Origin of the sequence: Blautia sp. OF09-25XD (assembly GCF_003482095.1) — a bacterium.
In the GTDB taxonomy this organism is placed as follows: Bacteria; Bacillota; Clostridia; order Lachnospirales; family Lachnospiraceae; genus Fusicatenibacter; species Fusicatenibacter saccharivorans.
In genome coordinates this window covers 115,344-173,014 of record NZ_QUMG01000004.1, presented here as the reverse complement: position 1 = coordinate 173,014, position 57,671 = coordinate 115,344, and the positions used below count along the sequence as shown (strand labels likewise).

Genomic DNA, 57,671 nt, shown 5'->3' with positions numbered 1-57,671 from the left:
CGGGTTCCTGATTTTACTCGGCGTGACACTGGGAAGATTCATCTGTGGTTTTTTGTGCCCGTTTGGATGGTTTCAGGATTTGCTTCACAAAATCCCCGGAAAGAAATTCTCTACGGCCAGACTGAAGCCGCTGCGGTATCTGAAATATATCATCCTTGTTGTTTTTGTGATTCTTCTGCCGATGTTTGCAACGAATTCGATCGGGATGGGAGATCCGTTCTTCTGCAAATATATTTGTCCGCAGGGCGTTCTGGAGGGGGCGATCCCGCTTTCCATCGGAAATGCCGCAATCCGGTCTGCACTGGGCAAGCTGTTTTCGTTTAAATTCGGTATTCTGATTACGGTTGTCGTGCTCAGCATCTTGTTTTACAGACCCTTCTGCAAATGGATCTGTCCTCTTGGGGCAATCTATTCCTTATTTAATAAGGTAAGCTTTTTACATATCACGATTGAAAACAGCAAATGTGTCGGATGCAATCAGTGTTCCAGGGCATGTAAAATGGATATCGACGTGTGCCGGACTCCCAATCATCCGGAATGCATCCGATGCGGAGCCTGCATCAAGGCCTGCCCGAAGGATGCGATCCACTATCAGTTTCTGGGAAAAACGTGTCAGAAAAAGGACACCGGAGATCAACAGTCAGAGATCAGAAACCATTGATCAGCAGCAGATCACGAAGCATCGAAGGATGATATTGAATTCTTGTTTTTTACATTATACTATCTTAAAAGGAGCCATAATTTATGAAAACCAAAAGAACTTTTATCCCTGTTTTTACACTCAGCGTAGCATTATTACTTACCGCATGCAACGGAAAAGAGGCTGCAGACACAAAGAAAACGCAGACAACCCAGACGGAATCCGGCACAGAAGCTGTTACGGGATCTGTTGCGGAATCCGGAACCGAAACGGCAGGGGCTTCCGGCACAAAGCTGGACGATTTATATCAGCAGGAGAACCAGATTTTTTCAGATCATGCGGACGTATGGAACAAGGTGTTTGGCATGATGAATAAAAGCACGGCTGATCCGAGCGGAAATTATGGGGATTATCTGGCAGACACGGTTGAAGCCAACAAGGACTCTTTTTCTGAGGACGAGCTGAATACACTGACGGATGATATTGCAACGATACGAAAAATTGAGGAACAGATAGCGGAAATGGAAAACGGCAGTACAGCATCGGAAGATACCGACGCGAAAAACGATTCCGAAGAGGCGTCTCCGTTCCGGGATTTCTCGGGTCAGGATTATGATGGCAACACAGTTGACGAAAGTCTGTTTTCCCAAAATGCGGTAACGGTCGTGAATTTCTGGTTTACCGGCTGCAAGCCTTGTGTTGCTGAGTTATCCAAGCTGAACGAATTAAACGATGCAATCAAATCCATGGGAGGCGAGGTTGTAGGCATCAACACAGAAACCTTTGACGGAAATCAGGATGCGATCAAAGAAGCAGCAGCGGTTCTCGAAAGCCAGGGTGCGAAATACCGCAATCTTTCCATTGATTCTGCTTCCGCGGCAGGAAAGTATGCTTCCGATATTATGGCATTTCCTACCACAATCTTGGTCGATCGAAATGGAAATATTGTGGGAGAACCGATGCTTGGCGGAATTGACAATCAGGAGAATTATGATACGCTGATGAAACAGATCCAGTCTGTGATAGATGCAGACAGCGCGAAGTAAGACGAGAACTGCGGCAGCCAAAGGAAGCAAGCGATACCGCAAAGTGGGGCTTGCGGATTGCGGAAGTGATTTAGGGCTTGACATTATAGGAAGGGAGTGCGAAAAAGCAAAGTTACGTTTTTTCGCACTCCCTTTTCATAACAGGATTTTTTTCAAATACATTTACAAGACGAGGTAGCAGGCAAAGGAAAAAGGAACGTTTCATTTTCCATTTTGTTATGAATGGATAGTCCGTTCTGAATCCGCAGGTTTCATGGAGAGCGTCAGTGATTTCCTGACGTTCATATACCGGCATGAAACCCTGTTCTTCTATATCCGCAAATTTTATGTCTTTTAAAGTGTGAAGTAATTGTTCTGTGGTATAAGTCCCTTTCAAGGAGCGGTTTAATAACCGGATGAAAAATATTGCGGTGGCTCCTGTTATTCTGGAAGATGGAAGGCTGTCCTTTTGTGTTCCGGGGGATGATGGTCCTCCGTGGTCCGTGGTGTGGAACCTGACTGGAAAGATTGTTTTGGACGGGGATGATTATATTTACGAAAGCATCGGTCACCTGGTTGGCTGGTGCTTTTTTCGTGGGGAAATGGAGGTGGCGGGATGACGTATGAGTCGGGTCGAAGGAGATTGTGAAGGGTTCCGGATATATTTCCAGGCAGTGCTGGAAGAAAAGGCGAACCATATTTATAAATAACCACATTGGGGTCAGACCCCATTACTGTTGTGGGAAACTTTTGGGCGGTTCCTGTTTTTGGGCTTGAAATTCGAAAAATCTTTATACAATCTTAATGCCATGGAAAAGGTATTTATACGTTTTTAAAACGGAAGTCTCTAAAATAAGGAGGAATCAAAAAGAAGGAGTAAAAAGAGAAATGTGGAGTATAAAACTGCGATACAGGAAACAATGGTCGTCGTTTGAAATTATCATTCTTGGATTTGCGGGGGTAATTCTGGCAGGAGCACTGCTTTTGATGCTTCCTGTGGCTTCGCGGGAAGGAAATGTAACGCCATTTACAGAAACACTGTTTACTGCAACATCAGCCGCCTGTGTGACAGGACTGGCAGTCAGAGATACAGGAAGCTACTGGTCCGTCTTTGGACAGAGCGTGATTTTGCTGCTCATTCAGATCGGCGGTCTTGGTGTGGTTACGATCGCTGTTTCGATTGCGATGCTTTCCGGGAGAAAAATTTCCCTGATGCAGCGAAGCACGATGCAGGATGCGATTTCTGCCCCGAAGGTGGGCGGAATTGTGCGCCTGACGCGTTTTATCCTCAAAGGAACCTTTGGAATTGAACTGTTGGGGGCGTTGTTTCTTCTGCCTGTTTTTTTACGGGATTACGGCGGAAAAGGAATCTGGATGGCGTTGTTTCATTCTGTATCCGCATTCTGCAATGCAGGATTTGATCTTCTTGGAAAAACGGATCATCTGTATCCGTCCCTGACTTCTTATGTGGGAAATCCACTGGTTAATCTTACGATTATGGGGCTGATTGTAACAGGTGGAATCGGATTTCTGACCTGGGATGATATCTATACAAAAAAATACCATTTTCGTCAGTACTGCATGCAAAGCAAGGTGATCCTGCTTACAAGTCTGTTTCTGATTTTTGTTCCGGCGGCCTTCTTTTTCTTCCGGGATTTCGCCGGAATGCCGGTCAAGGAGCGGACGCTCTGCGCATTGTTTCAGTCCGTGACAACAAGAACGGCCGGATTTAATACGGCAGATCTTTCCGGGATGACAGGTGCTTCCCAGGCGATTATGATTGTTCTGATGATGATTGGCGGAGCACCGGGATCAACGGCTGGCGGAATGAAAATTACCACATTTGCCGTGCTGACAGCTAATGCGTCTGCTACGTTCCGTCAGAGAGAGGACACACAGATGTTTGGACGCAGGGTGGGCCAGGAGGTATTAAAAAATGCATCTACGATTCTGATGATGTATCTTTTTCTGGTGCTGATGGGAGGAATGGTGATCAGTGTGGCAGAAAATCTGCCGATTTCTGAGTGTCTGTTTGAGACAGCATCTGCTGTTGGAACGGTTGGCCTGACGCTTGGAATTACGCCGCAGCTCGGTGTTCTTTCGAAAGGAATTCTGATCGCACTGATGTTTCTTGGAAGGGTTGGCGGTCTGACGCTTGTTTATGCTGCGATGCCGGGGAGAAAGAGCGCACATGCAAAAATGCCGCTGGAAAAAATAAATGTAGGATAAGAAGAGAGGAAGAGATGAGATGAAAAATATTTTACTGATTGGAGTAGGAAGATTTGGGAGACATATTGCCATGCATCTGAATCAGCTTGGACATCAGGTGATGGCGGTAGACCGAAATGAGGAACGGATCGACGCCGTGATGCCGTATGTGACAAATGCACAGATCGGTGACAGTGTCAATGCAGACTTTCTGCGATCCCTTGGTGTGGGAAATTATGATGTCTGTATTGTGACGATCGGAAGCAGCTTTCAGGATTCGCTGGAAACCGCGTGTCTTTTGAAGGAGTTGGGCGCAAAATGGGTCGTGTCCCGGGCAGAACGGGATGTACAGGAAAAATTCCTGTTGCGGAACGGAGCGGATCAGGTTGTTTATCCGGAAAAACAGATGGCAAAATGGACAGCAATTCGTTACAGCTCGGATCATGTGTTTGACTATATTGAAATTGACAGTCAGTATGCGATTTTTGAGGTTGAAATCCCGGAGAACTGGATTGGAAAAAATGTCGGCCAGCTGGATATCCGGAAAAAATACGGTATTAATATTCTGGCAACAAGAAAATATGGAAAAACAGATGTTGCGGTGTCTCCGGAGACAGTTCTGGATGGCGATGCTACCATATTGGTTCTTGGTGAATATAAAGCGATCCAGAAATGTTTTCGAATCTGAAAGAGAGGTGATTTCTGTGTTAAGTGTAGGACTGCTCTTCGTTACCCTGGTCGGTTTTTTGTCTGGAGGTGTGCTCGTGGATCAGATAGAGACATTTTTCACGGAAAACAGAAGAGAGGAACCGGAAACGGGACAAAATTTCACGGAAAACAGAAAACAAGAACAGGGAACGGGAGAAAAAAAGATTTCCTGACTATAGCTTTCTCTTCATTTATGATCTACAATAGGAGGTGGGGTGAGACAGTTGGAAAAAGAAAAACAAAAAAAAAGAGCATATCCTGGTGTGTCTGTCCTCTTCGCCATCCAATGAAAAAATTATTCGGACTGCGGCGCAGATGGCACAGGCGTTTCAGGCCGGCTTTACGGCATTGTATGTGCAGACAGCAGAAAAAACAGAAAAAACACCGGAGGATCTGGCAAGGCTGCAGAAGCATGTTCGTCTGGCAGAGCAGAGCGGGGCAGAAATTGTAACGACACACAGTGAGGATATTGCCCTGCAGATTGCAGAATACGCAAGAATTTCCGAGGTGACGCGGATTGTCATTGGAAAGAGCATGATGAAGCAGGGCTATTTCCATCAGCGAAGGGTGTGGACCGAGCGTCTGACGGATCTTGTGCCTGATCTGGAAATTCACATCATTCCAGACTCAGACGTGTACCGGAGATATCAGAAACGAAAAAAATTTCTGGAGTGGATGGAGTTGCCTTCCTGGAAAGAACTGATGCTTACGGTTCTGATTCTGGCTGCTGCGACCGGAATTGGAGAAATCTTTTTTCGGCTCGGTTTTACCGATGCCAATATCATTACCGTATATTTGTTTGGCGTCATGCTGACATCTATTCTGACCAGCGGTTATACCTGTAGTGTAATCAGTTCTGTGGCAAGTGTTATCCTGTTTAATTATTTTATGACAGAGCCAAGGCTTTCGTTGTATGCGTATGGTTCCGGCTATCCGGTGACCTTTGCGATCATGCTTGGCACTTCAATCCTGACCAGTACGCTTGCTTTAAAATTGAAAGAAAATGCAAAGCTTTCTGCACGAGATGCCTTTCGAACCAAGATTCTTTTTAATACCAGCCAGCTTCTGCAAAAGGCAGAGGATGCGTCAGAAATTTTTGATATTACGGCAACGCAGCTGATAAAGCTTCTGGGAAGAAATCTGGTTGTGGCGCCGGTAGAAAAAAAGAAAAACGGCATTGTGCAGGGAACTCTTTATAACGCCGAAACAGGAATAAAATCAGAAAAAGTTTTTAATGTGAAAGAACAGGAAATCCTGCAGTGGGTTCTGAAAAACCGGAAACGGGCGGGAGCTATGACAGAACGTTTTTCTGAAGAACCGTATCTGTACCTTTCCATCTATGCGGCACAGAACAGATATGGTGTGATCGGCATTTTCATCGGACAAAAGCCACTGGATGCGTTTGAGAACAGTATCCTGCTTTCTATTCTGGGAGAGTGCGCCATGGCACTGGATCGGGAACAAAGTGCGAGAGAAAAAGAAGAGGCGGCAGTCATGGCGAAAAATGAGCAGCTTCGGGTGAATCTGCTGCGGACGATTTCCCATGATCTGCGCACACCACTGACATCAATTCTCGGCAATGCAGACTCTTTGATCAGTAACTTTGACGCACTGGACGAAGGGATGCGGAAACAGATTTTTTCGGATATTTATGAGGATGCCGGATGGCTGATTGAACTGGTGGAAAATCTGCTTGCGCTTACGAAAATAGAAGATGGAAGTGTAAAACTGCAGTTATCCGATCAGGTGGTTGAGGATGTAGTCCGTGAGGCGCTGCGCCATGTAGAACGGCGGAAAAACGAACATAAAATTACGGTGGACTGCGGGGAAGATGTACTGCTCGCCCGCATGGATGCAAAGCTGATTGTACAGGTATTGGTAAACCTGATCAACAATGCAGTAAAATATACACAGGCAGGATCCAAGATCCGGATTACAGCCGGAAAAGAAGAAAAAAACGTATGGATTGCGGTGGAGGATAATGGACCCGGCATTCCGGCGGAGTGCAGGGAGCATGTATTTGAAATGTTCTATTCCGGAAAAAATAAGGTGAGTGACAGCCGCAGAAGCCTTGGCCTTGGGCTGGCGCTGTGCCGCTCCATTGTAAATGCGCATGGCGGGGAACTGGTGCTTCGTGACTGCGCTCCGCACGGCTGTCATTTTCGTTTTACGCTGCCGCTCAGTGAGGTGAATTTAAATGAATAAGACATTGATACTGGCCGTGGAAGACGATACGCCGGTCCACAACCTGATTACGACAACACTGAAAACACACGATTATAAATAACCACATTGGGGTCAGACCCCATTACTGTTTAGAAATTTTGTTCTTGTTTTGGCAATTCTGACACTGCAGACTGTGCTGAATGACAATATCAAAACGGCAGAAGATGTTGAAACTTATCTGGGTCTTAACACCCTGGTCGTTGTTCCGGATTTTGGAAGCAAAAAGAAATCCAGAAGACGAAGAAAAGACTGAACATAAACACAGAAAATTAAAAAGGAGCATCTCCGGTTTCGAACTTGAAACCTGGAGATGCTCCTTTTTCGTATGCTGCAGAATGAAAAATTATTCTCCCGCCACCGTCACATCCCGCAGCAGTACCGCACACGGTACCACGCGGTTGTTTATCTGCTGTGTCTCTTTCGAGAAAGTCAGATTTTTCAGCACATCGTCATAACGGGCGGAAAGTGATCCGCTGGTTGTCGGATGGGAGGTGGTTCCGTCGCTCTCATACGCGAGCCTGATCTCACCGCCGCAGGTGCCGCTTACGGCATCCATATCAAACGCACTGAAATCGGTGATTTCTATATGCGGCATGCTGCGCAGCTCGTCGAGTGTTTTCGAACCGCCTTCAACTACCATGTTATTCATGGAAGTAGTATCCTTCATGCCGATATAATGGGCATGCTGAAGGCTGCCCCAGTAGGAGCGGCAGATGCCGTTTTCAAACAGAACGCGCTCGGCTACCGGCATACCGGTTTCGTCGTACGGCGCGTTTTTGGCAGAGCCGTCGAGCGTCGGCACGAGGCGGATATTCAGCGGATCGGCATCCGCGCCGGTGATGGCTTCACCGATTTTTGCCTTTGCGACGCCCATGTACTGATAAGAAGCGTTGGTATGCATGGCAAAATACTGGAAGAAACTGCCGACGGCATTTCCGGTCAGGAGAACATCAGCATGCTCATTCTGGCGGGTCGGAACAGCATTCAGACGCTGGCGGCCGGTGTGGAACATTCCGCGCACTTCGGCGATGATCTTCTCGGCAGATTTGTCGGAGAAGCGGAGATCCTTGTAGATCTCAATCTCATGATCATCCTTGCGGGAGTTTGTGACAACCTCGATCTCGCAGTCAAAGCCGGAGAAGGTGACATCGACACCGCGGGAATTGCGGATGTGTGTCTGCTTCTGGTTGACGAAAATCTCATAGGAGTTTACGCGGGAATCCTCTTCCGCCTTGATTTCCTGCATAGCCTGCACCAGTTTTACGAGTTTAGCGGTAAGATCGCGGGAAGCATCAGCCATGTCGGCGCTTGCCTGGGCATCCGATGGCTCTGCAACAGGGTACCATGGGTTCTGCACAAACTGTGCGGCGAACAGCGCCTGGTCAATTTCCTGCTTCATTTCTTCGCGGGAAATGCCCTGGTGGATCTCTTTTTCTGCGCTTCCGCGGAATTTTCCATCCTCACTGTCGACAAAGACGGTCAGAAACGTATGAGTTACTTTTTTCGCGCGGCTCATGTCGAGCTTCTGACCGATGAAAAATGCCTCGCGGGATTCGGTCTGCTCTTCGCGGATCAGAAAGTCGCTGGCTTTGCTTGTTTTTAATACATTGTATAATTCGTTCATCAGCCTAACCTCACTTTACATTTCAGATACGGGCCGCCATCGCTGACTTTGACCCATTCTTTGTGACCTTTTCCGCACATGCCGGAGCCGAAGAGCTCTTCTTTGTCGGAAACCATGGAGATGCTCTTTAAGAGATCCGGAACGTAGCCGGTCAGGGTGACAGGAGATACGACTTTTCCGGTCAGCTTACCATCTTTGATCTCGCGGCCGAGTCCGACCATGCACTGGATGCCCCAGTGTTTCGGGTCTTCCATACCGGACTGAACGCTTTCGAGAAGATAGCCGTGATCAATCGAAGCGATCATATCATCGAGTTTGTCTGTGCCTGCGGTGAAGTAGGTGTTGGTCATACGGGAGTAGACTTTGCGCTCGAAGCTCTCGCGTTTTCCGTTTCCGGTCGGCGTGGTGCCAAGGCGGAGTGCGCTTACGAGATCGCTGATGCCGGTAACGAGTGTACCGTGGTCGATGACCGTGGTGTCGGTGCCGAGCGTTCCCTCATCATCAAAAAGATAACTGCTGACCTGCTGTGCGCCGACTGCTCCGTCGTGCATGGAGGAGAGCTGGGAGGCAACAGGCTTGCCGATATACTCTTTGGCGAGTGCGCGGTCTTTGACAAACATATCCATCTCGACACCGTGGCCGAATGCCTCGTGTGCAATCACGCCGGTGACATCCGGTGCGGTGATGACATCGTACATGCCAGGGATGACCGGATCGGAGTGGAGCTTGTCGTACAGAACGGCGATGATTTCCTCAACAATCGCATCCATCTCATTTAAGATTTCCACGCCTTTCAGGCCGGAGCAGGAACGGTACGACATATTCTGTTTTCCGTTTTCTGTGCCGATTGCGGAAAGGGAGCCCTCCGAGAAAGCGTAGGACTGCATCAGATCCTTTTTGGAGGAGAGGAACAGCTTGTTGACACGGGCAAAGCTGACGGTACTCTGGAATTCCAGAATTCCTTCATGGGCAGCGCCGGCGTCGCAGAGCTTCCGAAGGTGGGAGAGAATCTCCTCTGCGGAGACGGTCTCCGGGTCAATCTCGATCTCATTCTGCATTGTTTTTTCGATGGCTTCTTCCTGCACGAGAGGAGACTCCATCTGCGCGATGCCGAGTGCCTTTAATGCCTGAAATTCGGATTTCAGCGCGGAAGTAATTTCCTCCGCAAGATCTGCGGCATCGGTGAGGTTGTTGAAGGAATATTCGGTGTAGGAACCGTCCTGCCATGCACGGACAACGAAGCCGCGTTCACAGAAGTGATAATCGCTGACGGTGGTCTGATGCATGCTGACGCGGTAGGTCGTACCTTTGACATCGGTGCAGAGCACGCTGACGTAATCAAATTCGCGTTCGAGCAGACGGATCAGTTCCTGAATCTGTGGTTTGATTTCCACAAGATAGGATGACATTGGAACCTGCATAAGTTTGGTGTCCTTTCTGGAGCCTGCCGGAGTGTTCGATAGAGAACCTGCGCCGGGGCTCAAAATAATAGAATCCGGAAAAAATAGTTTCGAAAAAATCCCGAACATAGTTTCATTATAGAAGTTGGAAATGGAAAAAGCAATAAAAAAAGGTTGACAAAATGAATTTTGATGATATACTTTGAATATCAAAACATTTGAAAAGAAAAATGTTTGAGAATGAAATAAGCAAGAGGACAGTAAGGTGAAAAACGGCAGAATTGCGGGAACCGGTTCTTACGTACCGGAGACGATATGGAAAAATGAAGATCTGGAAAAGATGGTGGAGACGAGCGATGCCTGGATCCGGGAGCGGACGGGAATCGGTGCGCGCCACATAGCCGGGGAGGAGACGGTTGCCCAAATGGCAGTAAAGGCGGCGAGAAGAGCGCTGGAAAATGCCGGGATCTGTTCGACAGAACTGGATCTGATTCTCGTCGGAACCTCCTCGTCGGAGAGCATCTTTCCGAATACCGCCTGTCTTGTGCAGGATGAAATCGGTGCCTTCCGTGCCGCCTGTCTCGATGTCAGCGCCGCCTGCACCGGATTTCTTGCGGTGTATGAGCTGGGCCAGCTGTATATCCGGAGCGGCAAGGCAAAAAACGTGCTGCTGATCGGCGCGGATGCCCTGAGCCGCCTGGTGGACTGGAGTGACCGCGGAACCTGCATTCTGTTCGGGGACGGCGCGGGAGCCATTGTGCTGACGGCGGAGGAGCAGGAGACAAAAGCGTGCGAAAAGATCCATTCCGATGGAGAAAAAGGCGTGTCGCTGACCTGCGAAAAGGGAACGTATCTGCAGATGGACGGCCGTGCCGTGTTCCAGTTTGCTTTATCACGCGTGCCGGAAGTCATCCGCGAGGTGCTGAAAGAAGCCGAGGTGCCGGTCGAGGAGATTGATGTCTTCATCCTTCATCAGGCAAACAGCCGCATCATCGACGGCGTGGCAAAACGACTGAAGGCGCCGAAAGAAAAATTTCCGCGGAATATCGAAGCATACGGCAATACATGTGCGGCGAGCATTCCGATTCTGCTGGATGAGTGGAACCGGTCCGGCAGAGCCAAAAAAGGACAGAGAATCGTTCTCTCCGGTTTCGGAGCAGGACTGATCTGGGGCGCGGCGTACCTAGAATGGTAAGAAACGCCCATATAAAATAAGAAGAATAAGAAAAAAAGTGAGGACAAAAACATGTTAGAAAAAGTAAAAGAAACCGTAGCAGAAGCACTGGGAGCAGACATCGATACCATCACAGCGGAGACTTCCTTCAAAGAGGATCTCGGAGCAGATTCCCTGGATCTGTTTGAAATGGTCATGTCCCTCGAGGACACCTGCGGCGTGGAAATCCCGACCGAGGATCTGGAAACGATGGTAACTGTCGGTGATGTTGCAGAGTATCTGGAGCAGCACAAAAACTAAGAAAGATCGGGAAGCAGGAGGAAGCGATTCATGATCACAGAAGTGACAAAATTACTCGGGATTCAGTATCCAGTCATTCAGGGCGGCATGGCCTGGGTGGCGGAGCATCATCTGGCAGCGGCAGTTTCCGAGGCCGGCGGCCTTGGCCTCATCGGAGCATCGGCGGCACCGGCAGAGTGGGTTCGGAATGAAATCCGCGAAGCAAAAAAACTGACGGACAAACCGTTCGGCGTCAACATCATGCTGATGAGCCCGTATGCGGATGAGGTGGCAAAAGTGGTTGCCGAGGAAGGCGTAAAAGTCGTTACGACGGGCGCAGGAAATCCGGAGAAATATATGGAACTGTGGAAAAACGCTGGTATCCGCGTCATCCCGGTGGTCGCTTCCGTGGCTCTTGCAAGACGAATGGAGCGTGCAGGCGCAGATGCCGTTGTGGCAGAAGGATGTGAGTCCGGCGGCCATATCGGCGAGACGACAACGATGGCACTCGTTCCGCAGGTGCAGATGCCGTAAAAATTCCGGTCATTGCGGCCGGTGGAATTGCGGACGGACGCGGCATGGCAGCAGCCTTTATGCTGGGTGCCGAGGCGGTTCAGATGGGAACGCGTTTTGTCGCTTCGAAAGAGGCCGTTGTGCATGAAAATTACAAGCAGCTGGTGATCAAGGCGAAAGATATTGATACCCGCGTGACAGGCCGCACAACCGGTCATCCGGTGCGGGCGATCCGAAATGAGATGACACGCCATTATCTGGAACTGGAAAAAGAGGGAGCTCCGTTCGAAGAGCTGGAAAAACTGACGCTCGGCGGTCTTCGAAGAGCCGTTGTGGACGGCGATGTCAAAACCGGAAGCGTGATGTCCGGTCAGATTGCAGGTATGGTAAAAGACGAGAAAAGCTGCAAAGAAATCATAGAGCAGATGATGAAAGAGATGGAAGAACTTCTGAAAGGAGCACCGGCGCGGTTATGAGTAAAACAGCATTTATGTTTCCGGGACAGGGTTCCCAGTGTGTCGGCATGGGCGCGGATTTTTATGAAGCATGTCCGAAAGCGAGAGCCGTCTACGATATGGCATCCGAGCTGATCGGGATTGATATGAAAAGACTCTGTTTTGAGGAAAATGAACATCTGGATCAGACAGAGTTTACCCAGATAGCACTGCTGACAACCGGAATGGCGATGGAGCAGTCCATCCGGGCGTGCGGCCTTACGCCGGATGTGACAGCGGGCCTCAGCCTTGGCGAGTACAACGCGATTGTGTCCGCCGGCGGTATGGAAATGGCGGATGCGATGAAGGTCGTCCGCAGAAGAGGCATCCTGATGGAGGAGGCCGTTCCGGCAGGCGAGGGCGCGATGGCGGCGGTGCTCGGCATGGAAGCTGCAAAAATCGAAAAGATTTTGAGCGGGATTTCCGGCGCCTACATTGCCAATTACAACTGCCCGGGTCAGATTGTCATCACCGGATATGAGGCGGCAGTGGCAGAGGCTTCGGAAAAGTTAAAAGAAGCAGGCGCAAAGCGGGTACTTCCGCTGAACGTAAGCGGCCCGTTCCATTCCCCGATGATGGAAGCTGCGTCCAAGGGGCTGACCGAAGCGCTCGAGGGCGTCGGCTTTATGGAACTCGCGATTCCGTATGTAACGAATGTAACCGGCCAGTATGTGCGTGACATTGCACTGACACGCGGCCTTCTGATCCAGCAGGTGGCATCCGGTGTGCGGTGGCAGCAGAGCATCGAGGCAATGATTGCGGACGGCGTTGATACCTTCGTGGAGATCGGACCGGGAAGAACACTGACCGGCTTTTTAAGAAAAATCAACCGGGATGTAAAAGGTTACAATATCCGCACCTATGAGGAAATGCATCAGGTGTGCGAAACTTTATTATAGATAGTGGATTATGCAGCAGGAGAATGAGATGTTAAGTGGAAAAACAGCAGTAGTAACGGGCGCATCCCGCGGAATCGGGCGTGCGATTGCAGAAAAACTGGCGGCGGAGGGAGCCTTTGTTGTCATCAATTACAATGGTTCAAAAGAGGCGGCCGAAACCGTGCTTGCGGGAATCCGCGCGGCAGGAGGAGACGGCTGTGTGATGCAGTGCAATGTATCGGATTTTGCGGCGTGTGAAGCGTGGATGAAGGAAATTCTTGCTTTGTATGGGAAAATCGATATTCTGGTCAACAACGCGGGCATCACAAAGGACGGCCTTCTGATGGGCATGTCGGAGGAAGCCTTCGACCGTGTCATTGAGACAAACCTCAAGGGAACGTTCAACTGCATCCGCTTTGCGGCACGGCCGATGATCCGTCAGAAGAGCGGCTGCATCATCAACATGGCTTCTGTGGTCGGCGTGGCAGGAAACGCCGGACAGGCAAATTATGCGGCATCGAAAGCAGGTGTGATCGGCCTGACGAAAACAGCGGCACGGGAACTGGCATCCCGCGGCATCCGCGTCAATGCGATTGCGCCGGGCTTTATTGAGACCGATATGACGGAGGTTCTTTCGGATAAAGTGAAAGAAGCATCCGTATCCCAGATTCCGCTTGGCCATTTCGGAAAGCCGGAGGATGTGGCAAACCTGGCCGCATTTCTGGCATCCGAAGCGGCAGCTTACATCACCGGACAGGTGATTCACTGCGACGGCGGCATGGTGATCTAAGAAAAGGAGAGTTGGAATGAAGAGAAGAGTAGTCATCACAGGGCTGGGTGCGGTAACCCCGATTGGAAATACCGTGGAGGAATTCTGGAACGGCGTCCGCAAGGGAGCCTGCGGAATCGGAACGATTACGAAATTTGATACAGCAGAATATAAAGTACATCTGGCAGGCGAGGTCAAAGGCTTCGTGGCAAAAGAGCGCATGGATTTCAAAGCGGCAAGACGAATGGGAACCTTTTCCCAGTATGCCGTTGCAGCAGCAAAAGAAGCGTTTGCAGATGCCGGCATTTCCATGGAGAATGAAGATCCGTTCCGCGTCGGCGTTCTGGTGGGCTCCGGCGTCGGTGATCTGAATGCATGCGAACAGGCGAAAGCCAAAATTGATGCCGGAAATCCGTCCCGCGTCAACCCGTTTACCGTTCCGGTGATGATTGCGAACATGGCGGCGGGAAACGTTGCGATTGCACTCGGCGCGAAAGGAAAATGTACCAGCGTGGTGACGGCGTGTGCGACAGGAACGCACTGCATTGGCGATGCCTTCCGCGCAATTCAGTACAACGACGCGGACATCTGTGTGGCAGGTGGTGCGGAGAGCGCAATTACGCCGGTCGGCGTGGCAGGCTTTTCGGCACTGACCGCACTTTCCGAGTCGGAAGATCCGCTGCGGGCTTCGATTCCGTTTGATAAGGACCGGAACGGTTTCGTCATGGGCGAGGGCGCCGGCATTCTCGTACTTGAGGAGCTGGAGCACGCGAAACAGCGCGGCGCGAAGATCTATGCAGAGGTAGTCGGATACGGCGCAACCTGCGATGCGTACCACATTACTTCTCCATTGGAAGATGGAAGCGGTGCGGCACGTGCGATGGAGCTTGCGATGGAAGAAGCGGGAGTAAAACCGGAAGAAGTTACTTATATTAATGCACACGGAACGTCCACACATCACAACGATCTGTTTGAAACGCGTGCGATCCGGAAAGCCTTCGGTGATGCGGCAGACCATGTGCTGGTCAACTCGACGAAATCGATGGTCGGTCATCTGCTCGGCGCGGCAGGCGGTGTGGAAGCTGTTGTCTGTGCGAAATCCATTCAGGACGGCTTCGTGCATCAGACGATTGGAACAAAGGAAGCAGATGCGGAATGCGATCTGAATTACTGCATCGGCGCTCCGGTGGAAACTGATGTGAAACTGGCAATGAGCAATTCCCTTGGTTTTGGCGGCCACAATGCGGTGCTGCTGTTTCAGAAATATGAATAAAGCGGCATCGTGTTCCGGTGCAGAAAGGAAAATAAGATGGAATTAGATCAGATTTTACAGTTGATTGATAAAGTTTCGGATTCTTCGCTGACCGCGTTTGATTACGAGGCTGATGGGATCAAGATTGCCATGGAGCATGGAAAAGCAGCTCCGGTGCAGGTGCAGATGAGCGGGGTTCCATCCGGTGCCGGTCTGCAGATGGCCGAGATGATGGGCGGAGCAAATGGCGTGACAGTGAAAGAAGCAGCCATGCCGGAGAGAAAAGAAACGGCAGGAAAAAATAATACAACGGCTGAGGAGCACAGTGAAGCAGAAGAAGGCGTTTTTGTGACATCCCCGCTGGTCGGAACGTTTTATACAGCTCCGGCAGAGGATGCCGAGCCGTTTGTGAAGGTCGGCGACACCGTGAAAAAGGGACAAGTCGTAGCAATCGTGGAGGCCATGAAGCTGATGAATGAGATCGAGAGTGAAGTGGACGGCGTGATTGCGGAGGTTCTGGTGAAAAACGGCGAGATGGTTGATTACGGAAAACCGCTGTTCCGGGTAAAAGCGTAAAGCCGGGACGAGAAAGGAAGCAGCGAATGAACAGTTTGACAACGAAACAGATTCAGGAGATTATTCCACACAGACATCCGTTTCTGCTGGTGGATTACATAGAAGATTTTGAGCCGGGCGAATTCGGCATTGGGTATAAATGTGTGACGTACCGCGAGGATTTTTTTGCGGGTCATTTTCCGCAGGAGCCGGTGATGCCGGGCGTGCTGATTATCGAGGCGCTGGCGCAGGTCGGTGCGGTTGCGATTCTTTCTCTTGACGAGAATAAGGGAAAAATTGCATTTTTCGGCGGCATCAACAAGTGCCGCTTTAAGGGAAAAGTGAAACCGGGAGACAAGCTTCGTCTGGAGACGAAAATTATCCGCCACAAGGGACCGATGGGCGTCGGGGAAGCGGTTGCTTCGGTTGACGGCAAGGTGGTCGCGCAGGCGGAACTGACCTTTATGGTGGGGGCAGCACAATGATTCGAAAAGTTTTGATTGCAAACCGTGGGGAGATCGCGGTCCGGATTATCCGGGCATGCCGTGAGATGGGAATTCTCACGGTTGCTGTTTATTCGGAGGCGGACCGGGAGGCACTGCATGCGCAGCTCGCGGATGAGGCGGTGTGCATCGGGCCGGCACCGTCGAAGGACAGTTATTTAAATATGGAACGTATTTTGAGTGCGGCGCTTGTGACGGGGGCGGATGCGGTTCATCCGGGATTTGGATTCCTGTCGGAGAACAGCACGTTTGCGCGGAGATGCCAGGAATGCCACATTACGTGGATTGGGCCGTCGCCTGAGGTGATGGACCGTCTGGGTAATAAGTCTGAGGCGCGAAATACGATGCAGGCAGCCGGTGTGCCGGTGATTCCGGGGACGAAGGAACCTGTTTTTGACTGGGAGACGGGTCTTTCTGAGGCCGACCGGATTGGTTTTCCGGTGATGATTAAGGCGGCGCTTGGAGGCGGCGGCAAGGGTATGCGCATGGCGGAGACGCGCGGGGAGTTCCAGAGTGCGTTTCAGACGGCGCAGAAGGAGGCTAAAAGTTCGTTTGCGGACGAGACGATGTATGTGGAGCGGCTGATTCGTCATCCACGTCATGTGGAGTTTCAGATTATGGCGGACTCGTTCGGGAATGTGATTCATCTTGGGGAGCGGGACTGCTCGATTCAGAGGAATCATCAGAAGATGATTGAGGAGTCGCCTTGTGTGGCGATTGATGACACGCTGCGGGAGCGGATGGGCTCGGCGGCGGTCCGGGCGGCGAAGGCGGCGCATTATGTGAATGCGGGGACGATTGAGTTTCTGCTGGAGCCGGACGGGAATTTTTATTTTATGGAGATGAATACGCGGATTCAGGTGGAGCATCCGGTGACGGAGTGGGTCACGGGGATGGATCTGATTCAGGAGCAGCTTCGGGTGGCTTCGGGGATGCCGCTGTCGGTGACGCAGGGGGAGGTCCGGCTTTCGGGGCATGCGATTGAGTGCAGGATTAATGCGGAGAATCCGGCGAAGAATTTCAGGCCTTGTCCGGGGAAGATTACGGAGATGCATCTGCCTGGGGGATTTGGAGTACGGGTGGATACGGCGGCGTATGACGGGTATGTGATTCCGGCGTTTTATGATTCGATGCTGGCGAAACTGATTGTGCATGGGAGGACGCGTGAGGAGGCGATTGCGCGGATGAGGAGTGCGCTGGGGGAAGTCGTCATCGAGGGAGTCGACACTAACGTTGATTATTTGTATTCTATTTTAAATGAAGAGGAGTATCTGGCCGGGAGGGCGGATATTGAGTTTGTGGAGCGGTTGACGGAGAGATTGTGAGAGACGGACGCCGCCCGGCAGTACAGCAGAGGGGGACGGCGCGGTTTCAGAGGAAAGAAACACTAAGGCCCCCAGCATTTGCTAAAACCATTTTCAAAAATCAAAAACCCGCTGTCGCTCAGACAGTTAGATTTTTGAAAATAACGCAAATTCTGGAAGCCTAAGTGTTTCTATAGCAATCCCCGAAAATAATGCAAAAAATTCAGCACCGCAGAGCGTGAATTACTGCGTCACAGATTTTCGTCGTACCCCGGTACGCCTTCAAATCTGTTCCTTGCAATTCGCGCTCTGCAGCACTGCCTTTTTTGCATTATTTTCGGGTCTTGCTATAGTTCCTCCTGCAAATGCGCCGTCCCCCTCTGCTGTACTGCCGGGCGGCTGAGATCAGACACACGACTGGGAGAGTGTGGTCAGCGACACCGCGGGGCGGTGCGGCTGGGATGACAGGAGTGAGCGGTGAAGAGAGAATGAATGCCTCGATGGGTGAGGTGTGTGGTTGGAAGATTGTTATGGTGACAATAGAGTGAAAGTGTTATGACGTAAGGAGTGATGGTGGTATGATGCTGGGTAAGTATTTTAAGAAGACGGTGTTTCGGAAGGAGCACACGGCGGATGGGGTGGTGCCGGAGGCGCCGCAGGGGATTTTGAAGAAGTGTAATGCTTGTAAGGGGGCTATTTTTACGGAGGATGTGAAGAGGAATCTTTATATTTGTCCGAAGTGTGGGAATTATTTTCGGGTGCATGCGTATCGGAGGATTGAGTTTCTTCTGGATGATGGGAGTTTTGAGGAATGGGATCAGGGGATGACGGCGGGGAATCCGCTGGGGTTTCCGGGGTATGAAGAGAAGGTGAGGGCTCTGCAGGAGAGAACAGGACTTACGGAGGCTGTTGTGACTGGTAAGGGACGGATCAACGGGATGGAGACGGTGATCGGGGTCTGTGATGGCAGGTTTATGATGGCCAGTATGGGTGAGGCTGTTGGGGAGAAGATTACGCGGGCGGTGGAGAGGGCGACGAAGCTCTCGCTGCCGGTGATTTTGTTTGCGTGCTCGGGAGGGGCGCGGATGCAGGAGGGGATTGTTTCTCTGATGCAGATGGCGAAGACGTCGGCGGCGCTGAAAAGACACAGTGATGCGGGGCTTTTGTATGTGAGTGTGCTGACGGACCCGACGACGGGCGGCGTGACGGCGAGCTGGGCGATGCTGGGGGATATTATTCTGGCGGAGCCGCATGCGCTGATCGGGTTTGCGGGACCGAGGGTTATTGAGCAGACAATAGGACAGAAACTGCCGAAAGGATTCCAGCGGGCGGAGTTTCTGGTGGAGCATGGGTTTGTGGATCGGATTCTGCCAAGAGAAGAGGCGAAAGAGGTGCTGTCGGAGATTCTGCGGATGCATGGGAAAGATATCGAAGTTTCCTCGGAAGTGCTGACTTTGGGGGATGGAGACGTGAAGCGGTCTTTGGCAGCACCAGAAACGGGAGAGAAAACATCGGCTTGGGACTGTGTGCAGAAAGCGCGGAAAAAGGACCGACCGGTGGGAGAAGATTATATTCGGGAGCTGTTTCCTGATTTTATTGAGTTTCATGGTGATCGACTGTATGGCGATGATGCGGCGATCATCGGCGGTATTGCATCGTTTGACGGCACACCGGTCACGGTCATCGCCGAGGCGAAAGGCGCGGATACGAAAGAAAACATCCGCCGCAATTTCGGCATGCCGTCCCCGGAGGCTACCGCAAAGCCCTGCGTCTGATGAAACAGGCCGAAAAATTCCACAGGCCTGTTATCTGTCTCGTAGACACCCCAGGCGCCTTCTGCGGAATGGAAGCCGAAGAACGCGGCCAGGGCGAGGCGATTGCGCGGAACCTGTATGAAATGTCAGCGTTAAAAACGCCGGTTCTTTCTATTGTCATTTCAGAAGGCGGCAGCGGCGGTGCACTGGCACTCGCCGTGGCGGATGAAGTGTGGATGATGCAGAATGCCATCTACTCCATCCTGTCGCCGGAGGGATTTGCAAGCATCCTGTGGAAAGACGGCAAACGCGCGCCGGAGGCCGCCGAGGTGATGAAGCTGACGGCGGGGGATTTGAAGGAACTGGGAATTGTAGAAGAGATTGTGGAAGAGCCGGGGGAGTTTACGGTGGACACAATGCCAGTGGTGTGTGAAGAATTGAGAGGCAAAATTCTGAGATTCCTGGAAAAGTATGAGAAGATGGATGGGGAAGAACTGGTAGAGGAGAGGTATCGGAGATTTCGGGATATGTGAAAAGAAGATTTTGACATATTCTGAAATACATGATATTATGATATTGAAAAGAGTGCTACCGATAGACGGTTAGTCCATATTTATTGGTTTATGTAAAAATAGTCGCCAAAGTTTGCAGGACTGGGCGGCTATTTTTGTGATTTCGCAGTATCTTTGCCGAAGTTGTATCCAAGGCTAAAGCAGGTTAAGCCGAAACTTACAACTGCTATGAAGTCGATAATACTCATGGCTTAGCCCTCCTTTCCAAGGAATTCCCATATAAAGGGTTTCTATGTAATCGGAGAGTCACAGTCCCTCCGTAGAAGGACTAACCGCCTACCGTTATGGCAGCACCCGTATATTGAGTATAACATCAATGGATTGACGGATGAACTGAAGGCGCAGCGTCGCCCTCCGTGAGGGCGTGAGTTGAAATGATGCGTCCCCACACAACCGGCCCGATTCCTTTGTCGCCCTCCGTGAGTTGAATCTTCAAACATTGGCGGAATTATTTAGAGTATGATGTATCACACTTCGTGAGTTGAAATAACAGCAGTTATTCTGCAAGCAGAGGAGCGTTCTCTCAGGAGTGAAATGTGTTTGACATGAAAGTTAAATAATGTTAATCTATAACTAGCGTAAGCGACAACTAACCGCTCATGTATTCGCAAGAACCATGAGCGGCTATTTTTCTATTTTAATATTCGGTGAGAAAGGAGGAAAATTATGAAGAGTCCATTTAAAATATTTTGGATCGTACTCGGCTTTCTGTGCCTGGGATTTGGCACCATCGGCATTGTGCTTCCGATTCTGCCGACAGTTCCATTCTATATGGCGACCCTGTTCTGCTTTGCGAAAAGTTCGGAACGGCTGCACAGCTGGTTTATTGGAACTCAATTATATAAGAAGCATCTCGACAGCTTCGTACAGCATCGGGCGATGACGGTAGGAACGAAATGTAAAATTATCGGGATGGTAACGGTTGTGATGGCGATCGGCTTTTTTGCTATGAAGAATGTGCGATCGGAAGAATCTGTATTGCTGTGGTATGGATGTGCCATATTTTGTATTTCTTCCTGCGGGTCAAAACCGTAAAAACAGAAGATCATATCCTAGGAGAAACAAAATGAACAAAGTAGAAAAAAAGCGGCAGAAAGAACAGTACGTCGTGGAAGAGATGATCCGCCTGTACTGCCGGAAGAACCATGGAAAAGAGGGGCATGCATCCGGCGGGATGTGTCCGGAATGTCAGAAATTAGCGGACTATGCAAAACAGCGGAGCCAGAAATGTCCCTTCATGGAACAGAAAACATTCTGCGCAAACTGCAAAGTACACTGCTACAAGCCGGAAATGCGGGAAAAGATCCGCGCCGTTATGCGGTTTTCGGGGCCGAGGATGCTGCTGTATCATCCGATTTTAGCTATCTGGCATTTGATTTGCAGCATGAGAGAGAAGCGAAAAGCAAAAGCATAAAAGAGAGGTACTTATGATTAAAACAAGACTGGTGGGGCTGCTGTCCCACGCGAAAAAGTATATCGTGTACACGATTCTGTGGCAGTGGGCGGCGCTTCTGTCGCAGGTGATCGCGGTATTTACGGTCGCCGATCTGCTGGAACGGGTCGTGTATGGTGCGGTAACGGCAGCGGCTGTGAAACGGACGATTTTTACACTGGCAATTGTTGTTGTGATCCGCTTTTTCTGCGAGCGGATGGGCGCGCGGTCGTCGTATCTTGCGTGTGTGGATGTGAAACGGATTCTGCGTGAGAAAATTTATGAGAAAATGCTGAAACTGGGGGCATCCTACAGCGAACAGGTATCATCCTCGGAGGTCGTACAGGTATCCACGGAAGGCGTGGAGCAGCTCGAAACCTATTTTGGAAAGTATCTTCCGCAGCTGTTCTACAGCCTGATTGCGCCGCTCACCTTGTTTGTGATCCTCTGCCGGGTGAGCATGAAAGCGAGCGTGATTCTTCTGATCTGTGTGCCGCTGATCCCGATTTCGATTGTGGTTGTGCAGAAGATTGCGAAGAAGCTGCTGAACAAATACTGGAGCATTTACACCGGCCTTGGCGATTCCTTCCTTGAAAATCTGCAGGGTCTGACGACATTAAAAATTTATCAGGCCGACCAGCAGAAAGCCGACGAGATGGATGTGGAATCCCAGAACTTCCGCCGGATCACGATGAAAGTTCTGACGATGCAGCTCAACTCAACGAGCGTGATGGACATCGTAGCATACGGCGGCGCGGCGGTTGGCATGGCGGTGGCGGTATCGGAATTTCTGAAAGGAAACCTCACCGTGTCCGGCACACTCTGCATTGTACTGCTGGCGAGTGAGTTTTTCCTGCCGCTGCGTCTGCTCGGATCGTTCTTCCACATCGCGATGAACGGCATGGCGGCGAGTGACAAGATTTTCAAAATCCTTGATCTGCCGGAGCCGCAGGCGGGAGAACGGACGCTGCCGGACGGACCGCTGGATGTCGTGTTGGAGGATGTGCATTTTTCCTATGAAGAAGACCGGGAAATTCTGAAGGGCATCGACCTTACACTTCCGGCGGGCAGTTTTGTATCGCTGGTTGGCGAATCCGGCTGCGGAAAGAGTACGATTGCGGGTATCCTTGCGGCAAAGAACCGTGGATATACAGGGCGCATCACCCTGGGCGGTGTGCCGCTCTCGGAAGTCGCTGAGACGGATCTGATGAAGCACGTTGTTCTGGTCCGCCACAACAGTTACTTATTTAAAGGAACCGTAGAAGAGAACCTGCGCATGGCGAAACCGGATGCGACGAAGGAGGAGATGGAGGCGGTTCTGCAGAAAGTCAATCTGCTGGGATTCTTACAGATACAGAACGGACTGCAGACAGAGCTTCTCGAAAAAGCGGGAAACCTCTCCGGCGGCCAGTGCCAGCGTCTTGTGATTGCGCGGGCGCTGCTTCGGAGCGACAGTGCGGTGTATATCTTTGATGAAGCCGCATCGAATATTGATGTCGAGAGTGAAGAGCTGATCATGAATGTGATTCATGAACTCGCAAAGACGAAAACGGTATTGCTGATTTCCCACCGCCTTGCGAACGTCGTACAGTCAGATCAGATTTATTTCCTGAAAAACGGTACCATCTGCGAGCGTGGAACGCATGCGGAACTGATGGAACAGAACGGCGCATACCGTCATCTGTACGACAGCCAGATGGTACTGGAAAACTATGGAAAGGAGGGGAATGCATGATGAACGAGAAGAAAAATACAGCAAAACGCAGAAGCGCCCTCCGGATTATGGGAAGCCTGATCGGGCTGGTGAAGCCATTGCTTCATATTATGATGGCGGCAATTATTCTTGGAACAATGGGATATTTATGTGCGATCTTCCTGACGATTCTGGCAGGACAGGTCATCGTGCATGGCTTACTGACGGGCGCGGCAGGGACGAGCCTTTCGGTGCAAAACATGTGGCTTGTACATACCCCGGTAAAAACGATACTCACGGTGATGATCGTGATCGCGGTGCTGCGCGGCATTCTGCATTATGCGGAGCAGTACTGCAACCACTTTATTGCTTTTAAACTGCTGGCGATCATCCGCCATAAAGTGTTTGCAGCTTTGAGGAAGCTCTGCCCGGCGAAGCTGGAAGGACGGGACAAAGGAAATCTGATTTCGATTATCACAACCGATATCGAACTTCTGGAAGTATTCTATGCGCATACGATTTCCCCGATTGCGATTGCAGCATTAACTTCTCTGATTATGGTATGCTTCATTGGAAGATACCATGTTCTGGCAGGGCTGCTTGCACTTGCGGCGTATCTGACGGTCGGCGTTGTGATCCCGATGTGGAACGGAAAGCGCGGAAGCCAGAAAGGAATGGAGTTCCGGACAGGCTTTGGCGAGCTGAACAGCTTCGTGCTGGATTCCCTGCGTGGCCTCGACGAGACGATTCAGTACGGACAGGGCGAAAAACGGAAAGAGCAGATGTCAGGGCGGTCGAAAGAACTGGCTTCTGTGCAGGAAAACTTAAGGCGCATGGAAGGCTCCCAGCGGTCTGTCACCAACATGGTGATTCTTCTGGCATCGTTCGGCATGCTGGCACTGACGATCTATCTTTACACGAAAGGCGGGATCGGATTTGAGGGAGTCCTGACCTGCACAGTCGCGATGATGGGTTCCTTCGGCCCGGTCGTGGCGCTGTCCAGCCTGTCGAATAACCTGAATCAGACGCTGGCAAGCGGCGAGCGTGTGCTTTCCCTTCTCGAGGAAGCGCCGCTGGTGGAGGAAATTCCGGGAGATGCGGCATCCGGCGGTGACCACGCATTTGCAGGAGCCGAGGCGCAGAATGTAACGTTTGCCTACGAAGACGAGACGATTCTGGATCAGTATTCGCTGAAACTGGAACCGGGAAAAATCACCGGCATCCACGGCGCGAGCGGTTCCGGAAAATCGACGATCTTAAAACTTCTGATGCGCTTCTGGGATGTCCAGACGGGGCGCGTTTCCGTGGACGGAGCCGATGTCCGCAAAATCCCGACAAAGCATCTGCGCGATATGGAAAGCTATGTGACGCAGGAGACACACCTGTTCCACGATTCGATTGCGAACAATATCGCTATTGCAAAACCCGGCGCGACGCGGGAAGAAATTATGGAGGCGGCGAAGAAGGTGTCCATACATGATTTCATCATGACACTGCCAAACGGCTACGACACCGAAGTCGGAGAACTCGGCGATACGCTGTCCGGCGGAGAAAAACAGCGGATCGGTATCGCGCGGGCATTCCTGCATGACGCATCCATGATCCTGCTGGACGAGCCGACATCGAATCTTGATTCCTTAAATGAAGGAATTATTCTGAAATCCCTGAAAGAATCGGCAGAAGAGAAAACCATTGTGCTCGTATCGCACAGAGTGTCCACGATGAACGTCGCGGATGTGGTATATGAAATGGAAAATGGCCGGATTTCCTGATTTTACAGCACTTGACAGAGAAAAGACGATGTGCTACACTAACAGTCGTTAAAGAAAAGACAATTAAATATCGATGTGTAAGGTGTCGGACATACGTGTCCGGTGAAAAGGGAAGCAGGTGTGAATCCTGCACGAACTCGTCACCGTATTTTGCAAGCAGGGGAATGATCCACTGGGAAACCGGGAAGGAGACCGATGCGCTGGAGTCAAATCCTGAAGCAATGAGCCGGGAGACCTGCCTTTCGCAGTACAGGAACGTTACGTTCGTGCCACGAGGAACTGGCAGTACAAAACAGGAAAGCGGACATTTGCCCCACAGCGGGTGAGATGGTTTTCTTTGTGATGAAAATACTGGAAGCCCCTCGTTGAAAAACGAAAGGGCTTCTTTCTATTTACGCGGGCAACGAGCCAAAGTCCGTGCTTGCACGAGACCTTAGCGACTGCAGCGATAACTTGAGAAACTCGCGGAGCGTGTTTCTCATAGTTTGAAATGTAAAACGTCCCCGATATTGGTTGTTGCAAAGATACCAGCAAATGGGAGGAAAACAAAAATGAAAAAGAAACTTGTAGTCGCTTTAATTTCAGCAGCTATGGTAACATCTATGCTCGGCGCATGCGGAAGCAGCAACGCATCCAGCAGCAGCGCAAGCAGCACAGCAACAAGCAGCGTAAGTGCATCTTCCGCATCTGAGGAAGACACCACAGCAGCAAGCAGCAGCGTAAGCGCATCTTCTGCATCTGAAGAGGTATCCGCAGATGCAGACCAGGAGGCAGCAGATAAAGTGGCAGCTTTGATTGACGCAATTTATGTACAGGAAAGAAATGATAACACCGACGAGCAGTGCAAAGAAGCAAAAGAGGCATGGGATGCCCTGACAGACGCGCAGAAGGAACTTGTAGAAGGAGAGAACGCAGATCCGGATTACTTCGGAAGAGACACAGGGGATGCTTCCAAGGATGATCCGTTAAACGGAGACGAGATCGGCGAGGATGAGCTTCTGGTTGTAAGCTTTGGTACTTCCTTCAACGACAGCCGTGCTGAGGATATCGGAGGCGTTGAGAAAGCTCTGCAGGCTGCATATCCGGACTGGTCCGTAAGACGTGCCTTCACTGCACAGATCATCATCAACCATGTACAGGCCCGCGATGACGAGAAGATCGACAACGTAGATCAGGCACTGGAAAGAGCTGTAAGCAATGGCGTGAAAAAACTGATTATTCAGCCGACTCATCTGATGCACGGCGCAGAGTACGACGAGCTGAAAGAAGCAGTAGATAGCTATAAAGATAAATTTGAGTCCGTAACCATCGCAGAGCCGCTGCTTGGCGAGGTTGGAAGTGACGCTACCGTAATCAACGAGGACAAACAGGCCGTTGCAGAAGCAATCACGGCACAGGCAGTAAAATCTGCAAATTATGACAGTCTGGATGCAGCAGCAGAGGACGGCACTGCTTTCGTATTTATGGGACATGGTACTTCCCACACTGCAAATGTAACCTACAGCCAGATGCAGACACAGATGGATACTCTTGGATACAAAAACGTATTCATCGGAACCGTTGAGGGCAAGCCGGAAGAGACCGCTTGCGAGAACGTGATCGAGGCAGTAAAAGCAGCCGGATACAAGAAAGTAATTCTTCGGCCGCTGATGGTTGTTGCAGGTGACCACGCAAACAACGATATGGCAGGCGAGGATGAGGATTCCTGGAAGAGCCAGTTTGAGGCATCCGGTGCATTCGACGAGATCGACACTCAGATCGAAGGTCTTGGAAGAATTGATGCTGTTGAGCAGCTGTATGTACAGCATACCAAGGCAGCTATGGACGGCAACGGCGTTCAGGACGATGCTGAATAATTAGGGGTTGCATTCCGAACGTAAAATAGAGTAAAATAAGATCCGGCAGTACGGCTGAAGAGACTCAGTGTGCTGTCGGATTTTAAGTTGAGCGGATGAAAAAGATCCGCTTCAAGGTGATACAAGGAGGAAATTTATTATGAGAAAAAAATTGGCAGTTCTTTTTCTTGGAGCAGCACTGACTGTATCCATGCTCGGCGCATGTGGCGGAAAGGATGCAGCGTCATCTTCTGCATCTGCAGTATCTGCGTCTTCTGCGGCAGACGCATCTTCCGCTTCTGTACAGGATGCATCTAAGGCAGAGAGCAGTACATCCACATCAGATGTTTCAGCAGAAAGCGCATCGGCAGCGGAGACTGCAGGAGAAAGCAACGCATCAGAGCTGGAAGACGGTACGTATACGGCAGACTTCAATACAGACAGCAATATGTTCCATGTCAATGAAGCAAAAGAAGGGAAAGGTGTCCTGACGGTAAAAGACGGAAAAATGACCATCCACGTCAGCCTGGTATCCCAAAACATTGTCAATGTCTTTGTGGGAACAAAAGAAGAAGCGCAGGCAGACGGTGCAGAGCTGATCGAGCCGACCACAGATGAGGTAACGTATTCTGACGGAACCACAGATGAAGTGTACGGCTTTGATATCCCGGTAGAAAAACTGGACGAGGATTTCAATGTTGCGATCATTGGTAAAAAAGGAACCTGGTATGATCATGTAGTCAGCGTATCCAATCCGGTACCACAGGAGTAATCCGGGAAAAAACAAAAAAGATATCCACAGAAGGTGAACCATTTTGCACCGTCTGTCCACAGAAATTGTGGACAGAGAGGGGAAAAACGGTTCCCTTTGTGGATATCTTTTCTTATTTCTCCGGAAACAGTTTGCGGAACAGAAAACGGATGAAGGGTCCGCAGTACATGAGCTGCCAGAAGAAGGCAACCGGGAAATTTAAGAACGTGGTTTGGAGCCAGACAGCGACAAATTCTTTTCCGGCATTTTTAAACAGCAGTGTTGCAATAAAACTCATAATCGGACACATAATAGCAATAATCATAATGGAAATTGCCAGCGTGATTACGATCGGACGATCCTGCGGTGTTACCATGCAAAAAGCTAATTTGTGAGCCAGATGATCCACGAGGAAAAACTCGAGGATAAAAGCGGCCGGCCACATGATTATCATCTCGTGAAACGCCATCAGAAAGACCTGATTTGTCATTCCGCCGATGTTCATGGAAATGTTGTAGCAGATCATGGCATAGACCATCAGAAAGGACATCATGAGGGTAAATACAACGTTTTGAAATTTTGTTTTTGGCATCGATTGTTCTCCTTTTCTTTGCAATTTTGAAAAATGGGCGCAAAAAAGACACATGTGTTGTTCGTTAACCAAGCAATGCACTTGTGCCGTTTCCAATCTGATACCAATCTTTTCTGCAGTTTTTAATTTTGAACCGTCGATTATTATAACGTCTCTGGCGGCGTTTGGCAAGAGGAAATTGAGAAATTTTTAAAAAAGACAGATAAACAAGAAAATTCGATGCGTGCTGGAAGCACGGTTTGGCGAATGGTGCGGGGAACGGCACCGGCGCGAAAAAGAATGGATTGCGAAACGGGAGCGGGATTGCTACAATAGAACATAGTGAAAACAAAGAGAAAACGCAAAAGGAAATCAATATTATGTCAGAGATCAGAAAAATCGAAAACTTTGCGGCGCCGGAGCTCGACGTGTATGCGCGTCTTTCAGAACCGCAGTTATTGCACTATTATGAACCGCAGCCAGGCCTTTTTCTCGCAGAGAGTCCGCGTGTCATCGAGCGCGCACTGGATGCCGGTTATGAACCGGTTTCGTTCCTTGCCGGAAGCGCAGAGCTTGCCGCAAACGAAGCACTCTTTGCGCACTGCCCGGACGCGCCGGTCTATACAGCAGAGACGAAGGTGCTGGAACAGCTCACAGGCTTTGCCCTTACGCGCGGCATGCTCTGCGCGATGCACCGCCGCACGCTTCCGGCTATGGAGGAAATCTGCCGGAATGCCCGCCGCGTGGCGATTCTGGAAAATGTCGTGAACCCGACGAATGTCGGTGCGATTTTCCGTTCCGCCGCCGCGCTTGGCATCGATGCCGTGCTCCTCACATCAGGCTGCAGCAACCCGCTGTACCGCCGCGCCATCCGCGTGAGCATGGGAAATGTATTCCAGGTTCCGTGGACCGTGCTGCCAGGCGGCAGTTACTGGCCGGAGCAGGGAATTGCTTCACTGCAGGAACTTGGATTTTATACCGTTGCGATGGCATTAAAAGAAGACTCCGTTCCGATGGATGATCCGTCGTTAAAAACGCATGAAAAGCTCGCCATTCTGCTCGGAACCGAGGGTGACGGACTGGCAAGTGATACGATCGCTGAAACAGATGCAACCGTGCTGATTCCGATGACACACGGTGTGGATTCACTGAACGTCGCTGCGGCGAGCGCTGTCGCATTCTGGGAGCTGGCGGGAAGAAGATAAAGATGTTCCGTCGGTACCGGAGATTACGGAATAAAAATAGGATCAGAGATAGATTTTCGGGATGCATATTTTGATGCATCCCTTTTTGAATTTACGGATTTTGAAATTCCTTCCGATACATCTGCGGCGTACATCCCACTTTGCTTCGGAACTGCCGGTTGAAGTTGGAAAGGTTGCGGAAACCATTGTCGTACGCGATTTCGGACACACTCTGCGTCGTACTGCGCAGCGCCTCGCAGGCGGCTTTGATCCGAAACTGTGTCAGATATTCAACGGCCCCGAGTCCGAAGGTCTGCTTAAAACAGCTCATAAAATAGCTTTTGCTCAAATGCGACAGCCTGGCAAGTTCCTCTATGGTAATCGGGTCGGCGAAGTGCTCCTGGATATAGGCGAGCACAGGCCGCAGGTTTTCAGCAGACGCAGGCATGGCGGGACGATCGGTGCAGAGTTCTGGCGATGCGGCGAGCAGATAGAAGAAGCGGAGCAGCTCACTTTTCAGCAGAAGATCGGAGACAGCAGAGTTTTCACGGATGCAGCGGAAAATCTGCTGGACGGATGCAGAAAGTGCAGCATAACTGGAATGTTCGGGTGAAATCGGTGCCTGGATGCGGCGCCGGGCGGAGAAAAACGGCTGCAGAATTTCCGTGTAGCTGCGGTCGTCATACCCGCCGATCAGCATATTCTTGTGGAAAACAATCGTATCATAAAACATCGACTCCTGCTCGGCGGGCAGAATGGCATGTACGAGGTTCGGCTGAATCAGAAAAATATCACCGGCATGCGCCGTAAGCAGACGGTCCTCATACTGAAAATACCCCGTTCCGCGTTTGATATAATTCAGCTCCATCTCCCCGTGCCAGTGCAGCGGTACGCCGGGAAAATAGTCGGGCATCCGGCAGTCATAATAACTGTAGGGAACCTGCATGGAGCCGTGCTGGCGTTTTTCTTTCGCAGCAGAAAGCATCATAAAATCCTCCTCCAAAAAGCATGTCCGTAAAATGCCGGAAATGGCAGAGCGCGGCATGCATAAAATCATAGAATAGTATTAGAATGAAATAGGAAATTACTGGTATTTCAGCGGATACAGTAGTAATATATCATATAGAAACACTTGCTGCAACGACGAAAATACAGCAGAAATAAGAGCGAAAGAGGAAAAGAAAAAATGTCAAAATGGTTAGATAACGCAGTATTTTATGAGATTTACCCGCAGTCCTTCAACGACACCAACGCCGACGGAATCGGAGATTTCCAGGGTATCATTGAAAAATTAGACTACATCAAGGAGCTGGGCTGCAACGCCATCTGGATCAACCCGTGCTTCCTGTCCCCATTCGGTGATGCAGGATACGATGTCGCAGATTACTGCCGCGTTGCACCGCGCTACGGAACGAATGAGGATCTGAAGAGAGTTTTCGAAGAAGCACACAAACGTGACATGCACGTTCTGCTCGACCTGGTTCCGGGCCATACATCTGTTGAGCATCCATGGTTCAAAGAATCCATGAAAGCAGACCGCAATGAATTTACAGACCGCTACGTATGGACCAATAACGTATGGGAAGCACCGGAAGGAATGGGAAGCCTGCGCGGCATTTCCGAGCGTGACGGCGCCTGCGCCATCAACTTCTTCTCCAACCAGCCGGCCCTGAACTACGGCTTTTATCAGCCGGATCCGGAAAAACCGTGGCAGCAGTCCTTTGATGATGAGGGACCGCAGGCAACGCTGGCAGCGATGGAAGATGTCATGAGATTCTGGCTGAACATGGGCTGCGACGGCTTCCGTGTCGATATGGCGGGCTCCCTGGTAAAGAACGATCAGGAAGGCAAAGGAACCATCCGCCTGTGGCAGCAGGTACGGAAATTCCTGGACGCCGAGTTCCCGGATGCAGCCATGGTATCCGAGTGGGGCGAGCCGGACAAATCCTTACAGGGCGGCTTCCACATGGACTTCCTGCTTCACTTTGGACCGTCCCATTACAACGATCTGTTCCGCTGCGATGAGCCATTCTTCTCCAAACGCGGAAAAGGAGATATCTCTGAGTTTGTAGAGACCTACAAAACCAACTACAATAAGACCGCACAGAAAGGCCTGATCTGCATCCCGTCCGGAAACCATGATATGGACCGTCTGGCACGCCGTCTGCAGGGGGATGAGCTGAAAATTGCTTTCGCTTTCCTTCTTTCCATGCCAGGTGCGCCGTTCATCTACTACGGTGATGAAATCGGTATGCGCTACGTCGAAGGCCTGAAATCCGTTGAGGGTGGATACAACCGCACCGGTTCCCGTTCTCCGATGCAGTGGGATGACAGCACCAACGCAGGATTCTCCAGCGCACCGGCCAGTGACCTCTACATCACCATGGACCCGGGCAAAGACCGTCCGACCGCCAAAGCACAGATGGCCGATCCGGATTCCCTGTACCACGAAGTTAAAAAACTCATCGAGATCCGCCAGAGCAGCAAAGCACTCTTAAGCCGCGGAACCATCGAGTTCGTTTATGCAGAGAAAAACCAGTATCCGCTGGCATACGTCCGTGAGGCTGAGGGTGAAAAAGTCCTCGTTATCATCAACCCATCCGACCAAGAGCAGTCCTTCCCATACAGTGCAGAGCTGAAGGATGCCCTCTACACGATCGGAGGAAAAGCAGAATCCAAAGACGGAACCATCACCATCCCGGCACAGTCCGCAGGATTCTATCATATCTGATCGAAAATAAAAATGACAGGGAGATCCAATCGAATTTTTTCGGAGGATCTCCCTGTTTTTAAATATGATACACTCTCAGCTCATGCAATGCCCTGGTCGCTGCAATATACTGCGCCTGCATCATTATCTCCCGTTTCTCGTCCTTCGGGAAAATAGAGAACACCTGATCAAACTCCAGCCCTTTCGCCAGATAAAATGTGGTAACCGTCAGTCCTTTCTTAAAACTGGAGCTGTCACGGTTCAGCCAAGAAAGCCGCTTTTCACAGTCAAAATCTTTTTCTGCCAGAATCTCCCGCAAAATCAAATAAGCCCGTTCCGCCGTCTTCTCATCCGGTACAATCACCGCCGCCGTCTCATACGTTTTCTCATCTGGAAACAGCGTATCCACTGCCTCCCGCAGAGCCGCCTCAAGATCCGTGACATCCCGTTCCAACACCGGCATTCCGTGCCGTTCAAACAGCTCCAGATCCGTCACGCCAATGAGATTTGCCGCATACGACGCAATTTCCACCGTATTCCGGTAACTCTTCCGCATCTCAATCCGCCGCAGATCCTTCCCGAAAATCCCCGGTAAAAACTGCAGTACATCCTGCTGCTGATCCGCCATCGTCTGCGCCCGGTCGCCGAGAATCGTCATCTTACAGGAAAACATCCGCCGGATAATCAGATACTGGAGCCGCGAATAATCCTGCATTTCATCAATCACCAGATGCTTAATATTCGACCGCTCCGCCTGCCGCGACAGGCGGTACTTCAGATACAGAACCGGATACACATCCTCATACCGCAGTTTCCGCTTCTCCAACGGCCGCCGCGGCAGCGTCTGATATCCCTCTTTCTTCAGAAAACGATTGTAGAGAACATAAAAATCCATCGTCTCATACATCTTCTGGAATTTTTCGATGAGCGGAATCCGCTCCTCCTCCGGCAGATCCCGGTTCAGCAGCGTCTCGATCTCGTCAATAAACGTCTCCGCCACCGCATCCATCCGCGAGAGCAGCGGAATATCCGCAAACTTGTCATAAAACAGCGTAATAATCTCCGATTCTGACTTCACAAACGACTTATACGAAACGTCTGAGAAATTCATCAGCTCGTCCTCAAGCTCCAGCGCAAATCCCTCCATCTGGTCCACAAACGCCTGCGACTGTTTTAAAGCAAACCGTTCTGCGGCTTTTGGATCCCGCATCTCCCGCTCAATCTGATCACAGCGATCCTCACAGTCCGCCGCCGTGTCCTGTAATTTGCGGTAAGCAAAGAGATCAAAACTCATCTCCTGAATATTCTCCTCACCGAGCTCCGGCAGAATATGTGAAATATAATCCGAAAATACCCCGTTCGGCGATAAAATCAGAATATTCGAAGACTTCAGATTCTGTCTGTCATGATACAAAAGGTAGGCAATCCGATGCAGCGCCACCGATGTCTTGCCGCTTCCCGCCGCTCCCTGAATTACCAGAATCCGGTCCTTCGTATTGCGGATGATCGCATTCTGTTCCTTCTGAATTGTGCGGATAATATTTTTCAGCTGTACCTCGCCGTTGCTGCCAAGCTCCGCCTTTAAAATATCATCATCAATTTTCACATCACTCTCAAATCCGTAAATCATCTTTCCATCCCGGATCTTATACTGCCACTTGGAACAGATTTCCCCTGTCATCTCGCCGCCCGGCGCCAGATAGGAAGCCGGCCCGCGGTCAAAATCGTAGAAAAGACCGCTGACCGGGCTTCTCCAGTCGTAAATCAGCGGCAGCTCGCCCGGCCGCTCCGCAAAATTGCCGATGCCGATATAGAAAATTTCCGGCTCATCATCCCCGTCATAGCAGAAATCCACACGCCCGAAGAACGGAGAATCCAGCATTTTCCGGAAGCGGCTCCGCAGAAGAAGCTGCTCCTGATTCGCATTCACCTGATGCAGCAGCGCCTGCTGATTGTCGTAATCCTCATATCCGTACTGGTCCATCTCGGTATAGTTCTGCCAGTAATAATCGTGCATATTTTCAATCTCTTTCTGTCCGTCCAGCAGAGACTGGCTGATCTCGGCAAGACGCGCCTGCAGCTTTTCCAGCACAAAAGAAAGATATTCCTGTCCGTTTTTCTGGTCTGTCATAAAAGGAAACCTCCTCTTAAAAATATAATGTCGAGTGCCGGAAAACCCGGCTGATCTTATCAGTATAGCAGACAGGCACGTTTCCTGCAATTCAAACATAAAATAAAGAAAAATCCCCTTTGAGGTGCCGCTTTTCTTGGAACCCTTTTTAAAACCACTGTCTGCACAGGAAGAAAAAAGCTGTCTGGATGCGTATCAGAGGGGCGATACAAAAGCCAGAGACATTCTGGTCGAGCGGAATCTGCGCCTGGTCGCGCACGTTGTGAAAAAGTATCAGGGCCTGCCCGATGATCTCGACGATCTGATTTCCATTGGAACGATCGGCCTCATCAAGGCGGTGATGACATATGATTCGAAAAAAGGAAACCGGCTGGCCGCATACGCCGCCCGCTGTATTGATAATGAGCTGCTGATGTATCTTCGGAGCAAAAAGAAAACGGCACGGGAGATTTCCCTCTACGAGCGATCGGAACCGACAAGGAGGGAAATGAGATCCATCTGCTCGACATCGTGGAGGGCGGCGGGGAGGATATCGCGGAACAGTACAACCGGAAAGAGGACGCGGTGCGGCTGTACTGTTATCTGGATTCGGAATTAAAAGAGCAGGAAAAACAGGTGCTTCTTCTCCGGTACGGCCTTGGCGGAAAAGCAGAATACACACAGAAACAGGTCGCTGCCCGGCTTGGCATCAGCCGTTCGTACGTGTCGCGGATCGAGAAGAATGCAATTGAAAAGTTGCGGTTACGGTTTGCCGCTTCGTAAATGCTTGACATTTCAAACGGACTGCTTCTATAATAAAGGGTAAGGAAATCAGGTGCAGAAAAGGTTTCCTTATCCTTACTTTTTCGAACAAAAATCAAAGATAATATCTTCCCGGTGTTCTTGCCGGACATTTTCCCAAAATGAAAAATAAATAGGAACTATACGACCTGCTACTGAAAGAAAAGGAGGTTTTCTTTGTATTGCAGTGTATTATCAGCCACCGTCTCGGGCATGGAGATGATTCCGGTGCAGGTGGAGGCGGATGTCAGTGACGGCATGCCGCAGTTTACGATGGTCGGCTACGTGAGTGCCAGGTAAAGGAGGCGCAGGACCGCGTGCGGACAGCCCTCAAAAACATGGGAATTTCCCTGCCGCCGAAACGAATTACGATTAATTTATCCCCGGCGGACGTCCGAAAAGAAGGATCGCGTTTCGATCTTCCGATTGCAGCGGGCGTTCTGATGACGCTCGGCCGGATTCCGCCCGGGTCACTCCGGAAAACGATGGTGCTCGGCGAACTCGGCCTTGACGGCCATGTGCAGGAGATCAGCGGTGTATTTCCGGCAGCGGCGAAGGCGCGGGAGCTTGGATGCACAACGCTTCTTGTTCCAGCCGGAAATGCCGCGGAAGGGGGTCTGGTCGGCGGGCTTCACGTCGTTGGAATCCAGAATTTACAGGAGCTTTTGAACTACTGCTGTGAAGGGAAAATGCCGTCGCTTCCGTCTATAGAAAATCAAAAGAAGGAGGACGGAAAAGAGCCGGACTTTTCCGAAGTGCAGGGCCAGACGGCGGCGCGGCGGGCGGCGCTCATCGCTGCGGCCGGATTTCACAATCTGCTGATGCTGGGGCCGCCGGGCAGCGGAAAATCCATGATCGCAAGGCGGATTCCGACGATCATGCCTCCGATGTCTGAGGAGGAGCAGATGGAAGTAACGCGGATCTACAGCATCGCCGGAATGCTTGCCAAAGGAGAGGGTGTCCGCCGGGAGCGGCCCTTCCGTGCTCCGCATCACACGATGTCGCCGCAGGCTCTTGCAGGCGGCGGAAAACAGCCGTCTCCGGGCGAAATTACGCTGGCACACCGCGGCGTTCTCTTCCTTGATGAACTCCCGGAGATGACGCGCACAACCATTGAGATCCTGCGCCAGCCGCTCGAGGAGCACCGGATTGTGATTTCACGTGTCAGCGGAAACTATGTGTTCCCGGCGTCATTTCTGATGGTGGCGGCAATGAACCCCTGCCCCTGCGGCTTTTACCCCGACTTATCGCGCTGTACCTGCGCACCCGGCGACATCAGCCGGTATCTCTCGAGAGTCAGCCAGCCGTTCCTCGACCGCATGGATCTCTGCGTGCAGGTGGAAGCACTTTCCTACGAGGATCTGCACGGCGAGGAGCGGTGCGAATCCTCGGCCAGGATGCGGGAAAAAGCGACGGCAGCGGCGCAAATTCAGGCGGCGCGCTACCGGCAGGAGTCGATTCATTTCAATAGCGAACTGAAAGCAGGCCAGATCGAGAAATACTGTATCCTGGAAAAGGCAGCGGAAGAGCTTTTAGAGGATGCCTTCCGCCGCCTGCGCCTCAGCGCGCGTTCCTACCACGGGATTATCCGCACCGCGCGGACAATTGCGGATCTGGACGGGGCGGTCAAAATCGGCGTGCCGCATATCAGCGAGGCGATCTGCTTTCGGAGCGCCGACAAAAGTATATGGAGGATCTGACGTATGGCGATGGAAATCTTTACAGTCGGCCGCGGGCAGGAGGGCTATCCGGAGCGGCTTATGCCGTTCGCGGACATGCCGTCCCGCCTTTTCGTGCGGGGCGCGCTGCCGGCGGATGAGCAGAAAACAGCGGCGATTGTGGGCGCGCGGATATGTACGGCGTACGGAAAGAGCCAGGCGGCCTTTTTCGCGCAGGTGCTGGCGGCAAACGGCGTGGCGGTGATCAGCGGACTGGCGTGCGGAATCGACGCGGCGGCGCACGAGGGGGCACTGCGCGGAAAGGGAAAGACGTTTGCCGTGCTTGGCTGCGGTGTGGATATCTGCTATCCGAAACAGAATTACCCGCTGATGCGGCGGATGCTGGAAAACGGAGGCGGTGTCTTAAGCGAATTTCCTCCGGGCGCAGAGCCGCTTCCGTGGCATTTCCCGATCCGCAACCGCGTGATCAGTGCGCTGGCAGATGTCGTTCTGGTAATTGAGGCAAAAGAGAAGAGCGGCTCGCTCATTACGGCGGACTACGCGCTGGAGCAGGGAAAAACGGTATTTGCCCTGCCCGGACGGACAACGGATGCGACAAGCCGCGGCTGCAACCGCCTGATCGCGCAGGGAGCGGAAATTGCGATTTCACCCGAAACGATTCTCGAGGAGCTGGGCGTGAAAAAGGCCGGGACAAAAAGAGCCGCACCGCGTCCGCGCTATGGAAAAGAGGCGGAAATGGTTCTGAAAACACTCGCGGCAGAACCGCAGAATCTTGCACAGCTTGCCGGCAGCACCGGAATCCCGCTGCAGGAGCTGACCGGCATTCTGCTGGCACTCGAAATTGACGGCGTTATTGCGGAAAATCCGCCGGGCGTGTACATGGCGTTATCGTAAAAGGGACGAGGAAAAGAAAGGTTTTGTGATATTCCGCCCGGTGCACAATTATAATAGAAGAAAAAGAAAAAAGGGGGCTCTTCTGCGCCGCGTGCATGTCTGAAAAAGGAAAAAGAAAAGAAAAAAATCAGGAAAAATCGTTAAAAAATTGAAAAAATCCTGTTATTTTGTCGGGAAACATCGAAAAATGGTACATTTTAAAAATGGAAAACACTTGCAAGAAAAAACTTTTTGGTGTATAGTCAGTGGAAGTTACGACTAATTTAGGAATTATTCTGGAATTTGTAATGATGCAGAACTATGCGATATGAAAAACGCAATATAGATCTGGACAGTTATAAAAATATGTATTCAGGAGGCATCAGAGGTGGCAAAATATCTTGTAATAGTGGAATCACCGGCAAAAGTCAAGACGGTGAAAAAGTATCTCGGGGCAAATTACGAAGTTGCAGCATCTATGGGCCATGTGCGCGATCTGCCGAAAAGCCGGCTTGGAATTGATGTAGAACATGACTTTGAACCAAAATATATCACCATCCGCGGAAAAGGAGAGCTTCTGGCATCTCTTCGAAAAGCCGCAAAAAAAGCAGATAAAGTTTATCTCGCAACTGACCCTGACCGCGAGGGAGAGGCAATTTCCTGGCATCTGTCGATTGCGCTGAATCTCGATGAGAACAAGATGCGCCGCATCACCTTCAACGAGATCACAAAATCAGCAGTCAAAGCGTCGATCAAACAGGCACGCGACATCGATATGAACCTGGTGGACGAGCAGCAGGCGCGCCGCTGCCTCGACCGTATGGTAGGTTATGAAATCAGCCCATTGTTATGGAAGAAAATCAAACGCGGACTTTCCGCCGGCCGTGTGCAGTCCGTTGCACTGCGCATCATCGGCGACCGCGAGGATGAGATCAATGCGTTCATTCCGAAAGAATACTGGACACTGGAAGCAGATCTGAAAATTCCAGGCGAGAAGAAACCGCTCGTCGCAAAATTCCACGGAAAAGGCAGTGAAAAGATGGCGATCGAGACGAAAGAGCAGCTCGATGAAATCTTAAAGGGACTGGAAAATGAGACCTTTACCGTATCCGAAGTGAAAAAAGGAGAGCGTTCCAAGAAAGCGCCGCTTCCGTTCACCACGAGTACCCTGCAGCAGGAAGCATCGAAGGTGCTGAACTTCTCCACGCAGAAGACGATGCGTCTGGCGCAGCAGCTCTACGAGGGCGTGGAAGTAAAAGGAAAGGGAACGATCGCTCTGATTTCCTATCTGCGTACCGATTCTACACGAATCAGCGAGGAGGCCGATGCGGCAGCACGTTCCTTTATCCAGGAGCAGTACGGCACAAAATATACCGCAAGCGGGGACACGACGGAGAATAAAAACAGCAAGGCACAGGATGCGCACGAGGCCATCCGTCCGACCGATGTGACGAATACACCGGTAATGGTAAAAGAATCCCTGCCAAGAGATCTGTTCCGCCTGTATCAGCTGATCTGGAAACGCTTTGTGGCAAGCCGCATGCAGCCGGCCGTCTATGAGACAATTTCCGCACGGATCAATGCAGGAGAGTATCTCTTTACAGCAGCTTCCTCCCGTCTGGCATTTGATGGTTTCATGTCCGTTTACACCGATCCGGATGAGGAAAAGAAAGAGAAAAACGCCGCTGTCCGGAGTCTGGAGGCAGGAACGGAGCTGGCACTGGAAAAGATGGATCCGCAGCAGCACTTCACACAGCCGCCGGCACACTACACCGAGGCATCCCTTGTCAAAATGCTTGAGGAACTCGGCATCGGCCGTCCAAGTACGTATGCGCCGACCATCACAACGATCATCAACCGCCGTTACGTGGCAAAGGAGAACAAGAACCTTTACATGACAGAGCTCGGCGAGGTGGTCAACAACATGATGAAAGAGGCATTCCCGAGCATCGTGGATGTCAACTTTACGGCAACGATGGAAGCTCTGCTCGACAGGGTTGGAGATGGAAGTGTTCCGTGGAAGACAGTAGTCGAGAACTTCTGGCCGGATCTCTATGAGGCGGTCACAGAGGCAGAAAAGAACCTCGAAGAAGTTAAGGTAGAGGATGAGGTGACGGATGTCATCTGCGAGAACTGCGGCCGCAACATGGTGGTCAAATACGGCCCGCACGGAAAATTCCTCGCCTGCCCGGGATTCCCGGACTGCAAGAACACGAAGCCGTATCTGGAAAAGATCGGTGTTCCGTGTCCGAAGTGCGGAAAAGAAGTGATCCTGCGCAAGACGAAAAAAGGACGGAAATATTATGGATGCGAAAACAATCCGGAATGCGATTTCATGTCCTGGCAGAAACCGTCTGCCAAGAAATGCCCGCAGTGCGGCGGCTATATGCTGGAAAAAGGCAATAAGCTGGTCTGCGCGGACGAGCAGTGCGGATATGTAGAAGCACGCGAAAAGAAAGACGAAGACTGAGAATGACAAAGCGGTCTGTACTGGTGAAAAACTGGTGCAGGCCGTTTTTTTGCTTATCGAGGCGGAAAAACAGGAAGATCCGAAAAAATTTAGCATGAATTTTTATAAAATTTATAGTTTTCTGAAAAATATATTGATTTCCGGAAAACTACATGATAGAATGAGCTTAGTTTTAAGGGTTGTCTGAAAAAGGCATCAGTGTGCATTTTTTCGGCGGATACGCAAAAAAAATGCAGAAAATAAAGAAAGGAGAAGAACATGAGCGTACAACTGCTGGATAAAACCAGAAAAATCAACAAACTGCTTCATAACAATCACTCCACGAAGGTCGTGTTCAACGATATCTGTGAAGTCCTGATGGAAACGTTAAGTTCCAATATCCTGGTGATCAGTAAAAAAGGAAAAGTGCTGGGCATCAGCCTTTGCCCGGGCGTGGAAGAAATTACGGAGCTGATCGAGGATAAGGTGGGCGGTTATGTCGATGCCGCATTAAACGAGCGTCTCCTCGGCGTACTCTCCACAAAAGAGAACGTCAATTTACAGACCCTCGGCTTTGAGCGGCCTGGTGTAGAGCGCTACACCGCAATTATCTGCCCGATCGAGATCGCCGGAGAACGCCTTGGTACCGTATTTATGTACCGCTGCACCCCGCAGTACGATATCGACGATATCATCGTCAGTGAGTACGGCACAACCGTTGTCGGACTGGAAATGATGCGTTCCGTCAACGAGGAAAATGTGGAGGAAAACCGCAAGGTTCAGGTGGTTAAATCCGCATTCAACACGTTGTCCTTCTCCGAACTGGAAGCCATCATCCATATCTTTGATGAACTGAACGGGGATGAGGGCATTCTGGTTGCAAGCAAAATTGCAGACCGCGTCGGCATCACAAGATCCGTCATTGTAAATGCCCTCCGCAAATTCGAGAGCGCAGGCGTCATCGAGTCCCGTTCCAGCGGTATGAAGGGAACGTATATCAAGGTATTAAATGATTATATCTTTGATGAACTCGACGAGATCAAAGCAAGAAAGAACCTGAAAGGAAAGGGCGATGCCCATCCGGACGAGGCGAAAAAATAAAAAAGTGGAATGTAGAAAAGAATCGGAGCCGTTTAAGAATGGCGCCGTTTCTTTTTGTGCAAAAAAGCATTCGTGGAGCGGAAAAAAATGGTATCATTCCCGTTTTTAGGAATAAACTATAATTAGATTCTAAAGAGAGTATAAAATATGAAAAAGTTGCCAAAATAAGAAAAAAACGAGAAAATAAGAGAAATTAAGAGCTATCACGAGAAAAAAAAAAGAGAATTACAAAATTCATACATTTGCGAAATGAGGTGGAAAACACTATAGTAAGAACCATCAAGTAGCACTCGAATGAACTGAGTGCTAATAAATAAAACTGAATGAAATCTTGAAGGAGGAAACATAAATGAAGTTAGTACCTTTAGGTGACAGAGTTGTATTAAAAGAGTTAAAAGCAGAGGAAACCACAAAATCCGGTATCGTACTTCCGGGACAGGCACAGGAGAAACCGCAGCAGGCTGAGGTTATCGCAGTAGGACCTGGAAAAGTAGAAGACGGCAAAGAAGTAAAAATGGAAGTTGCAGTCGGAGATCAGGTAATCTATTCCAAATATGCAGGAACCAACGTCAAACTGGAAGACGAAGAGTACATCATCGTAAAACAGGATGACATTCTGGCAGTTGTAAAATAAAGAATAATCAAGTAAAAATCAGGAGGCATGACAATCATGGCAAAAGAGATTAAATATGGAGCAGAGGCAAGAAACGCTCTTCAGAATGGTGTAAACCAGCTTGCAGATACCGTACGTGTAACCCTTGGACCGAAAGGAAGAAACGTTGTTCTGGACAAACAGTACGGCGCTCCGCTCATCACAAACGATGGTGTTACGATTGCAAAAGAGATCGAGCTGGCAGACGGCTTTGAAAACATGGGCGCACAGCTCATCAAAGAAGTTGCTGCAAAGACCAACGACGTAGCAGGTGATGGTACCACAACCGCAACCGTTCTGGCACAGGCTATGGTAAACGAAGGAATGAAAAACCTGGCAGCAGGTGCGAACCCGATCGTTCTTCGTAAGGGAATGAAGAAAGCAACCGATAAAGCTGTTCAGATCCTTGCAGAGATGAGCCAGCCGGTAGCAGGCAAAGAGCAGATTGCAAAAGTTGCAGCTGTTTCTTCCGGAAGCGAAGAAGTAGGCCAGATGGTAGCTGACGCTATGGAAAAAGTTTCCAAAGACGGCGTTATCACCATCGAGGAGTCCAAGACCATGCAGAACGAGCTGGAGCTGGTAGAAGGTATGCAGTTCGACCGTGGATATATCTCCGCTTACATGTGCACCGATATGGAGAAAATGGAAGCCGTTCTCGACAATCCATATATCCTGATTACCGATAAGAAACTGTCCAACATTCAGGAAGTTCTTCCGCTGCTGGAGCAGATCGTACAGAGCGGCGCAAGACTGCTGATCATCGCTGAGGACGTAGAGGGCGAGGCTCTCCAGACACTCGTGATCAACAAACTGCGCGGAACCTTCAACGTAGTAGCTGTCAAAGCACCGGGATACGGCGACAGAAGAAAAGCAATGCTCGAGGATATCGCAATCCTGACCGGCGGCCAGGTGATCTCCGAGGAAGTTGGTCTGGAATTAAAAGACGCTACTCTGGAAATGCTCGGACGTGCAAAATCTGTTAAAGTTCAGAAAGAGAACACCGTTATCGTTGACGGTGCCGGCGCAAAAGATGCCATCGCAGCAAGAATCGGCCAGATCAGATCCCAGATCGAGGAGACCACTTCTGAGTTCGATAAAGAGAAACTGCAGGAGAGACTGGCAAAAATGGCAGGCGGCGTAGCTGTTATCCGTGTAGGTGCAGCAACCGAGACCGAGATGAAAGAAGAAAAACTCCGTATGGAGGATGCTTTAAATGCAACGAGAGCAGCCGTAGAAGAGGGTATCATCGCAGGCGGCGGTTCTGCATACATTCATGTAACAACACAGCTTGCAGAGCTGATTGACAGCCTGGACGGCGACGAGAAGATCGGTGCAAGAATCGTACAGAAAGCACTCGAGGCTCCTCTGTTCCACATCGTAACAAACGCAGGTCTGGAAGGCGCTGTTGTGATCAACAAAGTAAAAGAGTCCAAAGTAGGTGTTGGATTTGATGCATACAACGAAGAGTATGTAGACATGATCCAGGCTGGTATCCTTGATCCGGTTAAGGTTACCAGAAGCGCACTGCAGAACGCTACCAGCGTTTCCGCAACCCTGCTGACCACCGAGTCCGTAGTTTCCACCATCAAAGAGCCGGCTCCGGCTATGCCGGCAGGCGCAGACGGCGGAATGGGAATGATGTAATTTCCGGGATAAAAATGTCTGGTAAAACAAAATAAGAAAACCGGCTGGCAAAGACCGTAGCGGAACATGGGTTCCGAAGTCCTGTCTTTGCCGGCCGGTTTTTTAGTGGAAAGTTTTTCTTCCATTTCGCATGGCTCTGAATCGTTACAAAAAATTTCAGAAAGTTTTCATGCTTTCGCCGGGCGGCGTATATGGACGCTTCCGGCGTTTTATGCTATACTAATTTGTAGGATGTTGGGGGAAATACAACAAAGGAGAAGAAACACACATGGCAAGTCGTTATGAATCCGACATGACAAGGAAGGAGAAGATGCAGCTCGAAAAAGAGAAGCTGTCGAAAATGAATTTTAAAGAGAAACTGGCCTATATCTGGGAATACTACAAGGCTGTCATTTTCGGCATCATCGCTGTTATCTTCATCATCGGCACGATTGTGAATATCCATGAAAATGCGAAGTATTATGACCTCGTGAGCATTGCCGTAGTGGATTACGCAGGACTGCAGGATGTAAGTCCGATCGAGGAGGACCTAAAAGAAGCGCTCGGAACCGGAGATAAGTACGAAAAGGTAAGCATCGATACGAGCTACAGCTTCGGTGAAAACCTGGAAAACGCGGATTACAACACGCTGATGAAATTCACAGCCGTGATTGCCGCACAGAGCATGGATGTTCTGATCTGTTCACAGGCCGTGTACGACAACTACAGCAAAGACGATTATTTTCTGGATCTGTCCACACTGTTTGACGAAGCGACGTGTGAGAAGTACGGGATAAAGGCGGGAGATACCTGCCTCGATATTTCCAAGCTGAAGAAATACCAGGATATGGGCCTTACGTACTATGAGCCGTGTTACCTGACCGTTGTGGTCAACTCCAAGAACACGGACAATGCAGCAAAACTGATCGAATATCTTGAGGAGGATGGAGTAAATGAGTGATCTGTACACAGAAGTGCTGGTGAAAAAACAGCAGACAGGAAAAGACAAGGCGATCAAAGGAGTTCTGATCTTCTTTACCGTTCTTTTTGCAGCCGCAGGAATTATGATGAATCCGCTGATTCTGCTTCTTGCGCTGGTACTTGGAATCGTAGACTATATTTTTATCCCGAAGCTTTCGGTAGAGTTTGAGTATCTGTACGTCAACGGCGAGCTCGACATCGACCGTATCTATTCGCAGTCAAGAAGAAAAAGAGCCGCAAGCTATGAGCTTTCCAACATGGAAATCCTGGCTCCGTACCAGTCCCATCAGCTCGATTCCTACAAAAACAATCAGAGCATCAAACGTTACAACTATTCCTCCGGAATCGAAGGACAGGGCCACAAACCGTATGCATTTGTGATCTCCAAGGACAACACAATGCAGATGGTGATCTTCGAACCGGATGAAGTGATGTTAAAAGATATCCGCAACCGCGCACCAAGAAAAGTATTTATGGATTGACAGCTTTTTTGTTTTGTGTTAAATTAGGTGATAAATCAAAAAGACTTAAGAAGAAAGGAAGATAAGAAAATGGGTACAATTATTGGTGATGGTATTACCTTCGATGATGTGCTTCTGGTTCCGCAGTATTCTGAAGTAACCCCAAACATGGTAGATCTGACTACGCATCTGACCAAGAAGATCAAGCTGAACATCCCGATGATGAGCGCCGGCATGGATACGGTTACAGAACACCGTATGGCAATTGCATGGCACGTCAGGGAGGAATCGGTATTATCCACAAGAATATGTCGATTGAGCAGCAGGCAGAAGAAGTAGACAAAGTAAAACGTTCTGAGAACGGTGTTATCACCGATCCGTTCTATCTGTCTCCGGAGCACACCCTGGAAGATGCCAATAATCTGATGGCAAAATTCCGTATTTCCGGTGTCCCGATTACCGAGAACGGAAAACTGGTTGGTATTATTACAAACCGTGATCTGAAGTTTGAAACTGATTTCACCAAGAAAATCAAAGAGTCCATGACCAGCGAAAACCTGATCACTGCAAAAGTAGGCGTTACGCTGGACGAGGCAAAAGCAATCCTTGCAAAATCCAGAAAAGAAAAACTTCCGATTGTCGATGACGATTTCAACCTCAAAGGTCTGATCACCATCAAAGATATCGAGAAAACCATCAAGTACCCATTGTCCGCCAAGGATGAGCAGGGACGTCTGCTCTGCGGTGCCGCAGTCGGCATCACGGCAAACGTGCTCGATCGTGTCGATGCGCTGGTAAAAGCACATGTAGACGTGATCGTCATCGACTCCGCTCACGGACATTCCGCAAATATCTTCAAAACACTTCGTCTCATCAAAGAGCATTATCCGGATCTGCAGGTAATCGCCGGAAACGTGGCAACCGCAGAGGCAACAAGAGACCTGATCGCAGCCGGAGCAGACGCTGTTAAAGTCGGTATCGGACCTGGTTCTATCTGTACGACCCGTGTCGTTGCAGGTATCGGTGTACCGCAGATCACAGCCGTTATGGACTGCTATGAGGAAGCAAAGAAGACCGGAACTCCGATCATCGCCGACGGCGGTATCAAGTACTCCGGAGACATGACAAAGGCTATCGCAGCCGGTGCCAATGTCTGCATGATGGGAAGCATCTTCGCAGGATGCGATGAGAGCCCGGGAGATTTCGAACTGTTCCAGGGAAGAAAATACAAAGTATACCGTGGAATGGGATCCATCGCAGCCATGGAGAACGGAAGCAAAGACCGTTACTTCCAGACCGGCGCCAAGAAACTGGTTCCGGAAGGTGTGGAAGGCCGTGTAGCATACAAAGGCCTCGTAGAGGACACTGTATTCCAGCTGATCGGCGGACTTCGTTCCGGTATGGGCTACTGCGGAGCGAAAGATGTTGAGACCTTAAAGGAGACCGGAAAATTTGTGAAGATTTCCGCAGCATCCTTAAAAGAGTCCCATCCGCATGATATCCACATCACCAAAGAGGCTCCGAACTACAGCGTGGACGATAAATAAGAATAAAAAGTCGCAAAAGGCAGAAGGGGGAAAGGGCAGAAACTTTTCAGCTTCTGCCTTTTCAAATGAGGGGGCGCTTATTTGCAGCGGGGAGAGAACATATGGCACAGAAGAGACGGGGAAAAATGACAAGAAAACAGAGGCAGCGCCAGCTTCACCGCAGAATGTTTCTGACGGGAGTTCTGGTGGTGCTGATCTGCGTCGGCATTTACAGCGGCATCCGCCGTGTGGCAAAAACGGCAAGTGATATCACGGCCGTTGACTATTCCGGTTCTGATTATGAGGACAACGATATCACCGACTGGACCGGCGCTCCGCCGATTGATGTGGAGCTTCTGACGCCGAACAGCTGGTCCAGACCGCAGACGAGGCTGAAAAAGGTGGACGGTATCGTTATTCACTACACCGCAAACCCGGGAAGCACGGCGATGCAGAACCGTGATTACTTTGAAAACCTGCCTGAGACGCAGGAGGCGCAGGCCAGCAGCCATTTCGTCGTCGGCATCGAGGGAGAAGTCGTTCAGTGTATCCCGACGAGTGAATGGTCGTATGCATCGAACCAGCGTAATTTCGATACAATCTCGATTGAATGCTGCCACCCGGATGACAGCGGTGAATTTACCGATGAGACATACAATTCTGTGGTCCAGCTCGCCGGTTTCTTATGCAAGCGGTTCAATCTGACTTCGGACGATGTGATCCGTCACTATGATGTAACCGAAAAGCTCTGCCCTCTGTACTACGTGGAGCATGAGGATGCCTGGATTCAGATGAAGGCAGATATTCAGGCGTATGCGGATTCACTTTCCTAAGAGCTGTTTTTAAGAAAAATGAAAAAATCCCCATTGGGAAAATCAGTTTCAGGAGAAATGATTTTTCCAACGGGGATTTTTCTGTTATCCAATATTTTTAGTAATAGTAGCGCCGTCTGCGCCGCTTTCTTTTTTTCGTATTTCCGCCGAGTGCAATCCAGCAGAACAGCCGTACAAACGTGATGCCGAAGAGAACGCCGATGCTGTCGATGCCGACGTCCTTTACCGACGGGCCGCGGTTGGCGACCGTCGTCTGGTGGAACTCATCGCTCGCGGCAAAGGCGACACAGAGGATGCCGGCAAGAAACGTGAGCGCGAAGCCGCGCAGGCCGTAGACGTAGAGCGGAAGCGAAACACAGATTGCAAGCAGACAGTACTCTGTCATATGAGCCAGCTTCCGCACCGGGTACTGATACTCGTCAGCCAGTTCCTGGATCTTTTCATCATCCCATCCGCGGTCCATGACGTGGTCGATCGTGATGAAAATGCCGCGCGCCACTTTTTCACTGAGCTGTGAGGATTCCGTTCCGTTCTGGGAAGAGAAGGAGAAAATCATCGACATCATCAGAATCGCCGGGATGAAGGAAAACGGTTTTAACAGTGCAATTACAATTCGATTCATAAAATACCTCCGGTAAAACAAAGCAGGTCAGATCGGAAACTTTTTATGCGGTATGCTCGCGGATTCTGGCAATCGCAGAAAAGATCAGGAATGCCAGCAGGTTCACGATTACGACCGTCGCTCCGGCAGGGGAGGACAGGAAAAACGAGAGGGACATGCCAAGAAGGAAGCACACCACCGAGAGAACCGCGGAGCAGATCACCACGCTCTGGAAGGTATGGCAGAGACGCATCGAGGTCAGTGCCGGGAAAATCAGCAGGCTGGAGATCAGAAGCGCGCCCATCATGCGCATGCCGAGGACGGTGGTGATGGCGGTTAAGAATGCCAGCAGCATGTTGTAAACCTCTGCGCGGACACCGGTTGCTTTGGCAAATGTCTCGTCGAAAGTGACGGCAAAAATACGGTTGTAATACAGGACGAACAGGATCAGCACGACGATGGAGAGCACCACGGAGAGAACAACGTCCTCATCACTCATCGCAAGGATGCTTCCGAACATGTAGTTGTTGACATCGGTGTTCATGCCGCTCGACCACGAAACCGTGATGACACCGATCGCAAGCGCAGAGCTTGAAATCAGGCCGATGGCGGCGTCGCCTTTGATCTTGCTGGATTCGTTCATGCGGAGCAGCAGAAAGGCGGCAAGCACGACGACAGGGATTGTGAAGGCAAGCGGAGCAAAACCGAGTGCCGCTGCAATTGCAAGAGAGCCGAATCCGACATGGGAGAGGCCGTCGCCGATCATGGAGTAGCGCTTTAACACGAGGCTGACGCCAAGCAGTGCGGCACACAAAGAGACGAGAATGCCGACCACAAGGGCACGCTGCATAAACGGATAAGAAAGCATTTTCAGCAGATTTGAAATCATAAGTCAGCACCTCCTAAAAACTGTTTTCCCGCCTCGGTTTTCAGATACTCGTCCATCGGACCGAAGAAGACCTGCTTCTGGTCGAGCTGGAGAATGTGCGTTGCGTCCGGCAGAATATTGCGGATATCGTGGGAAACCATGATGATCGTAACGTTCTGCTCGCGGTTGATGCGGCGGATGAGCTGGTACATTTCGTTTGTCATGACCGGGTCAAGGCCAGTGACCGGCTCATCGAGGAGCAGCAGTTTCTTTGTGGCGCAAAGCGCACGAGCGAGAAGCACACGCTGCTGCTGGCCGCCGGAGAGATCACGGTAGCATCGTTTCTTTAATGGAAGGAGGTCGAGAAGCTCCATATTGCGGAGCGCGTCCTCTTTGTCTGCCTTTGTGTAAAACGGCGGGAAATGCGGGTGGTTCTGCCGGCCGGACAGCACGACTTCCCAGACGCTCGCCGGGAAATCCTTTTGTGCGGCGGTCTGCTGCGGCAGATAGCCGATCTCACTTGGATGAAGCCCGTCGCCGGTTGTGATCGAGCCGGTGGACGGATTTTTTAAGTGAAGCAGTCCCTTGACCAGAGTACTTTTTCCGGAACCGTTCTCGCCCACAATACAGAGGTAGGAGCCGGCTTCCAGGGCAAAGTTGACATCGGTCAGGACCGGGATGCCCTCGTAGGAGAAGGTGACATCACTGCAGGTAAGTAGAGCCATTAGTTCAGAGCCTCCTTTAGTGCGGCGACATTCTGTTCCATCAGGGAAAGATACGTGGCGCCGTTTTCGAAATCATCTTTGGATACGTTGTGACAGGAGTGAAGCAGCAGCTTTTTCGCGCCGGTCGCCTCACAGATGCAGTCCGTCATTTTTTCGTTGGACAGCTCGGTGTGGAAGACGACAGGAATCTGCTCTTCGTTGATCTTGTCAATTAAAAAAGAAAGTGTTTTGGCACTCGCCTCGGATTCCGAGGAGCAGCCGGGGAATGCCGCGTAATAGTCGAGGCCGTAGGCGTCCGCGAAATAGCGGAACGGAAAACGGTCGCCGAAAACGATGGTGTGGCGGCTGGCATTCGCTGTGACATCGGAAAATTCCTCATCGAGGGAGGTAAGCGAAGCGAGGTATGAAGCAGTGTTTGCCTGATAATCGTCCGCGTTTTCCGGGTCGAGGCGGCAGAGCGCATCGCAGAGCTTCTGGACAATCCGCATTGCATTTTTCGGTGAAGTCCAGACGTGCTCGTCCTGTTCGCCGTGGGATTCGTCTTCGTGATCGTGGGAATCCTCGTCGTGATCGTGGGAATCCTCGTCGTGGTCCGTATCCTCGTCCTCATGATCGTGTGCGTGGCCGTGGGTCTCCATTCCCTCGACCGTTTCCTCGGCAACGGTGTCGACGCAGTCCATCAGCGTGACGACTTCTTTGTTCGAGGTATCGACGGAATCGAGAATCGTTTCCACCCAGGCATCGGAATCGCCGCCGACGTAGACGAAGAGATCGCATTCGGAAACTGTGATCATATCGCCCGGTGTCGGCTCAAATGAGTGGCTTTCTGCGCCCGGGGAAAGCAGCATGTGGAGATCGAGGTGATCGCCGCCGATGGCACGCAGAAAATCGTACTGCGGAAAAATGGTCGCCACGGCGGAGAGCTTTTCGTTCTCTGTGGAATCCGCCGTCTCCTTTGCGGAACCTGCGCAGCCCGTCAGAAGAAGGAGCGCAGGAAGGAGGAGAAGGCGTAAATGTTTTCTGGAAAAAAACGTCATGATACTCCTTTCTGAAAGAAAATACGGAAGCATTGTGAAAAAGCTCCGTATCAGACCGTTCAGTAACAAATGCCGCAGGAGTGGGAAGCGGCAGACGGAGAGTGTACCCCTCCGAAAAAAGATCAGTTACCATCATATAGCAGGGGTGATTCATTTGTCAAGGAAAGACACAAAAAGCTGCGTCCGCCAGAAGCGGGGAAGCAGCTTTTTGCAGATATTTGATACGTTTTGTGAAACCGGATTACGATACCCTGCGGAACTGTGCCTGGTAGAGCTGGTAGTACGCGCCCTGTTTTGCCATCAGTTCGTCGTGGGTTCCCTGTTCGAAAATCTTTCCGTGGTCGATCACGAAAATCCGGTCCGCATTTTTAATAGTAGAAAGACGGTGCGCAATGATGAACGAGGTACGGCCCTTCAACAGGCTTTCGATTCCCTGCTGCACCTGAATTTCTGTCTGTGTGTCGATGCTGGACGTCGCCTCGTCGAGAATCAGAATCCGCGGATCGGACACCATCGTTCTGGCAAAGGCGAGAAGCTGGCGCTGGCCGTTGGAAAGACGGGCACCGCGCTCGCTGATCTCGGTGTCATAGCCGTCCGGCAGCTCTATGATAAAGTCATGGGCATGCACGGCCTTTGCGGCGGCAATGATTTCTTCCTCCGTGGCATCGAGCTTTCCATACGCAATGTTGTCGCGGATCGTGCCGGAGAAGAGAAAGTTGTCCTGTGTCATCACGCCCATCTGGGCACGCAGGCTGTTGATGGAGACATCCGTCAGGCTGTGGCCGTCGACGCGGACCGTTCCCGAAGTAATATTGTAGAAACGGCTGATCAGATTGACAATGGTCGTCTTTCCAGCGCCGGTCGGGCCGACGAGTGCGATCGTCTCACCGGGAGCCGCTGTAAAGCTGACATCTTTTAAAACCAGCGTGTCCGGATCATCGGAGTAGGCAAAGCTGACATGGTCGAACGTTACTTCTCCTTTGATCGGCGGCAGTTCTGTGACGCCAGGCTTGTCGGCAACCTCCGCTGGTGTGTCGAGGATCTCAAAGATTCGCTCCGCAGCGGAAAGGTTCGTGATCAGCTTGTTGTAAAAACCGGCCAGGTTCTGGATCGGATCCCAGAACATCGTCAGATACATCGCAAATGCCGTGAACGTACCGATCGGAACGGCATCCACGCCGAGCACGGAAATACCGATAAAATACAGAAGAAACGTTCCGATGCCCCAGGTCACCTCGATCACAGCGGAAAAACCATCCGCTAGGCGGACCGCATGGATGAAGGAGTTCTGATGCTCAAGAAGAAGCCGGTCAAACTCGCCCTGCGATTCCTGCTCTGCGGTAAAGCTCTTGATGATGCGGATACCGGAGAAGTCCTCGTGGATATACGCCGTAACATTGGAAGATTTTTTCCGGAACGTCTGCCATCTCTTGTGTGCGACGATCTGAATAAAATACATGCCGATAGCGATCAGCGGCAGCACGAGAATCGCACTTAAGGAGAGCCAGATGTTTTTGATCATCATGATCACCAGAATGGCGATGATCGTGAGAATGTTCGGAATCAGCTTTGTGACACCGTCGTTCAGCACATCCTTTAACGAGTTGACATCGCCGATGATGCGCGCCAGAATCTTTCCGGCCGGGCGGGTATCGAAAAAGCTGAAGCTTAAGGTCTGGATATGCGTGTAGAGCTCGTCACGGATTTCCAGAAGAATGTTGTTGGTAATACGCGCCATCAGAAGCATCCGCAGGCGGACACCGGCCGCGTAAACCAGGTTGATCACAACCATGAATACGCAGAGGGCAACAAGCCCACGCCAGTCTTTCTGCGCAATATTGACGTCGATGGCGTACTCCAGGAGCAGCGGGTTCACAGTGGAAATCGCGATGGTAACGGCGAGAACCACGAGAACGACGGCAACCTGGCGTTTATAATTTTTTAAGTAGGAGAAGAGGCGGCGGATGGTCGCGCTCTTTAAGACCTCTTTCTGCTCTTCATCTACTTTACTGGAATTGATAGCCATAATCGTATTGTTCCTCTCTTAACGGGTAAGTAAATACAGAAGTTGTCGGGTAACAAATTAAATTGAATTAAGCATTGGCAGGAAGTGCCTGCTCGAGGGCTGCCTTTGCTTTATGGTAATCACCGTACTGAGCCTCCCAGGTGGAGTAGTACAGGCCTTTCTGTGCCATCAGACTCTCATGCGTGCCGCGCTCGGCGATGCGTCCGTGATCGAGATACAGGATCTCATCGGCATTCTGCACCGAAGAAATGCGGTGGGCAATGATGATCTTGGAAACATCTTTTTTCTCGGCGAGATGGCTCTGGATTTCGTATTCGGTCTCCATATCGAGCGCCGAGGTGGAATCATCCAGTACGAGGATCGGAGCCTGTTTTGCCAGGGCGCGTGCGATGGAAAGACGCTGCTTCTGACCGCCGGAAAGTCCCATGCCGCGCTCGCCGATGACCGTTTCGTACTGATCGGAAAGGTGATCGACGAACTCGGAAGCACACGCAGCGGAGACGGCGTTATGTACCTCTTCGGATTTCATTGTGCTGCGGCTGCCGAGGCGGACATTCTCAGAAATCGTGTCTGAGAACAGGAAGACGTCCTGCATGACGACGGAAGAAGTATCGCGCACGGTGCGCAGCGGCAGGGTGCGGATGTCGTGGCCGTCGAGACAGATGGAACCGTCGGTGACATCGTAAAAACGCTCGAGCAGATTGACGATGGTTGTTTTTCCGGAACCCGTCATACCCATGATGCCGAGTGTGTGGCCCTGCTTTAAGGTAAAGTCGATATCCTGCAGAATCGGTGTGTCATGCAGGGAGAAATCGACGTGATGGAATTCCAGGTCACCCGGAAGTTTTGAAAGCTCCACCGGATTTTCCGGTTCTGCGATCTGCGGCTCCTCTGCGAGAATTTTGTTCAGCTTCTTGTTGGAAGCAATCGCAGAAGCGAAGCAGTTGCCGAGCCAGCCGACGTTTTCGATCGGCCAGGTGATCTTGGAGGTGTACTCCATAAAGGCCGTTAAAACACCGAGCGTAATGCGTCCGTGGATGACACCGTAGCCGCCCGCGAGAAGGACGAGCACGCGCATCAGCTTCGTAAGAAACGAGATGGCGGGATCGTATTTCATCAGGACGCGCGCCTGATCCATGTTGAGATCGCAGTATTTCTGATTGTGTTTCCGGAATTTTTTGATCTCATACGGTTCCCGTGCAAAGGATTTGACGGTGCGGACACCGGCGAGATTTTCCTGTGCAACGGTATTCATGACGGCGTTTTCCTCGCTGATCGCATCGTAGACACGGTCGAGTTCTTTTTCGAGGCGGATTGCGATGCCTGCGACGAAAGGAAGGATCGCCACGGAGACGAGTGTCAGCGGCAAATCCAGTTTGACCATACTGACCATTGCCATCATGATACAGATCAGGCCTTCTAAGATCAGCATGCCGGCAAAGCCGAGGATATCCCAGATCCGGTCGACGTCATCGCGCACGCGGGCGAGGAGTTCGCCGGTATTGTTTTTGTCAAAGTATTCCACCGAAAGCCGCTGGACGTGGCGGAACAGGTTGTCCCTCATCTGGCTGGCGACGCGGACGCTGCTGACATCGAATAAAAATTCTTTGATGTACTGAAACAGGGCTTTTGCGGCACCGATCAGAAGAAAGGCGGCAAGGTATTTCCAGAGCAGTTCCATTTTGTGACTGACCAGCACGTCATCCACGATGTGCAGCGTGACAAGCGGCGCGAGCATATCGAGAAAGACACTTAAGGCCATGGAACCAAAAGCGAAAACGTAGTAGTACCAGTTCTGGAGCAGGTACTTACCGATTGGATTTTTCTTCATGAATGTTAAAACCTCCTCATTGATGTCGTTTGGGTGTCTGGCAGAACATAGGCTTTCAAAAGCTCCGTAAGTGTGGGAACGGAACAACGGGAAACGAAAGCGAAGGCTGCGTTTGTATATAAAAGAAGGGAATCGATGCGGTAAGAAGACCGCGGAATCTGCCTGCCGGAAACGGAGCGAAGCCGGAAAGAACGGTTTCGTACTGTTTATAGCAATAAAAAAAGCCGCAGTATCGACGTACCGCGCCTTCTGTGCGAAATAGCAGGCATAAAGAATGCATAGAGATTTGTTATGCAGAGTTAATGCTTACAAAGAATTTCGAAAGAAGGGCAGCCACCTGGTTTGATCGCCATACGAAGTTTATTCTGTTTTACGCTGGATGCATAAATAAGATTGATCATAAGTGGTGTTCTCCTTTCATGATTTTTTCTGCCGCATCTGATCGAACACGACAGCTTATGGTTCTAAGCTACTCCTGTTTTCCAGATTTGTCAATTGTTATTTTCAAAAATTAAAAAATAAAAGCTGCAAAAGGTATGAAAATTGCGAATTTGGGTAGCTGTTTCGGGGAATATGCGATATAATAAACGAGAATATAAGCGGAAAAATCACAAGCTAACATGTGAAACGAGGGGACAAAAAGATGGAAAAAATAATTGCAGGCCTGGTGCAGATGGATTCTGGGCCGGATATGAATGAAAATATGCGCATGGCCGAGCAGTATGTGCGGGAGGCGGCGGAACAGGGAGCGAAGCTGATTCTTTTCCCGGAGACCGCAGAATACACGGGAGCAGACATGCCGGGGCACGCAAGTGCAGTGCCGGGCTACGTCAGCCGCCGGTTTTCCAGCCTTGCCAAACGGTACGGTGTCTATCTGCACTGCGGCAGCATGACGGTACGGCGCTATCCGGGGCGTCCGTCCAACACGTCGTTTCTGTTCGGACCAGATGGAGAAACGATTGCAGAATACAGCAAAATACATATGTTTGACGTAAATATTCCGGGCAGTGTCTCCTACGAAGAATCACGCGAGATCTGCCCGGGAAATGAAATTGTTCTTGCGGACACGGCGCTTGGCCTGTTCGGCATGAGCATCTGCTACGATATTCGCTTTCCGGAACAGTACCGGCTGATGGCATCCTCTGGAGCAGATGCATTTCTGATAGCGGCGGATTTTACGAAAGCAACGGGAGAGCGCCACTGGGAAGTACTGCTGCGCACGCGCGCCATTGAAAACGGATGCTACGTGCTCGCCGCCAACCAGTGCGGCCAGAAAGCGCGGTTTGAGGCGTACGGCCATTCCATGATCATTGCGCCGGACGGCGAAATTCTTGCGGAGGCAGATGATACCCCGCAGGTACTCATCGCAGAGCTGGATCCGGAAGTGCTGGAGCGGACAAGAAATGAAATCCCGTCTCTGGAAAACAGGAGAGACGATCTTTACCGTGTAAGCTCGGGAAACGTACGGATTTATGAAGAATAAAAATGCAGGGAGGAAATAAGAAGATGGATCAGTTTATACAGTATACCCCGACGGAAGTCGTGTTCGGAAAAGAGACCGAAAACCAGGCAGGCGCTGAGGTAAAGAAATGGGGCGGCACAAAGGTGCTCGTCGTTTACGGAGGCGGAAGTGCAAAACGGAGCGGTCTTCTGGACCGAGTGGAAGCATCTCTTGCAAAAGAGGGCCTTGCCTTTGAAGAGCTTGGCGGCGTAAAACCAAACCCGAGACTTGCCCTTGCCGAGGAGGGTGTGAAAAAAGCAGTGGAAATGCAGGCAGACTTTATTCTTGCCGTCGGCGGCGGAAGCTCGATTGACACCGCAAAAGCCGTTGCACACGGAGCTGCAAATCCGGAGGAGGCACTCTGGGATATCTGGACGAAAAAAGTACCGCTGACAAAATCTCTCCCGGTAGGAGCGGTTCTGACGATTCCGGCAGCCGGAAGCGAGATGAGCGATTCAGCAGTTCTGACAAACGAGGCAATCGGCAAAAAGGCCGGCATCAACACGCCGTTCAACCGCTGCAAATTTGCCATCATGAATCCGGAGCTGGCAGCAACCCTGCCGAAATACCAGATTGCCTGCGGCGTAACCGACATCATGATGCACACGATGGAGCGCTATTTCATTCCGGAGAGCCAGTGCGAGATGACGGACGAGATCGCAGAGGGACTCCTCCGTACCGTAATCAAAAACGGACCGAAGGTTCTGGAAAACCCATCCGATTACAATGCGATGGCGGAAATCATGTGGTGCGGAAGCCTGTCACACAATGGACTGACGGAGTGCGGACGCGGCAAAGATTTTTCGGTACATAAATTCGGCCATGCGTTAAGTGCAAAATACGATGTAGCACACGGCGCATCCCTGGCGGCAGTCTGGGGTGCCTGGGCGAAATACCAGTACGATGAGGAGACGGTTCTCTGGCGGTTTGCACGGTTTGCAGAAAAAGTCTGGGGCATCACAGAGGGAAGCGATCACAAACGGGCAACGGAAGGCATTGAGCGCACAGTAGCGTTCTTCCATTCGCTCGGCATGCCGACCTCCCTGCATGAGCTTGATATCCCGAACCCGTCGGATGAGGATCTGCGTGCCCTTTCCATGGATGCAACACAGCAGGACACTGTAAAACTGTCCCGCATCCGCAAGCTGGGCGCACAGGAAGTATACGAGATTTACCAGATGGCGCGATAAAAGGAGGAAAACCAGATGGCAAAAAAGAAAATCGCAGCACTGCTGATCGCAGCGGTCGTTGCGGCAGGAGGCTGGGCGCTTCCGGCAAGGGTAAGCGCAGCAGAAAATGACGGCACGGCCGTAACCTGGCAGCAGGATGAGACGGAAAGTTCCGAGCAGAATTCGGATGAGGAAGCGGCAGTGCAGGAGCAGAGCGGTACTTCGGAAAACGAGACGCCGGCTGTTACGATTCCAGGTGAGGACAACGAACAGGAGCCGGAAGAGAAACTTCCTGCCGGCTGGGTGAAACAGGAGGACGGAAGCTGGAAATACAGAAAAGAGGACGGCACGATGGCCGCCAGCGAGTGGATCACCCATCTGAACCGGAGATATTATCTGAATGCAGACGAAATCATGTGCACGGGTCTTTCGATGGTCAACGGAAAGCTCTATTATTTTGAGAGCTGGGGCGGAGCCGGATACAAAGGCTGGAAAAAAGTCGGCGGGGCATGGTACTATCTGAACGAGGACGGAAGCGTCAAAACGAATGAATGGTTCGTTCACGACAAGAGAACATACCATGTAGATGAAAACGGTGTGATGAGCACCGGACTGCAGAAGATTGACGGAACGCTCTACTACTTCGAGAGCTGGGGCGGAGCCGGATTCCAGGGCTGGAAAAAAGTCGGCGGAACATGGTACTATCTGAATGAGGACGGAAGCCTCAGAACGAATCAGTGGTTTGTGCATGATAAAAGAACGTACCATGTAGACGCAGACGGTGTGATGAGTACCGGCTGGCAGACGATTGACGGCGTTGATTATTACTTTGAAAGCTGGGGCGGCATGCGCGTGAACGCCTGGGCGGCCAAGGGCAGTGACTGGTATTACATGGACAGCAACGGAACCCCCAAAGGGGAAGGCTGGCTGCTGTATGACAAGAACTGGTATTATCTGAGGCAGGACGGCAAAATGATGCACAGTGAATGGCTGTGGTA

The 57,671-nt window shown here is 50.8% G+C and carries 46 protein-coding genes, 7 pseudogenes and 1 riboswitch (2 of these 54 cut by a window edge); of the genes and pseudogenes, 41 read left to right on the top strand and 12 right to left on the bottom strand.

Annotated features, from left to right (window positions below; translation table 11 throughout):
• Positions 1 to 661, top strand: partial view of a 4Fe-4S binding protein gene (locus DXA93_RS05310; RefSeq protein ID WP_119207826.1) — the 3' portion only. The gene continues 254 nt to the left of window position 1, outside the view; only the last 661 of its 915 coding nucleotides appear in the window; its start codon lies beyond the left edge, outside the window; its stop codon occupies positions 659 to 661.
• 83 nt (positions 662 to 744) lie between these two features.
• The gene (locus DXA93_RS05305) at positions 745 to 1,686 is read left to right on the top strand and encodes a TlpA disulfide reductase family protein (RefSeq protein WP_119207825.1); all 942 of its coding nucleotides are present in this window, start codon (positions 745 to 747) and stop codon (positions 1,684 to 1,686) included.
• 112 nt (positions 1,687 to 1,798) lie between these two features.
• On the opposite strand, the pseudogene DXA93_RS20840 reads toward DXA93_RS05305, so the two are convergent.
• A pseudogene (locus DXA93_RS20840) lies at positions 1,799 to 2,086 on the bottom strand (hypothetical protein); the annotation flags it as partial.
• Here DXA93_RS20840 and DXA93_RS05295 point away from each other — a divergent pair.
• The 6 genes and pseudogenes from DXA93_RS05295 to DXA93_RS17755 all read left to right on the top strand — a co-directional run bounded on the left by DXA93_RS05295 (position 2,082) and on the right by DXA93_RS17755 (position 7,060).
• Positions 2,082 to 2,285, top strand: coding sequence for a hypothetical protein (locus tag DXA93_RS05295; RefSeq protein WP_119207824.1), 204 nt, complete (start codon positions 2,082 to 2,084; stop codon positions 2,283 to 2,285). The pseudogene DXA93_RS20840 and the gene DXA93_RS05295 sit on opposite strands and share 5 nt — an antisense overlap.
• A 268-nt stretch (positions 2,286 to 2,553) precedes the next feature.
• Entirely contained in the window at positions 2,554 to 3,894 is a 1,341-nt protein-coding gene (locus tag DXA93_RS05290; protein WP_117804786.1) for a TrkH family potassium uptake protein, read from the top strand.
• A gap of 19 nt (positions 3,895 to 3,913) precedes the next feature.
• Positions 3,914 to 4,561 (top strand): potassium channel family protein, encoded by a 648-nt coding sequence (locus tag DXA93_RS05285; protein WP_022462603.1) that lies wholly within the window; start codon positions 3,914 to 3,916, stop codon positions 4,559 to 4,561.
• Positions 4,562 to 4,896: 335 nt separating this feature from the next.
• The gene (locus DXA93_RS05280; protein WP_119207848.1) at positions 4,897 to 6,786 is read left to right on the top strand and encodes a DUF4118 domain-containing protein; all 1,890 of its coding nucleotides are present in this window, start codon (positions 4,897 to 4,899) and stop codon (positions 6,784 to 6,786) included.
• A pseudogene (locus tag DXA93_RS20505) lies at positions 6,779 to 6,865 on the top strand (DNA-binding response regulator); the annotation flags it as partial. The gene DXA93_RS05280 and the pseudogene DXA93_RS20505, both read left to right, overlap by 8 nt.
• Before the next feature lie 51 nt (positions 6,866 to 6,916).
• Positions 6,917 to 7,060, top strand: coding sequence for a hypothetical protein (locus DXA93_RS17755; protein ID WP_158579545.1), 144 nt, complete (start codon positions 6,917 to 6,919; stop codon positions 7,058 to 7,060).
• A gap of 90 nt (positions 7,061 to 7,150) precedes the next feature.
• Here the strand turns inward: DXA93_RS17755 and DXA93_RS05270 are convergent, their stop codons facing one another.
• Both DXA93_RS05270 and DXA93_RS05265 read right to left on the bottom strand, forming a co-directional pair.
• A complete protein-coding gene (locus DXA93_RS05270) occupies positions 7,151 to 8,431 on the bottom strand; it encodes a metallopeptidase TldD-related protein (protein WP_119207823.1) in 1,281 nt (426 codons plus the stop codon).
• Complete coding sequence (locus DXA93_RS05265; RefSeq protein WP_119207822.1) at positions 8,431 to 9,852, bottom strand: TldD/PmbA family protein; 1,422 nt, start codon at positions 9,850 to 9,852, stop codon at positions 8,431 to 8,433. The genes DXA93_RS05270 and DXA93_RS05265 overlap by 1 nt, the downstream gene beginning before the upstream one ends.
• Before the next feature lie 244 nt (positions 9,853 to 10,096).
• Here DXA93_RS05265 and DXA93_RS05260 point away from each other — a divergent pair, with 244 nt between their 5' ends.
• The 16 genes and pseudogenes from DXA93_RS05260 (at position 10,097) to DXA93_RS05185 (ending at position 27,382) form a co-directional block, all read left to right on the top strand.
• Positions 10,097 to 11,026 carry a beta-ketoacyl-ACP synthase III gene (locus DXA93_RS05260; protein ID WP_119207821.1) on the top strand — a complete coding sequence of 310 codons (930 nt, stop codon included), beginning with the start codon at positions 10,097 to 10,099 and terminating at the stop codon, positions 11,024 to 11,026.
• 51 nt (positions 11,027 to 11,077) lie between these two features.
• Entirely contained in the window at positions 11,078 to 11,305 is a 228-nt protein-coding gene (gene acpP, locus DXA93_RS05255; protein WP_022462597.1) for an acyl carrier protein, read from the top strand.
• A 30-nt stretch (positions 11,306 to 11,335) separates the two neighbouring features.
• A pseudogene (gene fabK / locus DXA93_RS20500) lies at positions 11,336 to 12,273 on the top strand (enoyl-[acyl-carrier-protein] reductase FabK).
• Positions 12,270 to 13,190, top strand: coding sequence for an ACP S-malonyltransferase (fabD, locus tag DXA93_RS05245; protein ID WP_119207820.1), 921 nt, complete (start codon positions 12,270 to 12,272; stop codon positions 13,188 to 13,190). The pseudogene fabK and the gene fabD overlap by 4 nt, the downstream one beginning before the upstream one ends.
• 28 nt (positions 13,191 to 13,218) lie before the next feature.
• The gene (fabG, locus tag DXA93_RS05240) at positions 13,219 to 13,959 is read left to right on the top strand and encodes a 3-oxoacyl-[acyl-carrier-protein] reductase (RefSeq protein WP_022462594.1); all 741 of its coding nucleotides are present in this window, start codon (positions 13,219 to 13,221) and stop codon (positions 13,957 to 13,959) included.
• A gap of 16 nt (positions 13,960 to 13,975) precedes the next feature.
• Positions 13,976 to 15,211, top strand: coding sequence for a beta-ketoacyl-ACP synthase II (gene fabF / locus DXA93_RS05235; RefSeq protein WP_055227403.1), 1,236 nt, complete (start codon positions 13,976 to 13,978; stop codon positions 15,209 to 15,211).
• Between the two features lie 36 nt (positions 15,212 to 15,247).
• The gene (gene accB / locus DXA93_RS05230; protein ID WP_119207819.1) at positions 15,248 to 15,766 is read left to right on the top strand and encodes an acetyl-CoA carboxylase biotin carboxyl carrier protein; all 519 of its coding nucleotides are present in this window, start codon (positions 15,248 to 15,250) and stop codon (positions 15,764 to 15,766) included.
• A 26-nt stretch (positions 15,767 to 15,792) separates the two neighbouring features.
• A complete protein-coding gene (gene fabZ, locus DXA93_RS05225) occupies positions 15,793 to 16,230 on the top strand; it encodes a 3-hydroxyacyl-ACP dehydratase FabZ (RefSeq protein ID WP_022462591.1) in 438 nt (145 codons plus the stop codon).
• Positions 16,227 to 17,573, top strand: a complete 1,347-nt coding sequence (locus tag DXA93_RS05220; protein ID WP_119207818.1) for an acetyl-CoA carboxylase biotin carboxylase subunit — start codon at positions 16,227 to 16,229, stop codon at positions 17,571 to 17,573. Before fabZ ends, DXA93_RS05220 begins: the two co-directional genes overlap by 4 nt.
• 557 nt (positions 17,574 to 18,130) lie before the next feature.
• A pseudogene (locus DXA93_RS05215) lies at positions 18,131 to 19,839 on the top strand (acetyl-CoA carboxylase carboxyltransferase subunit alpha).
• Between the two features lie 705 nt (positions 19,840 to 20,544).
• Positions 20,545 to 20,948: pseudogene (locus DXA93_RS05210) on the top strand (YbaN family protein).
• Entirely contained in the window at positions 20,945 to 21,292 is a 348-nt protein-coding gene (locus tag DXA93_RS05205; RefSeq protein ID WP_022462170.1) for a nitrous oxide-stimulated promoter family protein, read from the top strand. Before DXA93_RS05210 ends, DXA93_RS05205 begins: the two are co-directional and overlap by 4 nt.
• 13 nt (positions 21,293 to 21,305) lie before the next feature.
• Positions 21,306 to 23,045 carry an ABC transporter ATP-binding protein/permease gene (locus DXA93_RS05200; protein ID WP_119207817.1) on the top strand — a complete coding sequence of 580 codons (1,740 nt, stop codon included), beginning with the start codon at positions 21,306 to 21,308 and terminating at the stop codon, positions 23,043 to 23,045.
• On the top strand, positions 23,045 to 24,775 hold the full coding sequence (locus tag DXA93_RS05195; RefSeq protein WP_119207847.1) for an amino acid ABC transporter ATP-binding/permease protein: 1,731 nt from the start codon (positions 23,045 to 23,047) through the stop codon (positions 24,773 to 24,775). Before DXA93_RS05200 ends, DXA93_RS05195 begins: the two co-directional genes overlap by 1 nt.
• 63 nt (positions 24,776 to 24,838) lie before the next feature.
• Positions 24,839 to 25,032: riboswitch (cobalamin riboswitch) on the top strand.
• A gap of 294 nt (positions 25,033 to 25,326) precedes the next feature.
• The gene (locus DXA93_RS05190) at positions 25,327 to 26,631 is read left to right on the top strand and encodes a sirohydrochlorin cobaltochelatase (RefSeq protein ID WP_118741890.1); all 1,305 of its coding nucleotides are present in this window, start codon (positions 25,327 to 25,329) and stop codon (positions 26,629 to 26,631) included.
• Between the two features lie 139 nt (positions 26,632 to 26,770).
• On the top strand, positions 26,771 to 27,382 hold the full coding sequence (locus DXA93_RS05185; RefSeq protein ID WP_118741891.1) for a hypothetical protein: 612 nt from the start codon (positions 26,771 to 26,773) through the stop codon (positions 27,380 to 27,382).
• A 112-nt stretch (positions 27,383 to 27,494) separates the two neighbouring features.
• Here the strand turns inward: DXA93_RS05185 and DXA93_RS05180 are convergent, their stop codons facing one another.
• The gene (locus DXA93_RS05180) at positions 27,495 to 27,953 is read right to left on the bottom strand and encodes a DUF2798 domain-containing protein (protein ID WP_022462175.1); all 459 of its coding nucleotides are present in this window, start codon (positions 27,951 to 27,953) and stop codon (positions 27,495 to 27,497) included.
• Positions 27,954 to 28,312: 359 nt separating this feature from the next.
• On the opposite strand from DXA93_RS05180, the gene DXA93_RS05175 reads away from it, so the two are divergent.
• A complete protein-coding gene (locus tag DXA93_RS05175; protein ID WP_055218570.1) occupies positions 28,313 to 29,137 on the top strand; it encodes a TrmH family RNA methyltransferase in 825 nt (274 codons plus the stop codon).
• A gap of 91 nt (positions 29,138 to 29,228) precedes the next feature.
• Here DXA93_RS05175 and DXA93_RS05170 read toward each other — a convergent pair whose 3' ends face one another.
• A complete protein-coding gene (locus DXA93_RS05170; RefSeq protein WP_158583263.1) occupies positions 29,229 to 30,104 on the bottom strand; it encodes an AraC family transcriptional regulator in 876 nt (291 codons plus the stop codon).
• Between the two features lie 198 nt (positions 30,105 to 30,302).
• Between DXA93_RS05170 and DXA93_RS05165 the strand changes: the two genes are divergently transcribed.
• Complete coding sequence (locus tag DXA93_RS05165; RefSeq protein ID WP_119207815.1) at positions 30,303 to 31,847, top strand: alpha-amylase family glycosyl hydrolase; 1,545 nt, start codon at positions 30,303 to 30,305, stop codon at positions 31,845 to 31,847.
• A 58-nt stretch (positions 31,848 to 31,905) separates the two neighbouring features.
• On the opposite strand, the gene DXA93_RS05160 is transcribed toward DXA93_RS05165, so the two are convergent.
• Positions 31,906 to 33,957, bottom strand: a complete 2,052-nt coding sequence (locus DXA93_RS05160; protein ID WP_119207814.1) for a HelD family protein — start codon at positions 33,955 to 33,957, stop codon at positions 31,906 to 31,908.
• Positions 33,958 to 34,093: 136 nt separating this feature from the next.
• Here DXA93_RS05160 and sigK point away from each other — a divergent pair.
• The 12 genes and pseudogenes from sigK (at position 34,094) to DXA93_RS05105 (ending at position 46,915) form a co-directional block, all read left to right on the top strand.
• Positions 34,094 to 34,719, top strand: a pseudogene (gene sigK / locus DXA93_RS05155) (RNA polymerase sporulation sigma factor SigK).
• A 195-nt stretch (positions 34,720 to 34,914) separates the two neighbouring features.
• Positions 34,915 to 35,037 carry a hypothetical protein gene (locus DXA93_RS19515; protein ID WP_330415163.1) on the top strand — a complete coding sequence of 41 codons (123 nt, stop codon included), beginning with the start codon at positions 34,915 to 34,917 and terminating at the stop codon, positions 35,035 to 35,037.
• Between the two features lie 17 nt (positions 35,038 to 35,054).
• Positions 35,055 to 36,437, top strand: coding sequence for a YifB family Mg chelatase-like AAA ATPase (locus DXA93_RS05150; RefSeq protein WP_330427264.1), 1,383 nt, complete (start codon positions 35,055 to 35,057; stop codon positions 36,435 to 36,437).
• A gap of 3 nt (positions 36,438 to 36,440) precedes the next feature.
• Positions 36,441 to 37,310, top strand: a complete 870-nt coding sequence (dprA, locus tag DXA93_RS05145) for a DNA-processing protein DprA (protein WP_022462182.1) — start codon at positions 36,441 to 36,443, stop codon at positions 37,308 to 37,310.
• Positions 37,311 to 37,677: 367 nt separating this feature from the next.
• A complete protein-coding gene (topA, locus tag DXA93_RS05140) occupies positions 37,678 to 39,759 on the top strand; it encodes a type I DNA topoisomerase (RefSeq protein WP_055227381.1) in 2,082 nt (693 codons plus the stop codon).
• 258 nt (positions 39,760 to 40,017) lie between these two features.
• On the top strand, positions 40,018 to 40,839 hold the full coding sequence (gene codY, locus DXA93_RS05135; protein ID WP_022462184.1) for a GTP-sensing pleiotropic transcriptional regulator CodY: 822 nt from the start codon (positions 40,018 to 40,020) through the stop codon (positions 40,837 to 40,839).
• Between the two features lie 349 nt (positions 40,840 to 41,188).
• Positions 41,189 to 41,473, top strand: a complete 285-nt coding sequence (gene groES / locus DXA93_RS05130; RefSeq protein ID WP_022462185.1) for a co-chaperone GroES — start codon at positions 41,189 to 41,191, stop codon at positions 41,471 to 41,473.
• Positions 41,474 to 41,509: 36 nt separating this feature from the next.
• A complete protein-coding gene (gene groL / locus DXA93_RS05125; RefSeq protein WP_022462186.1) occupies positions 41,510 to 43,135 on the top strand; it encodes a chaperonin GroEL in 1,626 nt (541 codons plus the stop codon).
• 268 nt (positions 43,136 to 43,403) lie between these two features.
• Positions 43,404 to 44,075 carry a hypothetical protein gene (locus DXA93_RS05120; RefSeq protein ID WP_022462187.1) on the top strand — a complete coding sequence of 224 codons (672 nt, stop codon included), beginning with the start codon at positions 43,404 to 43,406 and terminating at the stop codon, positions 44,073 to 44,075.
• Positions 44,068 to 44,577, top strand: coding sequence for a DUF6106 family protein (locus tag DXA93_RS05115; protein ID WP_022462188.1), 510 nt, complete (start codon positions 44,068 to 44,070; stop codon positions 44,575 to 44,577). Before DXA93_RS05120 ends, DXA93_RS05115 begins: the two co-directional genes overlap by 8 nt.
• A 69-nt stretch (positions 44,578 to 44,646) precedes the next feature.
• Positions 44,647 to 46,103, top strand: a pseudogene (gene guaB, locus DXA93_RS05110) (IMP dehydrogenase).
• A 101-nt stretch (positions 46,104 to 46,204) separates the two neighbouring features.
• Positions 46,205 to 46,915, top strand: a complete 711-nt coding sequence (locus DXA93_RS05105) for a peptidoglycan recognition protein family protein (RefSeq protein WP_022462190.1) — start codon at positions 46,205 to 46,207, stop codon at positions 46,913 to 46,915.
• 97 nt (positions 46,916 to 47,012) lie between these two features.
• Here DXA93_RS05105 and DXA93_RS05100 read toward each other — a convergent pair whose 3' ends face one another.
• From DXA93_RS05100 to DXA93_RS05075, 6 genes are all read right to left on the bottom strand, one after another.
• The gene (locus DXA93_RS05100) at positions 47,013 to 47,537 is read right to left on the bottom strand and encodes a VanZ family protein (RefSeq protein WP_055264916.1); all 525 of its coding nucleotides are present in this window, start codon (positions 47,535 to 47,537) and stop codon (positions 47,013 to 47,015) included.
• A gap of 43 nt (positions 47,538 to 47,580) precedes the next feature.
• Complete coding sequence (locus DXA93_RS05095; protein ID WP_022462192.1) at positions 47,581 to 48,405, bottom strand: metal ABC transporter permease; 825 nt, start codon at positions 48,403 to 48,405, stop codon at positions 47,581 to 47,583.
• Positions 48,402 to 49,109 carry a metal ABC transporter ATP-binding protein gene (locus DXA93_RS05090; protein WP_022462193.1) on the bottom strand — a complete coding sequence of 236 codons (708 nt, stop codon included), beginning with the start codon at positions 49,107 to 49,109 and terminating at the stop codon, positions 48,402 to 48,404. The genes DXA93_RS05095 and DXA93_RS05090 overlap by 4 nt, the downstream gene beginning before the upstream one ends.
• Positions 49,109 to 50,146 carry a metal ABC transporter substrate-binding protein gene (locus tag DXA93_RS05085; protein ID WP_055265233.1) on the bottom strand — a complete coding sequence of 346 codons (1,038 nt, stop codon included), beginning with the start codon at positions 50,144 to 50,146 and terminating at the stop codon, positions 49,109 to 49,111. The genes DXA93_RS05090 and DXA93_RS05085 overlap by 1 nt, the downstream gene beginning before the upstream one ends.
• 241 nt (positions 50,147 to 50,387) lie before the next feature.
• Positions 50,388 to 52,172: an ABC transporter ATP-binding protein gene (locus DXA93_RS05080; RefSeq protein ID WP_117761029.1), complete on the bottom strand. Its 1,785-nt coding sequence runs from the start codon at positions 52,170 to 52,172 to the stop codon at positions 50,388 to 50,390.
• A gap of 67 nt (positions 52,173 to 52,239) precedes the next feature.
• Positions 52,240 to 54,003: an ABC transporter ATP-binding protein gene (locus tag DXA93_RS05075; RefSeq protein WP_055218593.1), complete on the bottom strand. Its 1,764-nt coding sequence runs from the start codon at positions 54,001 to 54,003 to the stop codon at positions 52,240 to 52,242.
• 643 nt (positions 54,004 to 54,646) lie between these two features.
• Here DXA93_RS05075 and DXA93_RS05070 point away from each other — a divergent pair.
• The 3 genes in view from DXA93_RS05070 to DXA93_RS05060 are tightly spaced (at most 23 nt apart) and all read left to right on the top strand, a layout consistent with a single transcriptional unit that may run on beyond the window.
• Positions 54,647 to 55,486 (top strand): carbon-nitrogen hydrolase family protein, encoded by an 840-nt coding sequence (locus DXA93_RS05070; protein WP_117813620.1) that lies wholly within the window; start codon positions 54,647 to 54,649, stop codon positions 55,484 to 55,486.
• Positions 55,487 to 55,509: 23 nt separating this feature from the next.
• On the top strand, positions 55,510 to 56,694 hold the full coding sequence (locus DXA93_RS05065; RefSeq protein WP_117804172.1) for an iron-containing alcohol dehydrogenase: 1,185 nt from the start codon (positions 55,510 to 55,512) through the stop codon (positions 56,692 to 56,694).
• Between the two features lie 15 nt (positions 56,695 to 56,709).
• Positions 56,710 to 57,671: the 5' portion of an N-acetylmuramoyl-L-alanine amidase gene (locus tag DXA93_RS05060; protein WP_117804118.1), read on the top strand. The gene runs 856 nt beyond the window's last position; only the first 962 of its 1,818 coding nucleotides appear in the window; it begins with the start codon at positions 56,710 to 56,712; its stop codon lies off the right edge, out of view.

Coding starts and splice junctions, on each gene's coding strand:
- DXA93_RS05265 (WP_119207822.1), bottom strand. CDS start 9,852: ATGCAGGTTCCAATGTCATCCTATCTTGTGGAAATCAAACCACAGATT.
- dprA (WP_022462182.1), top strand. CDS start 36,441: ATGGCGATGGAAATCTTTACAGTCGGCCGCGGGCAGGAGGGCTATCCG.
- DXA93_RS05305 (WP_119207825.1), top strand. CDS start 745: ATGAAAACCAAAAGAACTTTTATCCCTGTTTTTACACTCAGCGTAGCA.
- DXA93_RS05165 (WP_119207815.1), top strand. CDS start 30,303: ATGTCAAAATGGTTAGATAACGCAGTATTTTATGAGATTTACCCGCAG.
- DXA93_RS05200 (WP_119207817.1), top strand. CDS start 21,306: ATGATTAAAACAAGACTGGTGGGGCTGCTGTCCCACGCGAAAAAGTAT.
- fabD (WP_119207820.1), top strand. CDS start 12,270: ATGAGTAAAACAGCATTTATGTTTCCGGGACAGGGTTCCCAGTGTGTC.
- accB (WP_119207819.1), top strand. CDS start 15,248: ATGGAATTAGATCAGATTTTACAGTTGATTGATAAAGTTTCGGATTCT.
- groL (WP_022462186.1), top strand. CDS start 41,510: ATGGCAAAAGAGATTAAATATGGAGCAGAGGCAAGAAACGCTCTTCAG.
- fabG (WP_022462594.1), top strand. CDS start 13,219: ATGTTAAGTGGAAAAACAGCAGTAGTAACGGGCGCATCCCGCGGAATC.
- DXA93_RS05170 (WP_158583263.1), bottom strand. CDS start 30,104: ATGATGCTTTCTGCTGCGAAAGAAAAACGCCAGCACGGCTCCATGCAG.
- DXA93_RS05085 (WP_055265233.1), bottom strand. CDS start 50,146: ATGACGTTTTTTTCCAGAAAACATTTACGCCTTCTCCTCCTTCCTGCG.
- DXA93_RS05270 (WP_119207823.1), bottom strand. CDS start 8,431: ATGAACGAATTATACAATGTATTAAAAACAAGCAAAGCCAGCGACTTT.
- groES (WP_022462185.1), top strand. CDS start 41,189: ATGAAGTTAGTACCTTTAGGTGACAGAGTTGTATTAAAAGAGTTAAAA.
- DXA93_RS05175 (WP_055218570.1), top strand. CDS start 28,313: ATGTCAGAGATCAGAAAAATCGAAAACTTTGCGGCGCCGGAGCTCGAC.
- DXA93_RS05070 (WP_117813620.1), top strand. CDS start 54,647: ATGGAAAAAATAATTGCAGGCCTGGTGCAGATGGATTCTGGGCCGGAT.
- DXA93_RS05180 (WP_022462175.1), bottom strand. CDS start 27,953: ATGCCAAAAACAAAATTTCAAAACGTTGTATTTACCCTCATGATGTCC.
- DXA93_RS05290 (WP_117804786.1), top strand. CDS start 2,554: ATGTGGAGTATAAAACTGCGATACAGGAAACAATGGTCGTCGTTTGAA.
- DXA93_RS05075 (WP_055218593.1), bottom strand. CDS start 54,003: ATGAAGAAAAATCCAATCGGTAAGTACCTGCTCCAGAACTGGTACTAC.
- DXA93_RS05105 (WP_022462190.1), top strand. CDS start 46,205: ATGGCACAGAAGAGACGGGGAAAAATGACAAGAAAACAGAGGCAGCGC.
- acpP (WP_022462597.1), top strand. CDS start 11,078: ATGTTAGAAAAAGTAAAAGAAACCGTAGCAGAAGCACTGGGAGCAGAC.
- DXA93_RS05090 (WP_022462193.1), bottom strand. CDS start 49,109: ATGGCTCTACTTACCTGCAGTGATGTCACCTTCTCCTACGAGGGCATC.
- DXA93_RS05095 (WP_022462192.1), bottom strand. CDS start 48,405: ATGATTTCAAATCTGCTGAAAATGCTTTCTTATCCGTTTATGCAGCGT.
- codY (WP_022462184.1), top strand. CDS start 40,018: ATGAGCGTACAACTGCTGGATAAAACCAGAAAAATCAACAAACTGCTT.
- DXA93_RS05080 (WP_117761029.1), bottom strand. CDS start 52,172: ATGGCTATCAATTCCAGTAAAGTAGATGAAGAGCAGAAAGAGGTCTTA.
- DXA93_RS05205 (WP_022462170.1), top strand. CDS start 20,945: ATGAACAAAGTAGAAAAAAAGCGGCAGAAAGAACAGTACGTCGTGGAA.
- DXA93_RS05190 (WP_118741890.1), top strand. CDS start 25,327: ATGAAAAAGAAACTTGTAGTCGCTTTAATTTCAGCAGCTATGGTAACA.
- DXA93_RS05065 (WP_117804172.1), top strand. CDS start 55,510: ATGGATCAGTTTATACAGTATACCCCGACGGAAGTCGTGTTCGGAAAA.
- fabZ (WP_022462591.1), top strand. CDS start 15,793: ATGAACAGTTTGACAACGAAACAGATTCAGGAGATTATTCCACACAGA.
- DXA93_RS05280 (WP_119207848.1), top strand. CDS start 4,897: ATGGCACAGGCGTTTCAGGCCGGCTTTACGGCATTGTATGTGCAGACA.
- DXA93_RS05115 (WP_022462188.1), top strand. CDS start 44,068: ATGAGTGATCTGTACACAGAAGTGCTGGTGAAAAAACAGCAGACAGGA.
- DXA93_RS05120 (WP_022462187.1), top strand. CDS start 43,404: ATGGCAAGTCGTTATGAATCCGACATGACAAGGAAGGAGAAGATGCAG.
- fabF (WP_055227403.1), top strand. CDS start 13,976: ATGAAGAGAAGAGTAGTCATCACAGGGCTGGGTGCGGTAACCCCGATT.
- DXA93_RS05220 (WP_119207818.1), top strand. CDS start 16,227: ATGATTCGAAAAGTTTTGATTGCAAACCGTGGGGAGATCGCGGTCCGG.
- DXA93_RS05185 (WP_118741891.1), top strand. CDS start 26,771: ATGAGAAAAAAATTGGCAGTTCTTTTTCTTGGAGCAGCACTGACTGTA.
- DXA93_RS05195 (WP_119207847.1), top strand. CDS start 23,045: ATGAACGAGAAGAAAAATACAGCAAAACGCAGAAGCGCCCTCCGGATT.
- DXA93_RS05160 (WP_119207814.1), bottom strand. CDS start 33,957: ATGACAGACCAGAAAAACGGACAGGAATATCTTTCTTTTGTGCTGGAA.
- DXA93_RS05100 (WP_055264916.1), bottom strand. CDS start 47,537: ATGAATCGAATTGTAATTGCACTGTTAAAACCGTTTTCCTTCATCCCG.
- DXA93_RS05285 (WP_022462603.1), top strand. CDS start 3,914: ATGAAAAATATTTTACTGATTGGAGTAGGAAGATTTGGGAGACATATT.
- DXA93_RS05295 (WP_119207824.1), top strand. CDS start 2,082: ATGAAAAATATTGCGGTGGCTCCTGTTATTCTGGAAGATGGAAGGCTG.